Annotated in this window: 56 protein-coding genes and 2 pseudogenes (1 of these 58 cut by a window edge); 34 read left to right on the top strand and 24 right to left on the bottom strand. The window is 65.2% G+C overall.

What is annotated here, in order from left to right; all coding sequences use genetic code 11:
• Positions 1-924, bottom strand: partial view of a TIGR00730 family Rossman fold protein gene (locus FPP74_RS10905; RefSeq protein ID WP_095537426.1) — the 5' portion only. Its footprint begins 72 nt before the window's first position; the window shows 924 of its 996 coding nt (coding positions 1-924); its start codon is at positions 922-924; its stop codon lies off the left edge, out of view.
• Positions 921-1,511, bottom strand: coding sequence for a DUF2020 domain-containing protein (locus FPP74_RS10900; protein WP_144718471.1), 591 nt, complete (start codon positions 1,509-1,511; stop codon positions 921-923). Before FPP74_RS10900 ends, FPP74_RS10905 begins: the two co-directional genes overlap by 4 nt.
• Here FPP74_RS10900 and FPP74_RS10895 point away from each other — a divergent pair.
• Together FPP74_RS10895 and FPP74_RS10890 are read left to right on the top strand one after the other, a co-directional pair.
• Entirely contained in the window at positions 1,510-2,805 is a 1,296-nt protein-coding gene (locus tag FPP74_RS10895; RefSeq protein ID WP_095546271.1) for a sensor histidine kinase, read from the top strand. The two genes, FPP74_RS10900 and FPP74_RS10895, sit on opposite strands and share 2 nt — an antisense overlap.
• On the top strand, positions 2,780-3,418 hold the full coding sequence (locus FPP74_RS10890; RefSeq protein WP_095278870.1) for a response regulator transcription factor: 639 nt from the start codon (positions 2,780-2,782) through the stop codon (positions 3,416-3,418). The genes FPP74_RS10895 and FPP74_RS10890 overlap by 26 nt, the downstream gene beginning before the upstream one ends.
• Positions 3,419-3,446: 28 nt before the next feature.
• Here FPP74_RS10890 and FPP74_RS10885 read toward each other — a convergent pair whose 3' ends face one another.
• Positions 3,447-4,079, bottom strand: a complete 633-nt coding sequence (locus FPP74_RS10885; protein ID WP_095537430.1) for a DUF6474 family protein — start codon at positions 4,077-4,079, stop codon at positions 3,447-3,449.
• Between the two features lie 76 nt (positions 4,080-4,155).
• Here FPP74_RS10885 and FPP74_RS10880 point away from each other — a divergent pair, with 76 nt between their 5' ends.
• Positions 4,156-5,652 carry a TM0106 family RecB-like putative nuclease gene (locus FPP74_RS10880; RefSeq protein ID WP_255456137.1) on the top strand — a complete coding sequence of 499 codons (1,497 nt, stop codon included), beginning with the start codon at positions 4,156-4,158 and terminating at the stop codon, positions 5,650-5,652.
• On the opposite strand, the gene FPP74_RS10875 is transcribed toward FPP74_RS10880, so the two are convergent.
• Both FPP74_RS10875 and FPP74_RS10870 read right to left on the bottom strand, forming a co-directional pair.
• Positions 5,644-6,825 (bottom strand): MFS transporter, encoded by a 1,182-nt coding sequence (locus FPP74_RS10875; RefSeq protein WP_255456136.1) that lies wholly within the window; start codon positions 6,823-6,825, stop codon positions 5,644-5,646. The two genes, FPP74_RS10880 and FPP74_RS10875, sit on opposite strands and share 9 nt — an antisense overlap.
• Before the next feature lie 142 nt (positions 6,826-6,967).
• The gene (locus FPP74_RS10870; RefSeq protein WP_144718467.1) at positions 6,968-7,570 is read right to left on the bottom strand and encodes a superoxide dismutase; all 603 of its coding nucleotides are present in this window, start codon (positions 7,568-7,570) and stop codon (positions 6,968-6,970) included.
• Between the two features lie 116 nt (positions 7,571-7,686).
• Between FPP74_RS10870 and msrA the strand changes: the two genes are divergently transcribed.
• Positions 7,687-8,328, top strand: a complete 642-nt coding sequence (gene msrA / locus FPP74_RS10865; RefSeq protein ID WP_144718465.1) for a peptide-methionine (S)-S-oxide reductase MsrA — start codon at positions 7,687-7,689, stop codon at positions 8,326-8,328.
• Here msrA and FPP74_RS10860 read toward each other — a convergent pair.
• Positions 8,325-10,211 carry an alpha/beta-hydrolase family protein gene (locus FPP74_RS10860; protein ID WP_095547948.1) on the bottom strand — a complete coding sequence of 629 codons (1,887 nt, stop codon included), beginning with the start codon at positions 10,209-10,211 and terminating at the stop codon, positions 8,325-8,327. The two genes, msrA and FPP74_RS10860, sit on opposite strands and share 4 nt — an antisense overlap.
• A gap of 65 nt (positions 10,212-10,276) precedes the next feature.
• On the opposite strand from FPP74_RS10860, the gene FPP74_RS10855 reads away from it, so the two are divergent.
• From FPP74_RS10855 to FPP74_RS10825, 7 genes are all read left to right on the top strand, one after another.
• Entirely contained in the window at positions 10,277-11,041 is a 765-nt protein-coding gene (locus FPP74_RS10855; RefSeq protein WP_233127012.1) for a glycerophosphodiester phosphodiesterase family protein, read from the top strand.
• A 9-nt stretch (positions 11,042-11,050) separates the two neighbouring features.
• The gene (locus FPP74_RS10850; RefSeq protein WP_095535976.1) at positions 11,051-11,791 is read left to right on the top strand and encodes a glycerophosphodiester phosphodiesterase family protein; all 741 of its coding nucleotides are present in this window, start codon (positions 11,051-11,053) and stop codon (positions 11,789-11,791) included.
• 24 nt (positions 11,792-11,815) lie between these two features.
• Positions 11,816-12,721 carry a DUF5926 family protein gene (locus tag FPP74_RS10845; protein ID WP_122086251.1) on the top strand — a complete coding sequence of 302 codons (906 nt, stop codon included), beginning with the start codon at positions 11,816-11,818 and terminating at the stop codon, positions 12,719-12,721.
• Positions 12,722-12,854: 133 nt separating this feature from the next.
• Complete coding sequence (locus FPP74_RS10840; protein WP_144718463.1) at positions 12,855-13,820, top strand: carbohydrate ABC transporter permease; 966 nt, start codon at positions 12,855-12,857, stop codon at positions 13,818-13,820.
• A 144-nt stretch (positions 13,821-13,964) separates the two neighbouring features.
• Complete coding sequence (locus tag FPP74_RS10835; protein ID WP_233127024.1) at positions 13,965-14,795, top strand: carbohydrate ABC transporter permease; 831 nt, start codon at positions 13,965-13,967, stop codon at positions 14,793-14,795.
• A 69-nt stretch (positions 14,796-14,864) separates the two neighbouring features.
• Positions 14,865-16,169, top strand: coding sequence for an ABC transporter substrate-binding protein (locus FPP74_RS10830; RefSeq protein ID WP_144718459.1), 1,305 nt, complete (start codon positions 14,865-14,867; stop codon positions 16,167-16,169).
• 40 nt (positions 16,170-16,209) lie between these two features.
• Positions 16,210-17,340 carry an ABC transporter ATP-binding protein gene (locus FPP74_RS10825; RefSeq protein ID WP_095535980.1) on the top strand — a complete coding sequence of 377 codons (1,131 nt, stop codon included), beginning with the start codon at positions 16,210-16,212 and terminating at the stop codon, positions 17,338-17,340.
• Positions 17,341-17,403: 63 nt separating this feature from the next.
• Here the strand turns inward: FPP74_RS10825 and FPP74_RS10820 are convergent, their stop codons facing one another.
• The gene (locus FPP74_RS10820; protein ID WP_095547911.1) at positions 17,404-18,633 is read right to left on the bottom strand and encodes an LCP family protein; all 1,230 of its coding nucleotides are present in this window, start codon (positions 18,631-18,633) and stop codon (positions 17,404-17,406) included.
• A 185-nt stretch (positions 18,634-18,818) separates the two neighbouring features.
• On the opposite strand from FPP74_RS10820, the gene FPP74_RS10815 reads away from it, so the two are divergent.
• Both FPP74_RS10815 and FPP74_RS10810 read left to right on the top strand, forming a co-directional pair.
• Complete coding sequence (locus tag FPP74_RS10815; protein WP_095278884.1) at positions 18,819-19,145, top strand: helix-turn-helix transcriptional regulator; 327 nt, start codon at positions 18,819-18,821, stop codon at positions 19,143-19,145.
• Positions 19,145-20,278 carry an MFS transporter gene (locus FPP74_RS10810; RefSeq protein WP_244213400.1) on the top strand — a complete coding sequence of 378 codons (1,134 nt, stop codon included), beginning with the start codon at positions 19,145-19,147 and terminating at the stop codon, positions 20,276-20,278. Before FPP74_RS10815 ends, FPP74_RS10810 begins: the two co-directional genes overlap by 1 nt.
• A gap of 98 nt (positions 20,279-20,376) precedes the next feature.
• On the opposite strand, the gene FPP74_RS10805 is transcribed toward FPP74_RS10810, so the two are convergent.
• Complete coding sequence (locus FPP74_RS10805; RefSeq protein ID WP_144718457.1) at positions 20,377-21,123, bottom strand: CPBP family intramembrane glutamic endopeptidase; 747 nt, start codon at positions 21,121-21,123, stop codon at positions 20,377-20,379.
• A 17-nt stretch (positions 21,124-21,140) separates the two neighbouring features.
• Between FPP74_RS10805 and pheA the strand changes: the two genes are divergently transcribed.
• Positions 21,141-22,064 carry a prephenate dehydratase gene (gene pheA / locus FPP74_RS10800; RefSeq protein WP_144718455.1) on the top strand — a complete coding sequence of 308 codons (924 nt, stop codon included), beginning with the start codon at positions 21,141-21,143 and terminating at the stop codon, positions 22,062-22,064.
• Here pheA and FPP74_RS10795 read toward each other — a convergent pair.
• Genes FPP74_RS10795 through FPP74_RS10785 form a run of 3 tightly spaced genes read right to left on the bottom strand, consistent with a single transcriptional unit; the run spans position 22,061 to position 24,234 of the window.
• On the bottom strand, positions 22,061-22,408 hold the full coding sequence (locus tag FPP74_RS10795) for a metallopeptidase family protein (RefSeq protein ID WP_144718453.1): 348 nt from the start codon (positions 22,406-22,408) through the stop codon (positions 22,061-22,063). The genes pheA and FPP74_RS10795 overlap by 4 nt on opposite strands.
• Positions 22,408-23,487, bottom strand: a complete 1,080-nt coding sequence (locus FPP74_RS10790; protein ID WP_144718450.1) for a septum formation family protein — start codon at positions 23,485-23,487, stop codon at positions 22,408-22,410. Before FPP74_RS10790 ends, FPP74_RS10795 begins: the two co-directional genes overlap by 1 nt.
• A gap of 3 nt (positions 23,488-23,490) precedes the next feature.
• On the bottom strand, positions 23,491-24,234 hold the full coding sequence (locus FPP74_RS10785) for a GntR family transcriptional regulator (RefSeq protein WP_095535985.1): 744 nt from the start codon (positions 24,232-24,234) through the stop codon (positions 23,491-23,493).
• 133 nt (positions 24,235-24,367) lie between these two features.
• On the opposite strand from FPP74_RS10785, the gene serS reads away from it, so the two are divergent.
• Genes serS through glpK form a run of 4 tightly spaced genes read left to right on the top strand, consistent with a single transcriptional unit; the run spans position 24,368 to position 28,802 of the window.
• A complete protein-coding gene (serS, locus tag FPP74_RS10780; RefSeq protein WP_095536086.1) occupies positions 24,368-25,621 on the top strand; it encodes a serine--tRNA ligase in 1,254 nt (417 codons plus the stop codon).
• On the top strand, positions 25,621-26,481 hold the full coding sequence (locus FPP74_RS10775) for a 1-acyl-sn-glycerol-3-phosphate acyltransferase (RefSeq protein ID WP_144718448.1): 861 nt from the start codon (positions 25,621-25,623) through the stop codon (positions 26,479-26,481). The genes serS and FPP74_RS10775 overlap by 1 nt, the downstream gene beginning before the upstream one ends.
• Before the next feature lie 4 nt (positions 26,482-26,485).
• Positions 26,486-27,313 (top strand): HAD family hydrolase, encoded by an 828-nt coding sequence (locus FPP74_RS10770; protein ID WP_095546256.1) that lies wholly within the window; start codon positions 26,486-26,488, stop codon positions 27,311-27,313.
• A gap of 22 nt (positions 27,314-27,335) precedes the next feature.
• Entirely contained in the window at positions 27,336-28,802 is a 1,467-nt protein-coding gene (gene glpK, locus FPP74_RS10765; protein WP_144718446.1) for a glycerol kinase GlpK, read from the top strand.
• A 16-nt stretch (positions 28,803-28,818) separates the two neighbouring features.
• Here glpK and FPP74_RS10760 read toward each other — a convergent pair whose 3' ends face one another.
• On the bottom strand, positions 28,819-30,789 hold the full coding sequence (locus tag FPP74_RS10760; RefSeq protein ID WP_144718444.1) for an N-acetylmuramoyl-L-alanine amidase: 1,971 nt from the start codon (positions 30,787-30,789) through the stop codon (positions 28,819-28,821).
• A gap of 156 nt (positions 30,790-30,945) precedes the next feature.
• Here FPP74_RS10760 and glf point away from each other — a divergent pair, with 156 nt between their 5' ends.
• A complete protein-coding gene (gene glf, locus FPP74_RS10755; protein WP_144718442.1) occupies positions 30,946-32,139 on the top strand; it encodes a UDP-galactopyranose mutase in 1,194 nt (397 codons plus the stop codon).
• 186 nt (positions 32,140-32,325) lie between these two features.
• Positions 32,326-32,841, top strand: coding sequence for a DMT family transporter (locus tag FPP74_RS10750; RefSeq protein ID WP_233127014.1), 516 nt, complete (start codon positions 32,326-32,328; stop codon positions 32,839-32,841).
• 110 nt (positions 32,842-32,951) lie between these two features.
• Here the strand turns inward: FPP74_RS10750 and FPP74_RS10745 are convergent, their stop codons facing one another.
• Positions 32,952-33,944 carry a hypothetical protein gene (locus tag FPP74_RS10745; RefSeq protein ID WP_144718441.1) on the bottom strand — a complete coding sequence of 331 codons (993 nt, stop codon included), beginning with the start codon at positions 33,942-33,944 and terminating at the stop codon, positions 32,952-32,954.
• Positions 33,945-34,015: 71 nt separating this feature from the next.
• Between FPP74_RS10745 and FPP74_RS10740 the strand changes: the two genes are divergently transcribed.
• Positions 34,016-34,912: a LysR family transcriptional regulator gene (locus FPP74_RS10740; RefSeq protein ID WP_095535996.1), complete on the top strand. Its 897-nt coding sequence runs from the start codon at positions 34,016-34,018 to the stop codon at positions 34,910-34,912.
• Here FPP74_RS10740 and FPP74_RS12555 read toward each other — a convergent pair.
• A pseudogene (locus tag FPP74_RS12555) lies at positions 34,909-35,127 on the bottom strand (NAD(P)H-binding protein); the annotation flags it as partial. The gene FPP74_RS10740 and the pseudogene FPP74_RS12555 overlap by 4 nt on opposite strands.
• Positions 35,128-35,199: 72 nt before the next feature.
• Complete coding sequence (locus FPP74_RS12550) at positions 35,200-35,325, bottom strand: PLDc N-terminal domain-containing protein (RefSeq protein WP_109561206.1); 126 nt, start codon at positions 35,323-35,325, stop codon at positions 35,200-35,202.
• 14 nt (positions 35,326-35,339) lie between these two features.
• On the opposite strand from FPP74_RS12550, the gene FPP74_RS10725 reads away from it, so the two are divergent.
• Positions 35,340-35,552, top strand: a complete 213-nt coding sequence (locus tag FPP74_RS10725; RefSeq protein WP_233127016.1) for an EamA family transporter — start codon at positions 35,340-35,342, stop codon at positions 35,550-35,552.
• Between the two features lie 180 nt (positions 35,553-35,732).
• On the opposite strand, the gene FPP74_RS10720 is transcribed toward FPP74_RS10725, so the two are convergent.
• On the bottom strand, positions 35,733-36,185 hold the full coding sequence (locus tag FPP74_RS10720; RefSeq protein ID WP_095535998.1) for a CBS domain-containing protein: 453 nt from the start codon (positions 36,183-36,185) through the stop codon (positions 35,733-35,735).
• Positions 36,186-36,285: 100 nt separating this feature from the next.
• Between FPP74_RS10720 and FPP74_RS10715 the strand changes: the two genes are divergently transcribed.
• From FPP74_RS10715 to FPP74_RS10700, 4 genes are read left to right on the top strand one after another with little or no spacing between them, the layout of a single operon-like run.
• Entirely contained in the window at positions 36,286-37,188 is a 903-nt protein-coding gene (locus FPP74_RS10715; protein WP_095278983.1) for a siderophore-interacting protein, read from the top strand.
• Between the two features lie 12 nt (positions 37,189-37,200).
• Positions 37,201-38,223 (top strand): iron ABC transporter permease, encoded by a 1,023-nt coding sequence (locus FPP74_RS10710; protein WP_338126941.1) that lies wholly within the window; start codon positions 37,201-37,203, stop codon positions 38,221-38,223.
• Positions 38,223-39,218 (top strand): iron chelate uptake ABC transporter family permease subunit, encoded by a 996-nt coding sequence (locus tag FPP74_RS10705; protein ID WP_095537451.1) that lies wholly within the window; start codon positions 38,223-38,225, stop codon positions 39,216-39,218. The genes FPP74_RS10710 and FPP74_RS10705 overlap by 1 nt, the downstream gene beginning before the upstream one ends.
• Positions 39,215-39,985: an ABC transporter ATP-binding protein gene (locus FPP74_RS10700; protein WP_095537452.1), complete on the top strand. Its 771-nt coding sequence runs from the start codon at positions 39,215-39,217 to the stop codon at positions 39,983-39,985. The genes FPP74_RS10705 and FPP74_RS10700 overlap by 4 nt, the downstream gene beginning before the upstream one ends.
• Positions 39,986-40,005: 20 nt before the next feature.
• On the opposite strand, the gene FPP74_RS10695 is transcribed toward FPP74_RS10700, so the two are convergent.
• Positions 40,006-40,959, bottom strand: a complete 954-nt coding sequence (locus FPP74_RS10695) for an ABC transporter substrate-binding protein (protein ID WP_240510708.1) — start codon at positions 40,957-40,959, stop codon at positions 40,006-40,008.
• 99 nt (positions 40,960-41,058) lie between these two features.
• Positions 41,059-41,385 (bottom strand): hypothetical protein, encoded by a 327-nt coding sequence (locus FPP74_RS10690; RefSeq protein WP_239216391.1) that lies wholly within the window; start codon positions 41,383-41,385, stop codon positions 41,059-41,061.
• A 152-nt stretch (positions 41,386-41,537) separates the two neighbouring features.
• Here FPP74_RS10690 and FPP74_RS10685 point away from each other — a divergent pair, with 152 nt between their 5' ends.
• A complete protein-coding gene (locus tag FPP74_RS10685; protein ID WP_144718437.1) occupies positions 41,538-43,142 on the top strand; it encodes a sodium:proton antiporter in 1,605 nt (534 codons plus the stop codon).
• Between the two features lie 3 nt (positions 43,143-43,145).
• Here FPP74_RS10685 and FPP74_RS10680 read toward each other — a convergent pair whose 3' ends face one another.
• Genes FPP74_RS10680 through FPP74_RS10670 form a run of 3 tightly spaced genes read right to left on the bottom strand, consistent with a single transcriptional unit; the run spans position 43,146 to position 45,553 of the window.
• The gene (locus FPP74_RS10680) at positions 43,146-43,538 is read right to left on the bottom strand and encodes a hypothetical protein (RefSeq protein ID WP_144718435.1); all 393 of its coding nucleotides are present in this window, start codon (positions 43,536-43,538) and stop codon (positions 43,146-43,148) included.
• A 13-nt stretch (positions 43,539-43,551) separates the two neighbouring features.
• A complete protein-coding gene (locus tag FPP74_RS10675; protein WP_144718433.1) occupies positions 43,552-44,769 on the bottom strand; it encodes an acetyl-CoA C-acetyltransferase in 1,218 nt (405 codons plus the stop codon).
• Positions 44,770-44,785: 16 nt separating this feature from the next.
• Complete coding sequence (locus tag FPP74_RS10670; protein WP_095536002.1) at positions 44,786-45,553, bottom strand: IclR family transcriptional regulator C-terminal domain-containing protein; 768 nt, start codon at positions 45,551-45,553, stop codon at positions 44,786-44,788.
• Positions 45,554-45,704: 151 nt separating this feature from the next.
• Between FPP74_RS10670 and FPP74_RS10665 the strand changes: the two genes are divergently transcribed.
• On the top strand, positions 45,705-46,448 hold the full coding sequence (locus tag FPP74_RS10665) for a CoA transferase subunit A (protein ID WP_095278995.1): 744 nt from the start codon (positions 45,705-45,707) through the stop codon (positions 46,446-46,448).
• Positions 46,449-47,087 carry a 3-oxoacid CoA-transferase subunit B gene (locus tag FPP74_RS10660; RefSeq protein WP_095278996.1) on the top strand — a complete coding sequence of 213 codons (639 nt, stop codon included), beginning with the start codon at positions 46,449-46,451 and terminating at the stop codon, positions 47,085-47,087.
• A gap of 286 nt (positions 47,088-47,373) precedes the next feature.
• Here the strand turns inward: FPP74_RS10660 and FPP74_RS10655 are convergent, their stop codons facing one another.
• Together FPP74_RS10655 and FPP74_RS12455 are read right to left on the bottom strand one after the other, a co-directional pair.
• Positions 47,374-48,144 carry an alpha/beta fold hydrolase gene (locus FPP74_RS10655; protein WP_095278997.1) on the bottom strand — a complete coding sequence of 257 codons (771 nt, stop codon included), beginning with the start codon at positions 48,142-48,144 and terminating at the stop codon, positions 47,374-47,376.
• A 22-nt stretch (positions 48,145-48,166) separates the two neighbouring features.
• Positions 48,167-48,691, bottom strand: a complete 525-nt coding sequence (locus FPP74_RS12455) for a hypothetical protein (protein WP_254048818.1) — start codon at positions 48,689-48,691, stop codon at positions 48,167-48,169.
• A 28-nt stretch (positions 48,692-48,719) separates the two neighbouring features.
• Between FPP74_RS12455 and FPP74_RS12450 the strand changes: the two genes are divergently transcribed.
• A complete protein-coding gene (locus FPP74_RS12450) occupies positions 48,720-48,908 on the top strand; it encodes a hypothetical protein (protein WP_254048819.1) in 189 nt (62 codons plus the stop codon).
• On the opposite strand, the pseudogene FPP74_RS12445 reads toward FPP74_RS12450, so the two are convergent.
• A pseudogene (locus tag FPP74_RS12445) lies at positions 48,888-49,205 on the bottom strand (AAA family ATPase); the annotation flags it as partial. The gene FPP74_RS12450 and the pseudogene FPP74_RS12445 overlap by 21 nt on opposite strands.
• Here FPP74_RS12445 and FPP74_RS10645 point away from each other — a divergent pair.
• The 4 genes from FPP74_RS10645 to FPP74_RS10630 all read left to right on the top strand — a co-directional run.
• Positions 49,204-51,801 (top strand): type I restriction-modification system subunit M, encoded by a 2,598-nt coding sequence (locus FPP74_RS10645; protein ID WP_144718431.1) that lies wholly within the window; start codon positions 49,204-49,206, stop codon positions 51,799-51,801. The pseudogene FPP74_RS12445 and the gene FPP74_RS10645 overlap by 2 nt on opposite strands.
• A gap of 369 nt (positions 51,802-52,170) precedes the next feature.
• Positions 52,171-53,013: a restriction endonuclease subunit S gene (locus FPP74_RS10640; RefSeq protein WP_254048817.1), complete on the top strand. Its 843-nt coding sequence runs from the start codon at positions 52,171-52,173 to the stop codon at positions 53,011-53,013.
• Positions 53,014-53,025: 12 nt separating this feature from the next.
• Entirely contained in the window at positions 53,026-53,991 is a 966-nt protein-coding gene (locus tag FPP74_RS10635; protein WP_144718428.1) for a type I restriction endonuclease, read from the top strand.
• A 47-nt stretch (positions 53,992-54,038) separates the two neighbouring features.
• Positions 54,039-54,205 (top strand): transposase (locus FPP74_RS10630; RefSeq protein ID WP_144717136.1); only part of this gene is annotated, 167 nt, incomplete at its 3' end.

Genomic DNA, 54,205 nt, shown 5'->3' with positions numbered 1-54,205 from the left:
GACGACGAGGTGGTCGCGGTCCGTCTGCCGCACGAACCCGTTGCGCACCATGTGGTCCACCATGTCCAGCAGCGGCTGCCAGAACTCGCTGTCAAGCAGCCCGATTGGCTTGGAGTGCAGCCCGAGCTGCTGGCTCGTCCATTCCTGGAACAGCTCGTCCAGCGTGCCCGTCCCGCCGGGCAGCGCCACGATCGCGTCGCCCTGCTGGCTCATCATTGCCTTGCGCTCCGCCATCGAGCCGACCAGCTCGAGCCGGTCCAGCCCGTCGAATTTGAGCTCGTAGTTGGCCAGCTGCGTGGTGAGCACGCCGAGCGAGGAGCCGCCGCTTGCCGACGCCCCCGCGGCCACCGCTCCCATCACGCCCACCTTGCTCCCACCGTAGACCAGGGTAGCGCCGCGCCGGGCGAGTGCCTCGCCGAGCAGGCGGCCCTGCTCGAGGTATTCCGGGCGCTTGCCGGGGTTGGCCCCGGCGAAGACGGTGACGGCGCGCAGCCGGCGCGGGCGCAGCGCCGGGAAGATCCGCGAGGCGAGCAGGGGCGCGATCTGCCGGTCGCCGGGCGCCTCCGGGTCGATCCAGGCGGCCTCGGCGATCTCCGCCGCGGGCGCCGGCGCGGCGGGCGGAGTGGGGTGCACGTACACGGTCGAGGTGACGGTGTGCCCCGGTTCGTTCGACGCCTCCGCGCTGAAGCGGCCCAGGTAGCTCAGGCGGGAGCGGTCGACCTCCACGCCGATCTCCTCGCGCGTCTCGCGCAGCGCGGCGTCCAGGGTGCTTTCGCCGGGCTCGAGTTTGCCGCCCGGCAGCTGGTAGCGAGGGCTGGAGTGCTTGCGCACGCACAGCACCCGCCCTTCCGCGTCGCGGAAGACGATTGCGGCGACGATGATCTCTGCGAGTGGCTGGTCTGGGGGCGTTACGTGTTCGGTCACAGGCCCAGGGTAGCGATGACTTGCTCCGCCACGTGTTGTGCCTTCACCGACTCGTCCTGGTTGGTAAACACGGTGACGGCGTGAGAGCCCTTGGCCACCGAGTATGCGGCACCGATCCGGTCGGGGACCTCGCCGCCGCCGTGTCGCCCGCCGTTCCACCCGACCGGCTGGTCCGCGGGCGAGGTGTACGCGATCGGCGTGGCCCAGTCCACCACCTGCATCGCCGCCTCCGGGCTGTCCATGTGGCGCACCACCACCGTCAGCTGCGGCTCCTCCGGGTAGGACCAGAACTGGCAGGCGGGCGTGTCGAAGCGTTCGTCGATGCCCACGCCCGTGACGCGCTGCCCGTTGGTCTGCGCCACCCACTCCGTATCCAGGTAGGGGCAGTCGACCCACCCGTTGCGGTCCGTCGCCGGCAGCGCCTCGACGGGCAGCCCGGAGTCTGGCGCGGCCGCTTCCGTTGGCTCCCCACCCGCGCTGTCTGCGCTGTCCGGGCTGTCCTCGCTACCGCTGCCGCACGCGGCGAGCGCGAGACCGGTTGCCACGAGCACGGGGGCCATCCACACAGTGGGTAGTGTCAAACGCATGAGCTCTAGACTAGCCAGCGCGGCGCAGCCGACCGCAGACGTGCCGGACAACAAGGCGCTCGACACCGGCATCACGGTGCTCGCCGTGTGCCTCGTGCTCGTCTCCCTCGGCGCGCTGGCCCGGATGCCGCTGAACCTGGCGCTGCTGCAGATCCTCCTGGTCTCCTCTTTCTCCTTCGTCCTGTTCTACGGCATGGTGGAGATGCACCGATGGGGCCGCTGGATGCGCGGCCTGTGGTGCCTCGCGCTCACCGCGGTCTGGGTCGCGGATATGACCATCTCGCCGGTCGCGGTCTACTGGGTCTTCATCCTCTTCTTCGTCTTCCTCCGCGTCTTCAACAACTGGCGCGGCCTCCTCCTCGTCGCCGCCGGTCTCATCATCTCCGTCCTCATCCAGATCCCGGGCGGGCTCACCCTCGGCGGCGTCCTCGGCCCGGTCCTTTCCGCCGCGGTCGTGGTGGCCATCAACTACGCGTTCACCACCATCGGACGGGTGAGCAAGGAGCGGGAGGCGCTTATCGACGAGCTGCTTTCCACCCGCGACAAACTGGTCGCCACCGAGCGCGCCGCCGGCGTGGCACAGGAGCGCGAGCGCCTCGCGCACGAGATCCACGACACGGTGGCGCAGAACCTGTCCTCGATCCAGATGCTGCTCCACGCCGCCGAGCGGGACCTCGCGGGCCTGGACGTCCCGGCCGAACAGCTGGAGGCGCCGCTGAAGCGGATGGAGACGGCGCGCCGGGCGGCGTCCAACAACTTGGCGGAGACGCGGGCGATGATCGCGGCGTTGGCGCCGGCCCCGTTGAGTGAGACGTCGTTAAGCGATGCCCTCACCCGCATCGCGGGCGACCTGGAGACGGCGAGCGACATGCGCATTGAGATCGACACGGACGGGGAGGCGCAGCAGCTGCCGATGCGCACCGAGGCCGGGCTGCTGCGGATCGCGCAGGGGGCGATGGCGAACGCGGTGAAGCATTCGGGCGGGACGCGGATGCGGGTGACGCTGACGTACGGAGCGGGGGAGGTGCGCCTGGACGTGGTGGATAACGGTCACGGGTTCGACACGGAAGCGCAGGCGGAGCAGCCCGCGGGGCTGGGGCACCTGGGGCTGGACGCGATGCGCTCGCGCGCCGCGGAGCTGGGCGGGGAGCTGGTGGTGGAGTCCGCGCCGGGTGGACCTACGGCGCTTTCGGTCGCGGTACCGAGTAATGTCAATCAAAAGAATGATGCGGCCAACCGCATCGACGAAGATAAGGACGAGGTGAACGATGATCCGGGTGCTGCTGGCCGATGACCACGAAATTGTGCGGCTCGGGCTGCGCTCCGTGCTCGAGGCGGCGGAGGACATCCGCGTCGTGGGTGAGGTGGCGACCGCCGAGGCCGCAATCGCGACCGCGCAGGCGGGCGGCATCGACGTGATCCTGATGGACCTGCGCTTCGGCGCCGGGTCCGAGGGCGCGCGGGTGACCACGGGCGCGCAGGCGACGGCAGAGATCCGCTCCAGCATGGCGACGCCGCCGAAGGTGCTGGTGGTGACCAACTACGACACGGACGCGGACATCCTGGGCGCGATCGAGGCCGGCGCGGTGGGATACTTGCTCAAGGACGCGCCGCCGGAGGAGCTGCTCGCCGCGGTGCGCTCCACCGCGCGCGGCGACGCCTCACTGTCGCCGGTCGTGCGCGACAAGCTGGAGACGCGCGACAGGGCGCCGCGTTCCTCGCTTACGCCGCGCGAGCTGGAGGTGCTGCAGCTGGTGGCCGAAGGCTCCTCGAACCGGGAGATCGGCCAGCAGCTCATGCTGTCGGAGGCAACGGTGAAGTCGCACCTGGTGCACATCTACGACAAGCTGGGGGTGCGCTCGCGGACGTCGGCGGTGGCGTCGGCACGCGAGCAGGGGGTGCTGTAACCCCCAAGAGCTCCGAGAGCCCCGAGGCTTAGCGGGACTTCTTGGCGATCTCCGCGCCGAGTGTGTCCAGCTCCTCCTCCACGGTGCCGTACGCCAGGCGGCGCTGCTCCGGGTTGAGGTGCTCCGCGTCGCGCACGTTGCGCGCCAGCTCATTGAGGCGCACCTTCGCGTCGCCGGAGAAGCCAGACGGCAGGTTGTCGGCGGACTCGACGGAGGTACGCAGGGCGTCAATACGCGCCTTGAGCTCGGCGCCGCGGCCGGAGTGGCGCGCGAGGTCCTGCGGGTTGACGCCCAGATCGGCGGCGCGGGAGTTCATGCGGTTCTGCTGGTAGGAGGTGTACGCCTTGTACGCCAGCGGCAGCAGGATGGGCACGAGGATGCGCGACGCGCCGACCCACTGCTTCGCCTTCTTCTGCGTAAAGCCGGTCTGCTCGATGCGCTTCAGGTGCGCCTCGGCCAGCTGCTTCTCGTGCTTGCGCTTGCGCTTCAGGCCCTTCTTCTCCTCCTTGATCAGGCGCTTTTCTGCCTTGTCCAGCAGCTTCGCCGTCTTCTGATCGGCCTTCGCCTGCTCCTTGGCCATCTTGCGGGCGCGCGCCTCGGCGGCCTTGATCTCCGCCTTCGTCCTCGCGCGGGCCTTGCGGATCGCTTCAAAAACTCCCATTGGGGTGGTGCTCCTTGGTCGTGTCGTTTTTCGCTGTCCCGATCTTACCCGCCGTCCAGGTAATGTGGTCCATATTGTGAATGAGCCGTTTCAGGTCCGTCCCGCGGACCTCGTGGGATGCAGGTTCCGGTTGCGCCAGCGTTGGGCGCACCCGGAGATCGGTCCAACCCCGAGCGGCGAGTCCCGCCAGGCGCAGCTCGAGGCCGCCCGCGAACTCGTCTTCGCCGCGCTGCCCACGAAGCGGGCGGTTGGCGACGGCCGCCGGAAAGCCTTCGTCCGCGTCGACCTCCCGCCGGCCACGACCCCTACCGAGCTGCTCAGCCGCGACGCGGAGACGCGGGCGGCGATGCGCCGCGGCGCCAACCTGATCACGCGCGCGGTCCTCTGCGGCACACTCGAGGGGATCCGCGTGGTGGACGAGATCGACGTGCTCGTGCGCACCGACGACGGCTACCTCCCCGTCATCGTGTCCAACCACCGCGTCGCGCGCAAGGACCCGGAGTCCAGCACGCGGATGGTGCCCACCGGCCGGCTCGGGCTGGGCAAACCGCTCGCGGTGCGCGCCAAGCCGCGCCACCACACCATCGACGGCTACCGCCTCGCCATGGCGGAACTCCTGCTCGGCGACTCCGCCACCGGCCTCGGCGCGAGCATCGGCCAGGACCGCGAGCGCGCCTACCTCGGCGAGGTCACCCGGTTCGTGCCGCCGATGCTGCGCGCGCTCGGCGCACCGATCCCGGACGAGCCGCTGCGCCTCAAACAGTGCGCGGGCTGCCGGTTCTGGCAGCTCTGCGAGCCGCGCCTGCGCGAGCTCGATGACATCTCGCTCGTCTTCTCCGGCGGCCGGGGCGACGCGTGGCGCGACAAGGGGATCGTCACGGTGCAGGGGCTTATCGACGCCTCCTGCGGCGAGGCGTCGGTAATCGCCCGCTCCTGGCGCGAGGGTATCCCGGTGCTGCGACGCCAGGGGCCGATCCGCGTGCCGCGCGCCGACGTGGAGATCGACGTGGACATGGAGGCGTACCTGGACCAAGGCGCCTACCTGTGGGGCGCGTACGACGGCGCGGTGTACCGCGCGTTTGTCACTTGGGACGACGTGGGCGGCGAGGCCGAGGAACGCAACTTCACGCAGTTCTGGCGCTGGCTGATGGGCGTGCGCGACGCGGCGCACGCGGCGGGCAAGACGTTTGCGGCCTACTGCTACGCGGCGGGCGGCGAGAACCACTGGATGAAGTCATCCGCCAAGCGCTTCGACTCAGTGGAGCTGGCCGAGGTGCAGGCCTTCATCGCTTCCGACGAGTGGGTGGACGTGTTCGCGCACGTGCGCACGCACCTGGTGGGCACCGACGGGCTGGGCCTCAAAGTCCTCGGGCCGGTGGTGGGATTTACCTGGGAGGACGACGACGTGGACGGCGAGGTCTCCGTGGCGCTGCGCCGCGCAGCGCGGGAGGGCGGCGTCGACGGCGCGGCGGCGCGGGAGACGCTGCTGCGCTACAACGAGGACGACTGCCGGGCCACGCGCGCCGTGCGCGAGTTCCTCGACGCGGGCGCGCCGGGCCTGCCGCTACTCTGAGCGCTTCTCCGCCACGGCGAGCGCGACCGCGATGGCGATGAGCGCGCCCAGCATCGCCGCGAGCACGGCCACGAACCCCGCCCACGGCAGCGCCTCAAACGCCTGGCCCGTCGCCGCCCCCAGCAGCGACGAGCCCATGTAGTAGCAGAACACGTAGAGGCTCGACGCCTCCGCGCGGTCCTTCTCCGCAATCAGCCCTACCCAGCCCGACGCCGTGGAGTGCAGGGCGAAGAAGCTGGCGGTGAAGATAAGCAGCCCCACCAGCGTGACGATGAGGTTGCTACTGGAACCGATGAGCGCGCCGGTGAGCATGAGCACTGCGGCGGCGAGCACGACCCGGCCGCGACCGAAGCGGGAGACGAAGCTGCCCGCCCGCGCGCTCGACCACGTGCCGGACAGGTACATCACGTAGGTCAGGCCTGCCAGCGACGGCGCGAGCCCGAAATCATTGATGGCGCGGAACCCGAAAAAGTTGTACATGGACACGAACACGCCCATGGCGATGAACGCGGTGGCGACCAGCCCGACCAGGCGCGGGTTGCGCAGGTGGCCGGCCACGGCGCGGACCTCGGCGCCCGGGCGGATCGATGCCTTCGGGCGGAAGTTGCGCTGTTCCGGCAGCAGAATGGCGGTGGCGACGGCCAGGGCGAGGCTCACCGCGGCGCTCGTGGCCAGCGCCCAGCGCCAGCCGGTGACCTCGAGCATGAACGCCGGGATGAGGCGGCCGGTCAGCCCGCCGACCGAGGTGCCCGCGATGTAGAGCCCCATCGCGCCGGCGAGGTCGCGCTCGTCCAGCTCCTCCGACAGCCACGCCATCGCCACCGCGGGCGTGCCCGCGAGCAGCGCGCCCTGGAGCGAGCGCAGCACCACGAGCTGCTCGATGCTCTGCGCTAGCGGCAGCGTCAGCCCGAGCGCGGTGGCGGCGAGCGCGGAGATGACCAGCACGCGGCCGCGCCCGAACTTTTCCGACAGGATCGACGCCGGCACCACGCACACCGCGAGCGCACCCGTCGCGGCGGACACGGTGAGCGCGGCGGTGGACGGGTCGATCCCCATCTCGTGCGTGAGCGTGGGCAGCAGCGCCTGCGTGGCGTAGAGCGAGGAGAAGATCGCCAGGCCGACGAGGAGCATGCCTATCGACGCCCTGCGATACTCAATCGTGCCCTTCCTCATAAGGACTTATGGTCCACCTTTTTGCGCGCTCCCGCAACGGTTTCGCCGGATTTCCTGTGGCGTGCCCATAAAAAACCGCGCCGGCCACGCGGGTGCGTGGTCGGCGCGGGGTGCGGCGTCTTACTCGGGCCTTACTAGGACCTTACTTGGACGCAGCTGTGAGGCGCTCGTTGACGTCGTCCCAGTTGACGACGTTCCACCAAGCCTTGACGTAATCAGCCTTGACGTTCTTGTACTGCAGGTAGAACGCGTGCTCCCACATGTCCAGCATGAGGACCGGGGTGAAGTCAACGGAGATGTTGCCCTGCTGGTCGGTCAGCTGCTGGATGATCAGGCGGCCAGCGATGTGGTCGTAGCCCAGGACGGCCCAGCCGGAGCCCTGCAGGCCGGTGGCGACGCCAGCGAACTGCTTCTGGAATGCCTCGAAAGAACCGAAGTCGCGGTCGATGGCCTCGGCGATTGCGCCGGTCGGGTTGCCGCCAGCGTTCGATGCCATGTTCTTCCAGAAGATGGAGTGGTTGGTGTGGCCACCCAGGTTGAACGCGAGGTTCTTGGACAGCGCGCGCAGCTTGTCCGGGTTTGCCTCGCCGTTGCGCTCAGCCTCGAGGGCCTCGAGCGCAGCGTTCGCGCCAGCGACGTAAGTTGCGTGGTGCTTGTCGTGGTGCAGCTCCATAATCTCCTTGGAGATGTGGGGCTCCAGCGCGTCGTATGCGTACGGGAGTTCCGGAAGCTCGTAAACAGCCATTGTGCTAAATCCTTTCGTCAGCTTGTGATGACGTGCCCCATAGTAGACAAAAACTCATTTCGTGCAATGAAAATATCCGTGGAATTTCCGGGGCCCAATTGTTAGTTATTAGACACATGGGATTCCTTTTTACACTGACACCTGAGCTCGTTCCGGCCGACCAGACGCTGCCCGGCCGCGCGGAGCCGCTGCTGCCAAACCCCCAGCCGCACGCCGTGCTGGGCACCCCGATTACCGGGCCGTGGAAGCCGGAGCAGCGCCGCTTGCGCATCGCCATTGGCTGCTTCTGGGGCGTGGAGAAGATGTTCTGGGAGCTCGACGGGGTGGAGTCCACCTCCGCGGGCTACGCCGGCGGGCAGACCCCCAACCCAACCTACGCCGAGGTGTGCGGCGGCAGGACCAACCACGCGGAGACCGTCGAGGTGGTCTACGACCCGGAAACGATCAGCCTGAAGGACCTGGTGCGCACCGCGCTCGAGGCGCACGACCCCACGCAGGGCTACCGCCAGGGCAACGACCACGGCACCCAGTACCGCTCCGCCTTCTACCCGGACACGGAGGAGGAAGCGGAGCAGATCCGGCAGTGGTGCGACGAGTACGGCCGCCAGCTCAAGGAGGCCGGCTACGGGGACATGACCACCGAGGTCCGCGCGGACGTGGACTACTACCTGGCGGAGGAACAGCACCAGCAGTACCTGCACAAGGTGCCCAACGGCTACTGCCCGCACCACTCCACCGGCGTCGCCTGCGGGATCTAAGCGCGCAGCTTCGTCGCGTCTGCCGCAATCCACCGGTTGATGCGCTCCAGCTCGGCGTTGGTGAGCCCGCCGTCGAGCACCTTGTTCCACGCCGCGACGGTCTCGGCGTGGTAGTTGTGCCCGTGCGGGGCGGCGAAGTCCTTGGAGTTGATCTGGTCGATACCCACCTGCCAGAAGGTGACAAACGGCCACCAGCGCAGCGTGTCCAGCACGTCTAAGTGCTGGGCGGCGGGGGCGGGGACCCCGCGCGATCCGGGCTCCTTGAGCCAGTCGGGGGCCCGCCACAGCAGGCTCCAGTCCCACCACACGATGGGGTCCGAGGCGTGTTGGGCGAAGACGGCGCGGGGGAACTCCCACGGGGCGTCGTACTCGTTGCCCGCATAGTCGTGGTCCAGGTGGTCGGGGTGGGAGATGAAGCGGAAGTGGCGGCCGCCGTCCACGACGGGGAGGCGCTGCGGGCTGCCCTCTTCGCGCCGTCGCGTCAGTGCCGCGTGAGCGGCGCAGAACGCCGGCGCCCCCGTGAACACGCCGCCGGAGGTGCGGGCGAGCAGCTCCTCGGGTGCGTGGAAGGCGTCGGCGACGCCGTAAGCGCCGAGGGACTCTCCGCCGACGTAGAGCTTGGGCTGGCGGTGGGCGTCGAGAAGCGAAATGCGCTCGGAGATCGCATTGATGAGGATGCGGGAGGACTGGACGGCGGATTCGCGGTCCGCCATGTAGGAGTAGAGCGACGGGACGTAGGAGTACTGCATGGCCACGATGGCGCAGTCGCCGCGCGCGACGAACTCGAAGCCGGAGGTGTGGAAGTCATTGATCCAGCCGGTGCCGGCGGCGGAGAGGACCGCGATGTGGCGGCGCGACCAGGCGTCGGTGCGGTCCATCTCGCGCAGGGCGGCGGCGGCCATCTCTTCGTAGGAGCGGCTGCGGTTGCCGTCGCGAAGCGCGATGAAGATGCGGATCGGCTCCTTGACCTTGTCGGGGGATTCGCCCAGGACCAGACCGATGTCGCGCTTGCGCGGCCCGCCCGCGACCACCGCGCGGCCCTGGCGGCCCATCCTGCGCCACGCCTCGCCGGACGCGGGCGAGCCCGTGCGCTCCGGCTCGCGCGGCTGCGCGGCGCCCGGGAGGAACTGCCGGTTAAGCTCTTCCGCCTCCTTGTACACGTTGGAGAGGAAGTTGCGCACCACCAGGCGATCCGTGAACAGGTAGGCGCCCGCGCCCACCGCGAGAATTGCCAGCGGCCACGAGGTCACGGGCGGGAGGCGGCGGCCGAAGACGGCGTTGATGCGGTCGACGGAGGTCTGCAGGGCCTCGCCAAGCAGCAGTGTCGCGCCGTACCCCAGCGTGCCCACCGCCAGGCCGGCCACCGTGTCGGCCGCCCGCACCGGGCGCGGGTTCTCCACCAGGCGCTCCTGCCGGGCATGCACGCTTAACGACGCCCCGTAGGCCGCCATCGTCATCGAGCTCATCACAATGCGCGCCGGGTTGGCGTGACGCCCCCGCGGCCCGCTCGTCCCGCAGGCGCGCGCGACGCTGCCCACACCCGAGCCGATCATGTGCCCGACGGCCTGGCAGATCGCCACGTTCGCGGCGGTGGTCCACCAGCGGCGGGGCAGCAGCGAGGGCGCGACCGCGCCCCACGAGGCGATCTCCGCGCCGATCACCCCGGAGCGGAAGTTGTTGGGCAGGCGGCGCAGGCCCTGCAGGCGGACGATGGGGGAGAGGTCCGCGAGGATTTCCACGGCGGCGAGCGGGGCGGCCAGCACGCCGTGGCGGTCGAAGCTGTACCGGCCGCGGGCGCGCCGCACGGCCCGACGCGCCGAGTCGATACCGGCGGTGAGGCGGGAAAGGGGCGCGGTGGCGTCGATAAGCTTGGGTGTGCCCATGCCCAGCATTATGACAAAGTTTCTCCGGTCGCGCGGGGGCGCAACCCGTTGTAGGTTTGGGCACTGTGAGGCAGACGAACATTGTTGCGCACCGCGGATTTTCCGGCATGTACCCCGAGCTGACCAGGCGAGCGTTTGAGGAAGCGCTGAAGCTCCCCATCCACGGCATCGAGTGCGACGTGCGCCTCTCGCGCGACGGCAAGCTCGTCGTCTTCCACGACGCGAACGTTTCGCGCACCACGAACGGGCGCGGGCGCGTCGACTGCATGGACTACGCGCAGCTGCGCGAGCTGAACTGCGGCACCGACGAGGACCCGCAGCAGATCATGCTGCTGGAGGAGCTGCTGGAGCTCATGCAGGACTACCCGGACAAGCACCTCTACATCGAGACGAAGCACCCCACCCTCTACGGGCCCGAGGTGGACGAGCAGACGCTGCGCGTGCTCACCTACGCGGGGCTGCTGCACAGCGAGCGCATCCACATCATCTCCTTCTCCCACAAGGCGGTGCGCTACTTCACGCACATGGCGCCGCAGCTGGAGACCTACTACCTGTTCCGCGTGCGCGAGAAGCGGTGGAACCCGCGCGGCACCATGCTGTCGCGCCCGTACGGCGTCGGCCCGTCCATCCAGCACCTGCAGGCGCGGCAGCAGCTGGTCGGGCTGCGCGGGCTGAAGACGTACACGTGGACCGTGAACACGCCGCGGCAGATGATGTGGTGCCGCGACCACAACGTGGACGTCCTGGCCACCGACCTGCCCAACCTGGCGCTGGAGACGTTCGCGCGCGCGGACGCCACGAGCGTGCCCGCTCCGGCACCTGCGAGTTAAGGAGACTCCATGGATTCCAACATTCCCGGCATCGTCGCGCACCGCGGATTCAACGGCTGCTACCCGGAGAACACGCGCCGCGCCTTCGAGGAGGCGCTCAAGCTGGACATCTACGGCATCGAGTGCGACGTGAACATGACGAAGGACGGCCAGGCCGTGGTGATCCACGACCTCTCCGTGGACCGCACCGCCATGACCGTCGACGGCGAGCGCGCCACCGGCGAGGTCGCGGAGCTGACGCTGGAGGAGATCCGCCAGCTCAACTTCGGCACTCCGGAGGACCCGCAGCAGATCATGCTGCTCAGCGAGCTGCTCGACCTCCTCGCCCAGTACCCGGGCAAGCACCTGCTCATTGAGACGAAGCACCCGTCCCCGTTCGGCGCCGAGCTGGACGAGGGGGTCGCGCGGGTCGTGCGCGCGCACGGCATGGACACCGGCGAGCAGGTGCACCTCATCTCCTTCAACCCGGAGGCGATCGAGCGCTTCCGCGAGCTGCTCCCCGAGCTGCGCTCCTTTGCCCTGATGGACCCGACCGAGCCGCTGCCGGTCGACTTCGGCCAGGCCACGGGCCCAGGTCCGTCCGTGCGCCAGGCGCAGGCTGAGCCGGAGGCGCTCGGCGCGGCCGACCAGCCGTCCTACGTGTGGACCGTCAACCTGCCGCGCGAGATGCAGTGGTGCCGCGCCCGCGGGGTGGACCTCATGGCCACGGACCTGCCGCAGCTCGCGCTGGAAACGTTCGCGGGCGAGTAGCGCGCGTCCGGTAGATTTGACCGCATGGCTAAGAAGAAGCGTAAGAAGCAAGAGGACCTGCCCGAGGGCATGAGCCGCCGCCAGGCCAAGATGGCCGCGCGCGCGAAGGAGCGCGAGGCGCTGCAGAAGGATCCCCGCCCGTTCGGCGGGCTCGCCGCTGAGGCCGAGTTGATCGCGCTGCAGGAGTTCGTGCCGTCGGCAAGCGCGAAGTTCCAGGTCAAGGGCGAGGACGTCACCGTGGCCACCGTGCTGCCGGGCGCGGCCGCGGCGATGGTGCGCGAGAGCGGCGAGCGCCTCGTGGCCCTGCAGGTCGGCGCGCACTCGCAGAACCCCGGCCGCGACCTCGCGTACGCGCTGAGCTGGGTGCTCGAGGCGAAGCCGGGCGAGACGCTCCAGTCCACCGCCGCCGATGGGAGCCAGCCGGAGCTCAAGGCGCTTATCGACGCTACCTTCACCCCCGAGATCACCGTCTACAACGACTTCAACTGGTGGTTCGCCGAGGGCGAGGACGTCCCCGCGCAGCTGCGGCAGGCGATGAACCAGGCGAACGGCGCTGTGTGGCCGTCCGCCGAGGTCAGCGCGGGCGTGCCGGGCGCCGTGTGGTGGGTCAACCCGGGTGGCGGGAAGGCGCACATCCGCTGGATCCGCACGGAGGACAACGAGTCGCAGGTGCTCAACGCGCTCGCGCGCATCGCCGCGACGGGTGAGCTGGTGCTGGGCGAGGGCACGAAGTTCGCCGGCGCGTTCCGCACCCACGGCGTGGTCGTGCCGGTGTGGGACCTGGACCCGGAGGTCGCTCCGGAGTCCTACGCGGAGGCGCTGAAGGCGCTGGACGCGAAGCTGGAGGCGGAGCTGGGCAACGACGCGCAGCTCACCGCCGCCGAGCGCAAGCAGCTGGACAACATCAAGTCGCGCCAGGTGACCATCTAAACCCAGCTGAAAGACAGTTGTCGCGCAGAGCTTTTGTACATCTCTTGCAGATCTCTTGAAGTTTGCAAGTAGTTTTCTCAGGGAGAACTTTCTGTCAACCGGATGTTCACCTGGGGTCTCTAAGTTCTTGCGCATGCAACCCACATCGCAGACGCGCGCGCGGATTCCTGCGGTCTCCGAAGTCCCGGAGGTCTCCGAGGAGTACGCGCGCAACCCGCGCAAACGGAAGATTGATTGGCGGCAGATCGGCCTGGCCGCGCTGCTCATCGGCCCGAACCTGCTGCTCCTCATTCTGTTTACCTACCGGCCGCTGGTAGATAACATCCGCATCTCCTTCTACGACTGGAACATCTCCTCGCCGACGATGCACTTTGTCGGCCTGCAGAACTATATTGACTGGTTCCAGGCCCCGGACACCGGGCGCGTGGTGTTTAACACCGTCGTGTTCACCTTCTTCGCCGTCGCCGGCTCCATGGTGATCGGGCTGGCGCTGGCGCTGCTGCTGGACCAGAAGCTGTTCGGCCGCGCCGCGGTGCGCTCCATGGTTTTCGCTCCCTACGTCATCGCCGGCGCGGCGATCGGCGTGGCCTTCCAGTTCGTCTTCGACCCCTCCTACGGCCTCATCCAGTTCTTCCTGGGCAAGATCGGGGTGGACGTGCCCAACTTCTACCAACAGCAGAACTGGGCGCTGTTCATGGTCACCGTCACCTACGTGTGGAAGAACGTGGGCTACGTCTTTGTCATCTATCTCGCCGCGCTGCAGGGGTGCCGCCGCGACCTGGACGAGGCCTCGGAGATCGACGGCACCTCGCCGGCGCGCCACTTCTTCCGCGTGGTCCTGCCGCAGCTGCGCGGCACGACCTTCTTCCTGCTCATCACGGTGCTGCTGAACTCCTTCCAGGTCTTCGACATCATCAACGCCATGACCGGCGGCGGTCCGTTCGGCTACGGCACCTCCACGATGGTGTTCCAGGTCTACCAGGAGACGTTTGTGAACAACCGCGCCGGCTACGGCGCCGCGGTGGCCACGATCATGTTCCTCGTGGTCCTCATCATCACGGTCATCCAGGTGAAGATGCAGGAAAGGATGGAGAAGTAGATGTCTACGAAGCAGACCATCCCGGCGGTCACGCACACCGCTGCCCACAGCGCACCGCAGGGCGACCTGCCCCCGGTGCCGGGCTCCCAGTCCGACGCGGAGCCGGTGATCACGGAAACGCAGCGCAAGCGCAAGGGCGCGCCGATGGACCATTCGCACCCGGCGGTGAAGGTGCTGGGCTACATCGCGCTCGTGCTGACGGTGCTGGTGATCATGGTGCCGCTGTACTTCATCTTCATCACCAGCTTTAAGTCGTTCCAGGATGTCTACTCGGATCCGATCTCGTTTTGGCCCAACCCGTTCAAGGCGGAAAACTACTCGTACGTGTGGCAGACCTCCGGCTTTGCCAGCTACCTGAAGAACTCCGTCATCATCACGCTCGTGCTCACCATCATTGAGGTGGTCCTCGGCGTTTTGTCGGCCTACGCCTTCGCGTTCTTGCGCTTCCCGGGCCGCAACCTGCTGTTCCTGCTCATCATCGCGTCGCTGATGGTGCCCAACCAGATCACCATCATCTCTAACTACTCGCTGGTGGCGTCGTTGGGCTGGCGCGATACCTACGCCGGCGTGATCATCCCGCTGGCCGGCGTCGCCTTCGGCGCGTTCCTCATGCGCAACCACTTCCAGTCGCTGCCGCCTGAGATCCTGGAGGCCGCCCGCATGGACGGCGCCGGCTTCTTTACCACCCTCTTCCGTGTGGTGCTGCCCATGTCGTGGCCGACGCTTTCCGCGTTCGTCCTGATCACCGTGGTCAACGAGTGGAACCAGTACCTGTGGCCGTTCCTGATCACGGACACCCCGGCGGCGGCCACGTTGCCCGTCGGCCTGACTCGCCTGCAGGACGCTGAGGGCGTGACCAACTGGGCCCCGGTGATGGCCGGCACCGTGCTGACCACCCTGCCCATGATCATCATCTTCCTCATCCTGCAGAAGCCGATGATCAAGGGCCTCACCGCTGGTGCGGTGAAGGGCTAGGCGCTTCTCGACGCCACCGTCACCCCCACCAACCGCAACACTTCCAACAACACATCAAGGAGAAACACCATGTCCCGTCACACCAAGCGCATCGCCGCCCTGGGCGCAGCACTGCTCACCACCGTCTCGCTGACCGCCTGCGCGGGCGGCTCCACCACCGCCTCCAACGGCTCCAAGGACTCCGGCGACGCCAACACCATCACCTTCTGGTCCAACCACCCGGGTTCCTCCCGCGACCTGGAAGAGGAAATGATCAAGGAGTTTGAGCAGGAGAACCCGGACCTGCACGTCGAGCTGGTGACCGCGGGCTCCAACTACGAGGAGGTGGCGCAGCGCTTCAACGCGTCGCTGGCCGGCGGCGACCAGCCGGACGTCCTCGTGGCCTCCGACGTCACCTGGTTCAACTTCGCGCTCAACGAGGCAACCACCCCGCTGGATGAGCTGTGGGAGATGAACGACATCGACGCCGACAGCTACGTCGACACCCTGCGCGAGGACTACAAGTACAACGACAAGCACTACGGCGTCCCGTACTCCCGCTCCACCAACCTGATGTACTGGAACACCGACGACCTCAAGGCTGCGGGCCTGCCGACCGATCGCGGCCCGGAGTCCTGGCAGGAGTTCGACGAGTGGGCCGCCGCCATCAAGGAGAAGCTGAACAAGCCGACCGTGACCGTGCCGGACGGCTCCAACTACCTGGACTGGTACTTCCAGGGCATGATCTGGGCATTCGGCGGGTCCTACTCCAACGAGTGGGAGCCGAACTTCACCTCCCCTGAGTCCATCGAGGCGGGCAAGTTCCTGCAGGATCAGGTGAAGGAGGGCCACATCGAGATCGCGACCGACCCGACCGTCGCGTTCGGCTCGGGCAAGGCGTCCGGCCTGCTGGAGTCCACCGGCTCCCTCGGCGGCCTGAAGGAGACCGCGACCGTCCCGTTCATCACTACCTACCTGCCCGGCCCTGGCCCGTCCGCCGCAACCGGCGGTGCCGGCCTGGCCGTGCCTAACGGCATCTCCGATGAGCGCAAGGCCAACGCGGTGAAGTTCATCGACTTCATGACTAACACCAAGAACACCATCAAGTTCTCTCAGAAGACTGGCTACATGCCGGTGCGTAAGGATGCCCTGGAGGATCCGGAGGAGAAGAAGTTCCTGGAGGAGAACCCGAACGCGGAGACCGCGATCAAGCAGCTGAACGAGAACACCAAGCCGCAGGACTACGCCCGCGTGTTCGTCTCGGGCGGCGGCCAGCGCATCGGCGGCGCGCTCGACCGCATCACCGTCGGCGGCCAGGACGTGGAGCAGACCTTCGCCGACCTGCAGAAGGAGACCCAGGGCGTCATCGACCGCGACATCAAGCCGAAGCTCTAAGCCCGCACCCTGCACATTTCGCACCACCTGAAAGGACATCATGGCCACTGTTGAATTCCGCCAGGCCTCCAGGATCTACGATCCGCAGAAGCCGCCGGCGGTCAGCCGCCTCAACCTGGAGATCGCCGACGGCGAGTTCCTGGTGCTTGTAGGCCCGTCGGGCTGCGGCAAGTCCACCACGCTGCGCATGCTCGCCGGGTTGGAGCCGGTTGACGAGGGGCAGATTCTTATCGACGGCACCGACGTCACCGAGACCCGCTCCCGCGACCGAGACGTGGCCATGGTCTTCCAGTCCTACGCGCTGTACCCCAACATGACTGCGCGCCAAAACATGGCGTTCGCCCTGCAGAACGCCAAGGTGGACAAGGCGACCATTGAGGAGCGCGTGAACTTCGCGGCGAAGATGCTCGAGCTCGAGGACCTCATCGACCGCAAGCCTTCCGCCATGTCCGGCGGCCAGCGCCAGCGCGTGGCCATGGGCCGCGCGATCGTGCGCCAGCCGAAGGTCTTCCTCATGGACGAGCCCCTGTCCAACCTGGACGCGAAGCTGCGCGTGTCTACCCGCGCCCAGATCCTGCAGCTGCAGCGGGAGCTGAACACCACCACGGTCTACGTCACCCACGACCAGACCGAGGCGATGACTATGGGCGACCGCGTCTGCGTGCTGAAGAAGGGCATCATCCAGCAGGTCGACGCCCCGAACACGCTGTACGAGAACCCGGGCAACACCTTCGTCGCCACCTTCATCGGCTCCCCGGCGATGACGCTGATTGAGAACGTGCCGGTGGTTGGCAACCGCGTCGCGGGCGGCAAGGACCACGCGCTGGACTACCACATGCCGGCGGAGCAGATGGCCAAGGTGCAGTCCGACCGCGTGATCGTGGGCATCCGCCCCGAGAACTGGGAGATCCTCGGCGTGAACCAGCCGGGCGAGCAGTACGGCCTGCCGGTGCGCGTGGACATCGTGGAGCACCTCGGCTCCGAGCTGTACGTCTACGGCAGCCGCGAGGAGAAAGCCGACGACGTGATCGCCGTGCGGGGCGACCGCATCACGGTGAAGGTGCCGCGCGGCATCAACGTGGATCAGGGCGACACGATCTACCTGCGCCCGATGGAGGGCGGATGCGTCTTCTTCGCCCCGGACACCGAGATCAACTACGACTACCTGTAGAGCCGGTAGAAGTTTGCGGCGTCGCCCCAAAACACGTCCTCGGCGTGGTCGGGGCTGATGTGATTACCGCAGGGACGCGAAGAGCTCCTCCGCCGCGGCCTCGTCCCAGAGCAACACGTTGCCCACGTCGGTGTCCTGGAAACCACCGAGCGGGATCGTCTCTGCGTTGATGCCGCCGCGCATCGCCAGCGGGATGCGGGCCAGGTTCCAGATGTGGTCGCCCTCGCCGACCGAGAACATCGTCGGCACCGTCCACAGCAGCGGGACCAGGCGGAAGGGGTTGAGGAACACGGCGGGCGAGGTCACCTTGTCCAGCATCGCGCCGAGGAAGTCGCGCTGCCGCATGACGCGGTCCAGGTCGCCCTGTGCGGTGGCGCGGGTGCGCACGTAGCCCAGGCTGGTCGCGCCGTCCATCTTCTGGCAACCGGGCTGGACGGAGATGTTGGCCAGGGGGTCGTCGATCGGCTCCTGCACGCAGATCTCCACGCCGCCGACCGCGTCGACCACGTTGGCCAGCCCGCCCATGCCGATCTCGGCGTAGCGGTCGATGTGCAGGCCTGTGCTCTCCTCAACGGTCTGCGCCAGCAGCGGGGCGCCGCCGTACGCGAACGCGGCGTTGATCTTGTCGTAGCCGTAGCCCGGCACGGCCACGTAGGAATCGCGCGGGATGGACACCAGCGTCGGCTTCCCGTGCAGCGGGAGGTGTAGCAGCATGATCGTGTCGGTGCGGGTTGTGCCCAGGTCGCCGCCCGTGCCGAGGCGCTCCACGTCCTTCTCGCTCAGTCCCTGGCGGGAGTCGGAGCCGACGAGCAGCCAGTTCGTGCCCGAAGTGTTCGCAATCTGCTCGGGCGGGAGCGCCTGGATGCGGGTGAGGCGGGCGTCGGTAAACAGCGTGCCAACCACCACGAGCACGATCAGCGCGAGGAAGAGGACGCCGCAGCCTGGGGCCTTCGCTTTTCGACGCCGCTTCGTTCCCCTTCGACGCCCCCGCGACACCTGCGACGGCACCGGATCGCGGGCGGGCTCGGGCGCCGGGCGCGAGTACTGCGGGGTGCGACGAGGCTGGTATTCCTGGCGCGGCGCTTGCTGTCGGGGGCGCTCCACGCGGGTGAATTCGGGGACGCGTCGTGGCTCGTATTCCTGGCGCGGCGCCGGCTGCCGGGGAGGCTCCTGGCGCGCGCCGCGCTTGCGGATTGGCCGACCGTACCGGTCTACCAGGGGCTTTCCATCCTTGCCCAGCACGAACTCCCCCAGGTGATCGCGTGGGTCGTTGGAGTGGGGCGTCGAAGACATGCACTTAGTGTAACGGTTGTGGCGCGTGGGACCTACTGCTTCGTAGCGCCGCGCGCTGGGAGTTCGCCGGGAAATCCGCCACTAGATGCCCTGGACGGGGCGGTCGGAAGCTACCGAAGAAGAGTTGTGCAACAATTGCTGCACGATTATCATGCAGGTATCACTGCACGAAAGAAGGAGGTTTCATGTCCCCTCGCACATACCACCATCCAGAAACCGATGAGATCACACTGGCTAGAGTGTTGGCAGCCCTGAGCGATCCCACGCGTCTGGAGATGATTCGTCGCCTAGCGGACGGGGGTGAGCACGATAGTCTCGAGCTCGCAGACGATCTTCCTCGGTCGACCCTGACTTATCACACCCGCATGCTGCGCGATGCGGGTGTGACATGGACGCGGAGTGAAGGTCGTGCGTGTCTCATTCGGCTGAGAAGTGAGGATCTAGATCAGTTGTTCCCGGGCGTGCTTGCGGCTGTGATCGCCAACGCCGGCACGAAGGCGGGACGAGCTTGATGGGGCGGCTTTGGCCCTTCGTGGTGGGCAGTGTTGCTCTCGGGCTAGACGCCTACGTTGTTGCCGGTCTTCTTCCTGCTATTGCCTCGTCCATGAATGCACGCGAATCCACCGTGGGCCTGGGGGTGGCGGCCTTCACCGGCGCATATGCAGTAGCAGGACCCCTGCTGGCTGGGCGTGCGGGTCGGAGATCACGACGGAGCCTGATCCTTTCCCTTCTGGTTTTTACAGTGGCGAACTTAGCCACAGCGCTCTCGTCGACCGTCGTGGTGTTCTTGGTTACCCGAATAGTGGCTGGCGCGGCAGCGGGGGTGTACTCGCCCTTATCGTCCGCGGTTGCCGCCGAACTCGTGGGAGAAGAACGCCGGGGACGCGCGTTAGCCCTGGTCCTTGCGGGTTTGGCAGTTGGTACCGTGTTCGGTGTCCCGATAGGCTTGGAGCTGGCACATCGCTGGGGGTGGCGAGCTGCCATTTTGTTGATCGTGGCTATCGGCGGCGCATCCCTAGTGGGAGTCGCTGTGCGCGGAGGAGAACTGCCAGCAATACCTGCGTCGGGTGCGGGCGACCGGCTGCGATCGATCGCGCGCCCCAAGAACTTGCTCACGGTGACAGTGACATTGCTGACTGGCGTAGCTTCTCTGGGGCTCTATACATATATGACCGTGATTCTGTCCGTGGGAAGTCTCGCCACACACCAGACTCTTGCGATTTGGGTTTGGGGCGTTGGAGGCGCGGTGGGTGCGCTAGGTATAGGCAGACTCATGGATCGGCGCAACCCGCTGCGTCTCAGTGTGGCCATTCTCGTGGGGCTCATCTGCGCGTTGCTCGGTATGACGCAGGGGCAGACCGTCTGGCTTCTGGTTGCGAGCCTATTTGTTTGGGGAATGTGTGGGTGGGCCTCACTTGCGCCCCAGCAGCACATCCTTCTCCAGGCAAACCCGGCTGACGGCGCCACTGCCGTGGCCGCGAATGCCTCTGCTAACTACTTGGGATCGGCACTGGGCGCGACTGCTGGCTCACTGCTCGTAGCGGCACAGGCGGCGCCTACCGTTCTCTGTAGCTCTGCAGCTGCCGTGGCCGGGATGGCACTGCTTTGCCAGCTTTTTAGGCAGCGCATGAATTCCAAGGAGTAGACACGTGCTCGCCAGCGCCCAGGCCGTGCATCCTGACGGATTGCGAGGACGTGTGACTGTTGCAAAAACCAGCGGAGCCGACTAGCACGGAAGTATATCTAGATGCCCAGCCAGGAGAGGTCTAGAAGCGGGTACGCCACGAACGCGACGGAGTCAATGAGGAAGTGCGCGAGCACCAGCGGCCACACGGCGCCGATCTCGGGTGTGCGCCACTCTGCGGCCGCAGAGTGCGTCCGCTCGGTCCGCCACAGGAAGTAGCACGCGAAGACCACGCCCATCACAATATTGCCCGCGCCCGCCGAAACACCCTGGTAGAGGTGGTAGGAGCCGCGCAGCACCGCCGACGCCGCGACCGCCTGCCAGGGTGCCCACCCCAGGGCCCGCAGCCGGGGCACCAGGTAGGCCACCACCACGACCTCCTCGCCGAAGCCATTGGCCAGCGCCCACAGCAGCGAGGTGGGGATTTGCACCGCCTCCGTGGCGGGCACCACCACCTTGGACAGGCCGAGGTGCACCGCGCCAACGTAGAACGCCAGGCCCGGCAGCCCGATGAGCGCGGACAACCCGGCCGCGTGCGCCCAGTCGCGCCATTTCGGCCAGCGCCACTGGGCGCCAAGGAGGTACCAGGCCAGCCCGCCCCACGCGAACAGCGTGCCCGCGGAGGCGACCTGCATGGCCAGGTCCAACCAGCCGATGGCCGAGGCCTGCTGCACCAGGGTGGTGGACTGCTCGTTTAAGGGGGCGGTGAGGAGGGCGTCGATAAGCTTGAGCCCGGAGCGAAGCCCGCTCATGCCGAAGGTGACTGCGAGCACGAGAATAATTTCGGTGATGAGGCGGCGGCGCATGCGATAACTTTAAGCCCATGACCCGTATCGCGTACCTGGGACCTGCCGGCACGTTTACTGAGCAGGCTGTGCACGCCTTCGCGCTGCCCGCACCGGAGCTCGTGGCCGTGGACTCGCCGGCGGAGGCGCTCGCCGCGGTGGCCGAGGGGCGGGCCGACCGCGCGGTGGTGGCCATCGAGAACTCGGTCGACGGAGCCGTGACCACCACCTCGGACGCGCTCCTGGCCACCCCGGGCGTGCAGATCTTCGCCGAAACCGAGCTGGAGATCGCGTTTGCCATCATGACTCGCAAGGGGCAATCGCTTGCGAGCGCCACCCGCTTCGCCACCCACCCCGTCGCCTACCAGCAGGTGAAACGGTGGATGGGCGAGCACGCGCCGGGCGCCACCTTCCAGGCTGCGACCTCGAACGCGGCCGCCGCGCAGCAGGTCGCCGAGGGAGCGGCCGACGTCGCCGCCGCCCCGGAGCGCGCCGCCGAGCTCTTCGGGCTTGAGGTTCACGCCCGCAACGTGGCGGACCTGGAGGCGGCGCGCACCCGCTTCGTCCTCGCGGGCCCGGTGGCGGCCCCGCCCGCGCGCACGGGCAACGACCGCACCTCCATCGTCTTCCAAACGCCCAACGTACCCGGCAGCCTTGTGGGCATCCTGCAGGAGTTTGCCTACCGCGGCGTGGACCTCTCGCGCATCGAGTCCCGCCCGACCCGCGAGGAACCGAACACGTACAACTTCTTCGCCGACCTCGTCGGCCACATCGATGACGCGCCGGTGGCGGAGGCGCTGCGCGGGGTGTACCTGCGCTCCTCGCGGATCCGGTTCCTCGGGTCGTGGCCGCGCTGCGCCGGCGGGCCGCACCCGGTGCGCGACGCGCGCATCGCGGCGGCTGCGGAGTGGGTCGACGCGGCCCGCGCTGGGACACTCGGGCAGCAGGAGCGCGCCCGCTAGCCCCAGCCGAGGGCGTGGAGCTCGTGCTCCTCCATGCCGAAGTAGTGGCCCACCTCGTGCTTGACGGTCACGTCCACCTCGTGGCGCAGCTCCTCCACGGAGTGGCACATCGCCTGGAGCGGCTGCTTGTAAATGAACACCGCGTCGGGCAGGTAGCCGGTGTGGTTGGCGTGCTGCTCCGGCAGCGGCACGCCCTCGAACAGGCCCAGGATCTCGGGCTGGTCCTCGTTGAACTCGCGCGCAAGGATGACCACGTTGGTCATCCGGCGGGCAAACTCATCGAGGATGGTGTCCAGGGCGTCGTCGATCATCGCCTCGAACTCCTCGTCGCTGACCTCGACCATTACTGCACAGTCTCCGGGGCGGCTTCTGGGGCGGCTTCTGGGGCAGGCGAGTCCGGGGCGGAGGAGGCCGCCGGCGTCTGGTTCTCGCGCAGCGGGCGGCGCTGGGGTCGCTCCGGCGGCGGGGTGCCGTCGATAAGCAATGCCTCCCGGCCTCCGGTTGCCGAGCCCGTGAGCTCGGAGAACCCGCCGTTGGGCGAGGAGAAGACGAGCGCGCAGTTTACGCTGTGCGAGCCGCCCTCCCACGAGGCGGGCTGCTGCGTGGTCCAAAACGGCTGCAGCGAGATCTGGTACAGGTTCTCCTCGCTGCCCAGGTAGGTGTGGGCGGCCTCGGTGCAGGCGTCGCCGAGGTACTTGTCCTGGTCCTCCACGGACGGCGTGCCGTCGGGGAAGACCGGTGCGAGGTCGACTTTGCTGGTGATCTCCATCTGGTGCGGCTGGCCGCAGTCGACCACGGTGGCGTTGTTCGCGCCGTCGATGGCCACGCACTCGCCGGGCGCGAAGGTGCGCGCCTGGTCCTCCTCGGCGACGCGGCCCGTGGTGAGCAGCTGCTCGCCGGCGCGGTTGGTCTCCTGCAGGCCGCACAGCATGGTGCGGTCGCCAGCCTCCCAGGCGGTGGCCGGCGGGAGGATCGGCGCGATGGAGTAGCGGCCGTTCGGGTCGTATTTGCCCTCCAGGTAGCGCAGGGTGGACGCGCCGCACAGCTCCTCGCGCAGCTGCGCCTGGCGCGTCGGGTTGGGCATGGGTGCGTCCTGCCCAAACTCGGAGGTGGGGTAGATGGCCAGGTCTTGGCGCGAGGCCACCTCGAAGCGGTGCTCGACGGCGCAGTCGGTCTGTTCAAAGCCGGTGACGCTGCCGTCCTCGGCCACGTTCCAAGTCAGGCAAGCGCCCTGGTCAGCGGTGGTAAACGGCGTTGGCGGCGCGCCGTGCTCGCTGGTCTGCGCCTGGGGTTGTCCCTGCTCGCCGTTCGCGCCCCCGCCTGGGGCGTTCGCGTCGGTGGTCATGGCGTAGGAACCCATGCCCACCGAGCCGGCGAGCGCGGCGATGAGGAACGCGCGGGTGGCGTTGGAAGTCGAAACCATGCCTTACATACTAGGCAACTGCTCGCCGCAGTCGGCGTCCTGGCCGACGCGGGTGGTCAGCCAGTAGCGGTCCGAGCGGTAGCACGAGGTGCAGTATTCCACCGGTCGCGCGCCGCTTCCGGCCCGCCGCACGATGCGCAGCAGTGCGGTCCCGGTTTGCACCTCCAGCGCCTTCGCGTTGGCGGCCGTGGCGCTCGCTGCGGTGACGGTCTGCTCCGCCTCGGTGATGGGCAGCCCGTAGCGGGTACGGAGTAGCGAGTAGACGGATTGCTCCACGTCGTGCTCGAGTAGATCCGGGACGAGCGCCGCGTTGTACCAGGCGTCGTCCACGGCGTAGGGCTGGCCGTCGCCAAGCCGCAGCCGGCGCAGCTGGATGTGCGGGGTCTCCGGCGCGGTGCCAAAGAACTCGGCCGCGTCGAGCGGGGGAGTGGCGAGGCCAGAGTGCAAGATTATCGACGCCGCGTCCACCCGCTGCTCACGCATCTCCTCCGAAAAGCTCGCCAGGTGCATGCGGCTTACCAGCGGCGACGGCGCCACGAACGTGCCCTTGCCGCGCACCCGCCGCAGCTTCCCGTCCGCGACGAGGTCCCCGATCGCGCGCCGTACCGTGATGCGCGAAACGCCGTACTCCTCCTCCAGCGCCCGCTCGCCGGGCAGCAGGTCCCCGGGAGCGAGTTCCTCGGCGCAGCGCCGCTCCAACAGCGCCCGCAGCTGGGCGTGTTTGGGGACCGGGCCGTTGGTGATCATACCTCCACCATACCGCGCTGGTTATGACCAGCTGGGGTGAAATGGGATGTGGTGTGCGTCGCTAAGCTCGGTGCGCAACGCCACGCCCCATTCCCGGCTGCGGTGGGGCGGCGACAAGGTAGAGTGAGTGCTTGTGATTGATCTGAAATTCCTGCGCGAAAATCCGGACGTTGTACGCCAATCCCAGACCGCCCGCGGTGAGGACCCGGCGCTGGTTGACCAGCTGATTGCCGCCGACGAGCAGCGCCGCGCCGCGATCCAGGCGGCGGACGAGCTGCGCGGTGAGCAGAAGGCGTTTGGCAAGAAGATTGGGCAGGCGGCGCCGGAGGACCGCCCCGCACTGCTGGAGGGTTCGAACGAGCTCAAGGCGCGCGTGAAGGCCGCCGAGGCCGAGCAGGAGGAGGCAGAGGCCAAGGTCAAGGCGCTGCAGTTCAAGATCCCGAACCCCATCCAGGGCGCGCCCGCCGGCGGTGAGGAAGACTTCGTCGTGCTCGAGCACGTTGGTGAGGTCCCGGAGTTCGACTTTGAGGTCAAGGACCACCTGGACCTGGGCGAGGCACTCGGCGCGATTGATATGAAGCGCGGCACCAAGATCGGCGGCGCCCGCTTCTACTACCTGGTCGGCGACGGCGCCTGGATGCAGCTGGGCATGCTCATGCACGCCGCGAAGAAGGCGCGCGAGGCCGGCTTCAAAGTCGTCGTCCCGCCGGTGCTGGTGCGCCCCGAGATCATGGCGGGTACCGGTTTCCTGGACGAGCACGACGAGGAGATCTACTACCTCGAGCGCGACGACCTCTACCTGGTGGGCACCTCCGAGGTGGCGCTGGCCGGCCTGCACCAGGACGAGATCATCGATCTCTCCGACGGACCGCTGCTCTACGCCGGCTGGTCCTCCTGCTTCCGCCGCGAGGCCGGCTCCTACGGCAAGGACACGAAGGGCATCCTGCGCGTCCACCAGTTCGACAAACTCGAAATGTTTGTCTACTGCAAGCCGGAAGAGGCAGAGGACATGCACCAGAAGCTGCTCGGGCTGGAGCGCGAGATGCTCGCCGACGTGGAGGTGCCTTACCGCGTCATCGACGTCGCCGCGGGCGACCTCGGTTCCTCCGCGGCCCGCAAGTTTGACACCGAGGCGTGGGTGCCGTCGCAGCACACCTACCGTGAGCTGACTTCCACCTCCAACTGCACAACCTTCCAGGCCCGCCGCTTGAACATCCGCTACCGCGACGAGAACGGCAAGACCCAGATCGCCGCGACGCTGAATGGCACCCTGGCCACGACCCGCTGGCTGGTGGCTATCTTGGAGAACAACCAGCAGGCCGACGGCTCCGTCCGCGTGCCCGCCGCGCTGCAGCCGTGGGTGGGCAAGGAAGTGCTCGAGGCCTAATGGGCACCGCACCGCAGTGGAGGACGCTGCGCGGGTTCACCGTCCCGGCGGACTACCGGGCCCCGGCGAAGCACCCGGTGGAGTCGAAGGAGCGGCTCTACCCGTTCACCGTGCGCATGTTCAATCGCCTGATGCGCCTGCAGCGCATGCGCGTGCGCGTGGTGGGGGCGGAGCACGTCCCGGAGCGCGGTGGCGCGATCATCGCTGCCAACCACACCGGCTACTACGACTTCATGCTCACCGGCACCGGCCCGCTCCTGCAGGGCGGGCGCCTGCTGCGATACATGGCGAAGCAGGGCGTGTTTGACATCCCCGTGCTGGGGACGCTGCTGCGCACCATGAAGCACGTGCCGGTGGACCGGGACAACGGGGGCTCGGCTGTCGACGCCGCCGTGCGCGGCCTCCGCGACGGCGACCTGGTCGGCATCTTCCCGGAGGGCACGATCTCGCGCTCCTTCGAGCTCGCGGACTTCAAGACGGGTGCGGCACGCATCGCCGCGCAGGCGGGCGCGCCGCTGATCCCGTGCGTGATCTGGGGCTCGCACCGCATCTGGACCAAAGATTTGCCCAAAAAGTTCCGCGGCGTCGGCGTGATCGTGCGTTATGGCGCACCGGTCGAGGTCACCGGCGACGCCGAGGCCGACACGGCGCGGCTCAAGCAGGCGATGCAGCGCATGCTCGAGCAGTCCCGCGCGGAGTACGACGCGGAGTTCGGACCGTTTGCGCCCGGCGACAAGTGGGTGCCCGCCTCCCTCGGCGGCGGCGCGCCCACGCTGGAGCAGGCGGCCGAGATGTACGAGCGCGAACGCGCGGAACGCAAGGCGAAGAAGGCCGCGAAGCAAGCCAAGAAAGGCACCTAAACTCATGCACGCCCCCAAGCTCATCATCAGCGACATCGACGGCACCTTCATCACCCCCACCGGCCGGGTGACCCCGAGGCTGCGCGACACGGTGGTCCGCGCGGTGCGCTCGGGGGCCAAGTTCGCCCTGGCCACGGGGCGCCCTCACCGCTGGCTCATGCCGGTGCTGGATCAGCTGCCCATCGCGCCGACCTGCGTGTGCGCGAACGGTGCCGTGGTCTACGACCCGGTGAAAGACACCGTGGTGCGCTCCTTCGAGCTCGCGCCGGAGACGATGCAGCGCGTCGTCGACGCCGTCGGCAAGGCGCTCGCCCCGCACGGCCTGCAGCACGGCTTTGGGGTGGAGCGCGTCGGCCAAAGCGCGCTCGACCCGGAGGAGGACTGCTTCCTCATCACCCCCGAGTACAACCGGGACGCCTGGGACAGCAGCTTCGGCATCGGCACCGCCGCGGAAATCGTGGCCGAGCCCGCCGCCAAGCTGCTCGTGCGCTGCCCGCAGCTGCGCTCCGCGGAACTGTTCGACCTGGTCGCGCCCACCATCGAGCCGGAGGACGCGCACCTGACCTATTCCATGGACGAGGGCCTCATCGAGCTGTCCCACCCGGGCGTGAACAAGGCGACCGGCGCGTCCGTGCTCGCCGCCAGCTACGGCATCGACGCCTCCCAGGTCATCGCGTTCGGCGACATGCCCAACGACCTCGAGCTGCTCGCCTGGGCCGGGATGGGCGTGGCGATGGGCAACGCCGCGCCCGCGCTTCTCGACGCCGCCGACTACACCACCGCCACCAACTCCGAAGATGGGGTGGCGCAGGTGCTGGAACACTGGTTCTAGCCCACACCATACAATTGTCGGCATGCCTCTCATCGCCGCCATTGACCAGGGCACGACCTCGACCCGCGCGGTCATCACCGATACCGAAGGACGCGTCGTCGCCCAGGCGCAGTTCGAGCACACCCAGCACATGCCATGCGAAGGCTGGGTCGAGCACGACCCCATGGAGATCTGGCGCAACACCCGCCGCGCGCTGAGCGAGGCGATGGCGGAGGCCGACATCGCCGAGGACGACATCGGCGCGCTCGGCCTGACCAACCAGCGCGAAACCGCCGTCATCTGGGACAAGGCGACGGGCGCGCCGATCTACAACGCGATCGTGTGGCAGGACACCCGCACCAACCCGGAAAACGACGCCGACCCGGGCCGCTACCTCGAGCGGACCGGCCTGCTGCACAACTCCTACCCGGCCGGACCGAAGTGGGCCTGGATCCTGGACAACGTCGATGGCGCGCGCGAGCGCGCCGAGCGCGGCGAGCTGCTCGCCGGAACCATTGACACCTGGCTGATCTGGAACCTCACCGGCGGCGCGCGGGAACCGGAGCGCGCGCTGCACGTCACCGACGTCACGAACGCCTCGCGCACCCTGCTCATGGACCTGCGCACGCTTGCGTGGGACGAGGACCTGTGCGCGGAGATCGGGGTTCCGCGGCGGTTGCTGCCGGAGATACGGGCGTCGATAGGCACTTTCGGCACCGTGCGCCGCCGCGGCCCGCTCGCAGGGGTGCCCATCGCGGGCGTGCTGGGCGACCAGCAGGCCGCGCTGTTCGGGCAGCACTGCCTGCGCGAGAACGAGGCGAAGATGACCTACGGGACTGGGCTGTTCATGCTGCTCAACACGGGTGCGCAGCCGCGCATGAGCAGCGACGGCCTGCTTACCACCGTGGCGTACCAGATCGACGGCGAGCCGCCGGTGTACGCGCAGGAGGGGTCCGTGGCCGTCGGTGGCTCCCTGATCCAGTGGCTGCGCGACCAGCTGGGCATCCTGCGTACCGCGGAGGAGTCGGAGCGGCTCGCGGCGCAGGTGGACAACAGCGGCGGGGTGGTGATCGTACCGGCGTTCTCCGGGCTGTTCGCGCCGCGGTGGCGCCCCGACGCGCGCGGCGTGATCACGGGCCTGACCAGGTTTGTGGATCGCCGCCACATCGCCCGCGCCGCGCTCGAGGCCACCTGTCTGCAGGCGCTCGAGGTGGTGCGCGCGATGGGTGGCGAGCCAACGGAGCTGCGCGTCGACGGTGGCATGACCACCAATGACCTGCTCATGCAGATGCAGGCCGACATCCTGGGCCTTCGCGTCGAGCGTCCCGCGAACACGGAAACCACGGTGATGGGCGCGGCGTCGGCTGCGGGCATTGGGGCCAAACTTATTTGCGCCCCCTTGTCCCTCGGTCCCACCACCGCCTGGGAAAACACGTGGGCCGGCCCCGAACGGGACCGGCTGGTGGCGCGGTGGGAGGACGCGGTGCGCCGCTCCTACGACCAGGCCTAGCTGCGGGCCTGACGGCCTAGTTGGTCGTGATGTTTACCGCGTTGGTGGCGGGGTTGTAGCTGATGGCGCCGCCTTGGAAGGTGACCTGGACGGTGCCGTCGCCAAGCGTGCGCTCCTGCGAGAGCGGCATGCCGAGCGGGCCGGCGTCCATGCCCTGCTGGAGCCAGGCGTCCGCCACCTTGCCGGCCAGCGTGTAGATCTGGCCCTGGCGGTCCTTGACACCGATGCCCTTCTGGAAGAAGGCGTACTCGCGGCCGCCCACCTGCGGGCCGCCCACGCCGGCGGTGATCGCGCCGAGGGTCGGCTCGAACTGGTACCACACGTCAGCGAGGTCCTGCTTGCCCACCGCCTGCAGCGCGGGGCCGATGTACGGGGTGAGCTGCTGCACGGTCAGGCCGGGGATGATCTCCATCCCGGCGACGGACTTGGTGGCGCCGGGCAACAGGCCGCGGGAGTTGGCGTACAGGATGACCAGGCCGGCGAGCGTGCCGGCAGCGGCGGCGATGGCGACGGCGTCGCCGGCGGCCAGGCCCTCGAGGGAGACGTTGCTCTTCGCCTTCTGTGCGTTGCCGTTCGGGCGGACCACGGTCGTGGTGGTGCCGTCAGGGTTGGTCACGGTCTCCGTGTCGGCGTCGCTGGAGCCGAGGGCGGAGGAGAGGTCGCCGACGGTGGTGTCGGTGGCCTCGACGTCGGGGTTGGCGTTGTCGGGCAGGCCGTTATCAATCCCGCCGTTGTTGCCCGGCTTGGACGGGTTGAGGATGGAGTCGAGGCCCGTGGAGCCCTTGAGGCTGTCGTACTTGCGGTTGGCAATCCGGCGGATGTCGCCCATCCGGTTGTACAGGTTCTGGCCCGGGCAGGCGTTGTAGTGGAAGTCGCGGTGGGCGTTGATGTTGGGGAACATCGCGCCCTGGCCCGCGGGGTAGCGGGATCCCGGGAAGGAAAAGTCGGCGTAGTGGTAGTCGGAGCCCATCGGGTCGAAGCCGGCGACGGCGGCCTTCCAGCCGATGATCTCGCCCATCGCGTTGATGGCGGCCTCGGTGGGGGAGGCGGTCTCGTAGTCGCCCAGCATGGACACGCCCCAGGTGTTCTGGTTGAAGCCACCCACGTGCGCGCCCTCGACGGCGCGGTCCAGGCCGCCGGCGCGGCCCTCGTAGATGTTGCCGTACTTATCCACCAGCGCGTTGTAGCCGATGTCGCCCCAGCCCAGGTTGCGGGCGTGGTACTGCCAGATGCCGCGGACAATGCCCGGTGCCTCGGCCTCGGAGTAGCTGTTGGAGCCCGCGGTGTGGTGCACCGTCGCCGCCGTCACAGGCTCGGTGTAGGTGGGGTTGGAGGAGGCACCCGCGCCCCACTGGGAGCGGGTGATCACCTTGGGCATGCCGCGGGTGTAGGAGTCGGCCGCCGGGGCGATGGGGTTCGCGTTGCCGCTGCCGCCGTCCAGGAACACGGCTTGCAGGTCCTTCGCGGTGGTGGGGGCGGCGGAGTCCGTGCGGCCCTCATCCAGCAGGTCGACGTTGCCGGTGGAGACCTGGATGCGCTTGGTGGATTCGACGAAGATCGGTTCGGTGCCGTTGGTCTCGCCCTGCGCGTTGTCGGCGTGGTCCATCTCGAACCATTCGGTCCAGGAGCCGTCGGCCTTTTGTGAGCGTACGTAGGCGACGATGTCGCGGTCGCCCTTCCAGGTCAGGCCGAAGAGGTTGAACTCGCGGTCGCGGCTGAACTCCTTGACCACGCGGCGTGCCTGCGAGTCGCCGCCCTGGGTCTTCACGGCGGCGTCGTCCACCGTGGTGTTGTTGCCCGTGTCAAAGGAGGCGGTGTCGGAGTAGATTTCGGCGTCCGCGCCGCCGACCGACTGGACGTTGAGGATGTGGTTGCCGCCGAAGGCGCCCGCGGCGACGACGGCCACGGTGAGGATTGCGGCCACGGTGGTGGTCAGCAGCGGCGAGGTCCGGGTGGGCACCGGATTAAGGCGTTTGCGTTGTTGCACGGTAGGACTCCTGGAAACTCCTGTGGCGGATGTGAAAACAGTTATCTGTTGAGCAGTGTAGAGGAATCTAAAGTTTAAAGTAAGTCTTGAGACTTCCGGCGTGTCGTCGTGTCGGGCGGGGCTACGTCGATAAGCAAATATGCAAAGATTGAGACCATGACTTATGACCTCATCGTTGTTGGATCCGGATTCTTTGGGCTGACCGTGGCGGAGCAGGCCGCGAGCGAGCTGGGCAAGCGCGTGCTGATCGTGGAAAAGCGCGACCACCTCGGCGGCAACGCCTACTCCGAAAAGGACCCGGACACCGGCATTGAGGTGCACAAATACGGCGCGCACCTCTTCCACACCTCCAACAAGCGCGTGTGGGAGTACGTGAACTGCTTTACGGATTTCACCGACTACCAGCACCGCGTGTTTGCCATGCACGACGGCACCGCGTATCAGTTCCCCATGGGCCTGGGCCTGATCAACCAGTTCTTTGGCAAGTACTACTCGCCGGATGAGGCACGCAAGCTCATCGAGGAGCAGCGCGAGGGCCTCGACCCGGCCGCCGCGACCAACCTGGAAGAGCGCGGCATCGCGCTGATTGGCAAGCCGCTCTACGAGGCCTTTGTCAAGCACTACACCGCCAAGCAGTGGCAGACCGACCCCACCGACCTGCCGCCGGAGATCATCTCCCGCCTCCCGGTCCGCTACACCTTTAACAACCGCTACTTCAACGACACCTACGAGGGCCTGCCGGTCGACGGCTACGCCGCCTGGTTGGAGAAGATGGCGGAGCATGAGCTTATCGACGTCCACCTGTCCACCGACTACTTCGACGTCCGCGAAAAGCTTCGCGCCGAATCCCCCGACGCCCCCGTGGTCTACACCGGGCCCGTGGACCAGTACTTCGACTACGCCGAGGGCCACCTGGGCTGGCGCACCCTGGACTTCGAGCGCGAGGTGCTGGAGACCGGTGACTTCCAGGGCACACCGGTGATGAACTACAACGACGCGGACGTGCCGTACACCCGCATCCACGAGTTCCGCCACTTCCACCCGGAGCGGCAGGAGGCTTACCCCGACGACAAGACGGTGATTGTGAAGGAGTTCTCCCGCTTCGCCGAGGACGGCGACGAGGTGTACTACCCGATCAACACGCCCGAGGACCGCGACAAGCTGAAGAAGTACCGCGAGCTCGCCGCGGCAGAATCCCGCGAGAACAAGGTGCTCTTCGGCGGGCGCCTGGGCACCTACCAGTACTTGGACATGCACATGGCCATCGGCGCGGCGCTGTCCCTGTTTGATAACCACCTGCGCCCGCACTTCGAGGACGGCGAGGCGTTGAACCAGGCGCGCGGGCACTAATCCTGCATGGGTGTCCTGTGAGCAGAGACAGCGAGTGGCTCCCCGGCGGGGCCTAGAGGCCTTCCTCGGCCTTCCGGTAGCACCAGTTGTGCTGGTGCTCATCGGCTCGATCGGCATCCAGGCTGCGGCGGTGCTGGTGACAGACATGCTGTCGACGGTTGGCGCGCCGGGGTCTCGGGCCTGCGCATGACCGCAGCTGCCGTGATCATGGTGGCACTGTTTAGACCCCGCTTGACCGGCATGACCCGCGTTCGGGCGATCAACATCGTGGTCTACGGCGTAGCCATGGGCATGATGAGCATGATGATCTACCAAGCCATCGCGAGGCTTCCGCAGGGCGTGGCCGTGACCATCGACTTCCTCGGCCCCTGCGTCGTGTCCTTTCTTGGCCTGAAGATGTGGCGCTCCCGACTGTGGGCCATCGCTGCGTTCGTGGGTGTTGCCCTCATCGCGCAGCCCTCCAACGACCTCGACGTTATTGGTATTGGTTACGCCGCAGTCGGTGCGGTGTTCATTGGTGCCTACACCCTCTTCGCTGCCCGTATGGGCAGTACTGAGGGTGGCGGAATGCCGGACCTCGCGCTGTCGGTGGTCGTCGCGGCGCTCGTGCTCGCGCCCTTCTCCGTATCCGCAGCGCCACACGTGCATGGCTCGATGTGGGGCACGATTGTGATCTCCGGGTGTGCGGTTGTAGTGGTATGAGCTGGGGTTAATGCGTACGCGCATAGCCTTTTACTACGACTACGGCTATTTCCCGCTCGAGGAGTACGCCCGCATCGTGGCGGATTTACCCAATCATGATGTGGCTTACGCTAATGGCCTGGTGCGGGCGTTTGTTGCGTACTGCGCTCGTGAATCAGCCAAACAATGAAGCGAACCGCGCACACCATCCAGTGCAGTGCCAAAACAACAAGCAGCATCTGACTGACGCCGTTTAGCCAGACAGCACCAGTAGTTTGGGACAAGAAGTGCGTTCCGAGGCTCAGCGTGCCAACGGGAAATGTTGACCCCCACCAACCTGGCGTGTAGGCCGCCCACCGGCTCACGGTGCGTGAGAAGTGCCGGGCCGCATACATCATCGGGCCGATTCCAAGAATGAACATCGTAGCCCCATATGCGGCACCGACTTGTTCGCTGAACAGCAGCTGTGCTGCTGCCGTTGATTGCCCGACAATACCCAGCGGAATCCATGCCGTTCCACCCATCGCCGGCGGGATGGAGAGATGTCTTCGCGCAGCGGCTACATAACACCGCGCAAAGATGGGCAGAGCGGTGACAAGCGCGAGAATGAACGAGGCAGTTCCAGCTGCGTGGAACAGACCCGCGGCGAACGTGCTGTGAGCCTCAACGTAGCTGGCGAGCTGAGCTGCGCTTGTGGCCGCCACCATAGGCGACACAAGGGCCAGGCCCCACTGGAAGGTGGGGGCGCCTGAAAACTTCTGTAGTTGTTTTATGCACACCACCCAGCTAAGCGGCGCCCCGATCCACCACGAAGCGAGTTGCCAATGCACTGCTCCGCTGATCCCGGTTGCGGCAGAACCCAGCGCCAGAATTCCCATGGACGTCATTCCCCACTGCGACATCGACTGCGAGCTAAACCCAGGTTCACGATAGTGCCACCACCCCGCCACCAGAGTGCACAGTATCCCGACACCGAGTACCAAGAGCAGCGGCGAAACGATCGGCACTCCATGCATATTGCTTAACGTGGCAAGAATTGAGGTGCCCATCAGTGACCCAGCCCACGCAGGACCCGGTGAAGGCAGATTCGAACTTGGCTGTGTCTGGGGACGCGTACTTGTCATGCACCTCACGCTAACGCTGCAGGATGTGAAACCAAGATGCCGAGAGTGCATGTGCGGGTTACCATGCTCACATGTACCCAAAACTACCTGCGATAACAGATCTTGAGGCGCTCCTCGCTGTATCGCGCGCGGGATCCATCTCCCGCGCCGCTAGGGACATGGGAATGAACCAGCAGACACTGTCAACTAGGGTCTCTCGCGCTGAGCAGGTGCTTGGAGTCACCGTTTTCGAGCGCTCCCCATATGGGATCAAGGCCACCGAGAGTGGCGAGGTGGTACTCGAGGCGGTACCTGCACTGCTGACAGCGTGCGCTGATTTTGCTCACAATGTTGAGCAGGCACGCGCTGACAACCTCGCACGACACCTGACTGTGGCCGTGTCCAACACAGTGGCGGAGATCCACTACCCGGTATGGGCAGCCGCGTTTCGTGATGCGCATCCCAAGGTCAAACTCACTATGGCCCATGGGAATTCCCAAGACGTTCGCGAACTCGTTGCTACCGGTATCGCTGGGCTTGGGATCGTAGAGGGTGGTACGCCCCGACATGATCTCATCGAGACGGTGCTGTGCTCAGACGAGCTAGTGCTTGCGGTCCCCGCGCATCACCTGTGGGCCAACAGAGAGTCGGTGAGCAGAGAAGAATTGCGCGCAACCCCACTCATAGTTCGAGAACCGGGGTCAGGAACGCGCCGGGTGATCGAAGAGGAGTTGGGAGAACTCGCCGACCCAGCCGGCGAGTTCGGCTCTTTGTCTGCGCAACGCGCGGGGATGATCGCCCTCGGAGCACCCGCGATCATTCCCCGGAGCGCCGTGCTGGATCAGGTTGCTTTGGGGGCGGCGGCGATCGTAGCCACAGAAGTCGCGTTCGAGCGCAGCATCTCCGCAGTCGTCCGCCGCGGTGCGACGGTGCCCAAAGACGCGACAGCGTTTACCCGGCTTGCCAAATCTTTCGGAGCGTTCAGTTAAATCTTGGGGACGTCGTCGCCGTCATCGAACTCAAATCGGTTTGGCTGGAGCAGGTCCTCGCGGTTCACGACCTCCACGATCACCTCGGCAACAAGCTCGCGGGAGGTGGTGGATTCGGGGTTGCGGGGGGCGTCGAGAAGTGAAATGCCCTTGGAAGGCTCATCGGTGAGGCGGGTGAGACCGAGAATGGTGACCGGCAGCTCGGAGGCGTAAAGGCGCTGGTCAACCGCCTACTTGGACTCGACGTAGGCGTGCCACGAGCCCGCCCCGGTGCACAGGTTCAGCAACTAACGATTTTTCCCGATGAGGAAGTAGCCGACCCAACCCAGCGTGTTCACCGCGCCGATGATCGGGGTCCAAAGCCACTTTGGACCCCGAATCTGCTTCGAGTTGGTGCGGGCTAGGTCCCGCAGGCTTTATCGGCGCGGTGGTTCCCTACGTGCTGGACACGGTCGCCGCCGGCATTGTTTCGGCGGCGGTTGTCGGCACGCTTTTCGCGCTGGATCCAGTCATCGGGGCGATCCTGGGCTGGGCCTTCTCCGGTGACCAGATCACGTGGTCCATGGCGGTGGGCATCGCGTTGATTGCTGCGGCCGGCGCGATCACGTGGCGCGGGGCCCAGGAGTCTCGCGCGGCGTGAGTTGTCAGGGTAATGCGGTGAGTAATGCACAACTCTGAACAACTCAGAACAACTCAGAACAATTCTTGATAGCTGTTTTGAACTGGGGAGATGGCGTAATTTTGGGGATATTGTGAGGCGAAGTTGTTTCAGAGTTGTTTGGAGTTGTTTTAAACAACTCTCCGACTCCGGCCCGTTGCGCTACCCAGCGACCGGCACAAACGTCGAGACGAGGTACCGATTGATGTCGGAGCGGCTGATGATGCCGACGACGGCGCCATCGTCGCTAACGATGGGTGCCTTCTTCAGGTGCTTGTCTGTCATTGACCGGGACGTAGAATCCCCGGTAGTAGCGCCCTTGGCTAAAGATTCACGTTCATTGCGGGGTTTAAACCGCATTGCCTCCTGGCGGATCTTTTCGTACCGGTGCCCTTTGCGGATGCTCGTGAGTTCTTCGAGGAATCGTTTTCTCGGCACGTCCAAGGAGACTGTTCTAGACGTTGAATCGAGCGCCTCCTTGGCAGTAGCTTCTAACTGCCTGTCGAATAATCGTAACGCCACGCGGATAGCTTCGATCTGTCGGACGACAACGAGATTCTTACGGGTGGTATTCGGGCCGGGCGCAGCATTAATGACTCTGTCGTTCATTGACATATCGCGTGATCTTTCCTGCAACTCGAACTGTTTTTGCGGGTACCAGACCTACCGCCCCGCAGTCTTCCTTTAGGTAAGGCAATCCTATATAGTCTGCAGGGTGAGTTTTAGGCCTTTCCTTGCAACCGTCCTCCGTAGTGAACGTGTCGCGCCGAATTTCCAACGAGTGACGTTCACCGGGGTCGATGCAATGGGGCCTGCCGTACCCATCAGGGATTTGCGCATCAAGCTGCTGATCCCGTCTGCCAGCGGAATGCTCAGCCTCCCAGAGGAAGGATGGTGGGACGCGTGGCGTGCGATGCCGGAGCGCACGCGCGGGCACCTCCGTACCTACTCGATTCGAGAGCTCCGACGATGCGCCGACGGCCCTGATGAAATAGATGTGGATTTTGTTCTGCACAGTGACAACCCCGGCCCCGCCTCGGCATGGGCGGAGGACGCGCAACCTGGCCAGCAGCTCCTGATAATTGGGCCGACCCGCGACGATGATTCCGGTGTTGGCATCGAATTCAATCCGGGGTCTGCAGCAATGGCATGCCTCTATGGTGACGAAACCGCGCTTCCAGCAATAGCCCGCATCTTGGAGGATTGGCCCGGGGGTCTCGCCGGGTCTGCTGACATTGAGGTACCGGCCGGCAACCACTTGCCCATCGATGCCCCTGCGCAGGTCGACGTCCGCTGGCACTGCCGCGAACACCACGACGTCGACCACGGGGATTTACTTCGTGCACAACTGCAAGACGATGTCGCATCCCGCTGTGCCTCAGTATCTTCGGGAGCTGGAAAACTAGAGCCAGTTGATGAGGCCCTCCTCGACATGGTCTGGGAGACACCCACGTACTCCAGCGGCGGTGAATCTATCGCCCCCGCTTCGGGTACTGCAGGGCATACCTACTACTGGATCGCAGGGAAGAACACGGCTGTGACGGCGATGCGGCGGCTCCTGGTGAAAGAGGCAGGTGTGCCTCGCCACCACGTGTCGTTTATGGGGTACTGGCGATAACGGGGTTACAACGTGGATAAACGTGTAGGGCTTGTCGCTTTCCTTGCGGCTTTCACCGTGTGCGCAGCATTAGTGTCGCTTCTGTTCGGGGCGCGCGAAATGGGGTTCGCGGCAACGGTGAGCGCGGTTCGCGACGGAATCACGCTGGCGTTCTCGGGAGGCGCCGAACAACTCGAGGCGGCCAGCGACGAGGCGAAGATCATCGCACAACTTCGAGTTCCGCGCACCCTGCTCGGCCTGTTGGTAGGGGCAGCGCTAGGTACAGCGGGGGCGCTGCTGCAGGGCCACACCCGAAACCCTCTCGCAGACACAAACCTGCTGGGCGTAGGGCCAGGTGCGGCGCTCGCAGTGGCGGCAGTTATTTCCTTTCACGGCTCCATGACGGTGTTGGGCACTGTTGGGGTGGGCTTCCTCGGCGCAATACTCGCGGTGGCGCTCGTGTTCGCGCTTAGTATGAGGAGCCTGGGATCTACCCCAATCATGGTCGTGCTCGGTGGTTCTGCGCTGGGCGCGGTCTGTAGTGCGCTTACCAGTGGCATCGTGCTGACGAATACGCAAAGCCTCAACGAGATGCGGTTTTGGACAGCGGGTGCTATCGCTGGGCGCGACATGCAGGTGGTTGCGGTGCTCGCCCCGGTGATTCTCCTCGGGCTTGTGGGGGCCTTTGCCACGGCCAATCGGGTGAACCTCTTGAACTTGGGAGACGACGTGGCAAGTGGACTTGGGGTGAGCGTCCCCATCGCGCGTGCCGTGGGCATCGTCCTGGTTGCATTGCTTACTGGCGCCGCGGTGGCTGGGGCGGGCCCAATCGGGTTCGTTGGCCTGGTTGTTCCGCACCTTGTGCGCGCCTTCACCGGGCCCGATTACCGCTGGGTGCTGCCCTGCTCCGCGCTGGCTGGGGCCTCGCTACTCTTGCTTGCCGACGTCATTGGCCGCGTCATCGCACGGCCCGGCGAATTGCAGGTGGGTATCACGCTCGCCTTTGTTGGCGCCCCGTTCGCCCTGTACCTCTTGCGTAAAGGGGCGAAACTGTGATGCGGGTTTTCGTGACGAATGGTGTCCTTACGGTGTTGGCTCTCGCCGCGGCCCTTGGGGGTGTCATGGTCGGAGACTTCGAGCTTACGGTCCGGGATATTGTTTCTGCGCTCATGGGCCAAACCACGGAATTGGCTCGTACGGTGATTATTGAGTGGCGTCTGCCGCGGGTAGTGACAGCTTTGGGAGTAGGAGCTGCGCTGGGTTTTGCGGGGGCGATCTTCCAGACCATCACGAGGAATCCATTGGCGAGCCCAGACATTCTGGGCGTCACCTCGGGTGCCTCCGCTTTCGCGTTGACTGCGTTACTTGCTGGTGGAAGCTCCGGAATGCTGCTGCATCTTCTGGGGGTCCCGCTCAGTGCATTCCTCGGTGGATTGGCAGTGTCTGCGGCAATCTGGTGGCTGAGCCGTGGCGCGGGTCTCGGGTCTTTCCAGCTTGTCTTCGCCGGGATCATCATCAATGCGCTGGTGATGGCATATACCTCGTTCCTGCTCGTTCGCGCCGACTATCGCGATGTGGGCAAAGCGCAGGCGTGGATCACCGGTTCGGTGGGGTCTTCGAACTGGCGCGATGCACTCGCCGTACTTATTGCGCTGGCAGTCGTCGTTCCGTTCTTGCGGTGGGCAGCCTTCAATCTTCAGGCGCTCTCGCTCGGGGAGGATACGGCTGCTGGCCTCGGGGTGGAGCTCCGGAAAATGCAACTCATCCTCATGCTCATGGCTGTCGTGCTGGCATCGACGGCCGTCGCGGCGTCCGGGCCGATAGCCTTCGTGGCGTTTGTCGCGCCACAGATCGGACGCAAGATCACACACGCAGCAACGCCAACTTTAGGCACCGCGATGCTCGCCGGTGCGGCGATCGTGTCCGGCGCTGACTTAGCAGTGCGCACCCTGGTGCCCGGGAACCTGCCGGTAGGTATAGCTACAACTGCGATTGGTGGCATAGCGCTGCTCTACACGCTGCTACGTGCAACACGAAAGGTGTCCGTATGATGCTTCAAGTTCGAAATCTCAAGGTGAGTTATGGCGCTACCGTCATCGTTGATGGCATTGATCTCGACGTGCCTCAAGGCGGCGTCACCACGATCATCGGCCCGAACGGTTGCGGCAAGTCAACGCTGTTGCGAGCTACCGCTGGGCTTATTGCGCGCGATGGTGGCACGGTAACGATCAACGGCGTGGACACGGCGAAACTGAAGCGCCGCGAGATTGCGCGACAGCTTGCAGTATTGCCGCAGGCACCTGTCGCACCCGAGGGACTCACGGTCCGTGACTTAGTCAGTCGCGGGCGTCACCCGCATCAGTCGTGGCTACGGCAGGCCTCTGCGGAGGATGCGCGTGCGGTCGATGCAGTGATGGAGCTGACCAATATTGCGGAGTTTGCAGAACGTCCACTCGAACGGCTTTCTGGCGGACAGCGCCAGCGCGCCTGGATCGCGATGGTCTTAGCGCAGGACACTCCGCTTGTATTTTTGGACGAGCCGACGACGTACCTCGATTTGTCTCACTCCGTCGAGGTCTTGTCGCTTGTACGTCGCCTCGCTGATCAGGAGGGGCGAACTGTGCTCATGGTGTTGCATGATTTGAACCTCGCCGCACGCTACTCAGATCAGCTGATCGTGATGCAGCGCGGCGAGGTTCGTGCGGTCGGTGCGCCTGCCGAGGTGGTCACGGAGTCTTTGTTGAGCCGCGTTTTTGATCTCCCCGCGGTCGTGGCGTCAGACCCAGTGAGCGGTGGCCCACTGGTCGTTCCCCGGTAGACGCTGCGTCCCCGCGAGGCTTAGAGTTGCTCGTCGATTTGCTCGATTGCGTACGGGATAGTGAGGGGGTTGGGCATGCTCATTGCGTTGGCCGTGTCGGTGTCGAGCCAGTAGAGCCCGCCACGCTTGTTGACGTCAAGGTCTATGAAGTTCTCGTCGTTCTTCAGCGCATCGATCGCGCCGTAGTGGTCCAACACGAAGAGGTAGTCCACGTCGTTGAAATCTGCGTAGTTCTCGGGCGACCAGTCGAGGAAGAAGCTGGAGCCATCACCGTTGAACTTCTCCGGGATCTTGAAGCCCAGTTTTTCGATGAAGGAGCCGCGGCCGTCGCCAGCGGTGTACACGCCGAACTTCCCGTCGTAAGGCATGCCGATGACCGCTGTCTTCCCCTGCAGCTCTGGGTGTGCTTCGCGGAAGTCTTCGAATGCCTGCTCGGCGTCGTCGATAAGCTTTTGGCCTTCGTCTTCCTTGTCTACGGCCTTGGAGATCTCCTTGACCTGTGCATCCCAAGGGACCTGCCAATCCTGGTACTCGTCCGAGTGGAAGGTGGTTGGCGCGATCTGCTCGAGCAGTGCCTTCTTGTCGTCCTCGAGACCGCTGTTTACTGCAATGATTTGTGTCGGGTTGAGCGACGCCACCTTTTCCGCAGTGTCGGTGCTGAATTCGGTGGTGGTATCACGGATTGGGTTCGGGTTGACCGTGAGCTTGTCCTTGGCCCACGGTCCAAGTCCGGAGGGATCGCCCGAGCCCTCTTGCTCCCAGGTGGCGTAACCGACTGGTTGCTCGCCCAGGGCAAGGAGCGTATCGACGTCGCCAAGACCCAGTGCCACGATGCGCTCGTCTGACCCGTTGGCATCGGAAGCTTCGGGAGCGGCTGTTGGGCTGCTTGCTTCGCTCGAGCAGCTGGCAAGCATGAATGCCGCGGTGACAGTGGCGGCGATTGCCTTGAAGGGGCGAGAGGTAAAGAGTGCCAAGGTTGCACCTTCCGTAGGTAAATGAAGAATGTCCAGTTAGGCCTGCCTAACCTAAAGGATGAATTTTAAGGCATGCCTTACCTCACGGGCAATCCCTGTCTATGCACTCGGGACGGGAGCGACAAACGTCGAGACGAGGTAGCGGTTGATGTCGGAGCGATTGATGATGCCAACGACGGGGGCCTTTTTCAGGTGCTTGTCTGCAAGAACAGCCGAGATGCGGCCGAGGTCGTCGTTGACGCTCACCGTGATGACGGACTTCGTCGCAATTGACGAGACCGGTCGGTCGAGGGCAGCAGCCACGTCAGTACCGAACTCCGTCGAGCTGTTGTGCGCGAGCAGCGCGTACGGGCGTGCCGGCTGTGGGTTTTGGTACCGGTGTTCCGAAGACTCGGTACTGCCCCGTTCCGAGTTTGGTACCGTCACCGGTGCCGACTCGACTGTAGCAGCCCGGCTGTATGAATTATTGCTGTTCGGGTCTACTTCGAGGACGGCGAGGCGCTGAACCAGGCGCGCGGGCACTAGAGCCCATCTAGTTCCGCGAACACCTCCGGCGAGCGCCCACTACTATCAGGACTGTGGAAGTCCTGATTGCCGTCATCGCCCTGCTGTTCGCAACCGTGCTCGTCGCCGCCGTTGGCGAGCGCACCGGCCTGCCCTGGCCGGCGCTGCTCACCATCGTTGTGGCGCTTGCCATCTTCCTCCCCGGCGTGCCGGTGGTGACTATTCCGGCGGAGATCATCCTGCCGATCTTCTTGCCGCCGTTGCTTTGGTCGCTGGCTCGCCACACCAGTTGGGGCATGATCCGCTCGCAGCTCAACGTGGTGTTCATGATGTCGGTGATCCTGGTGTTTCTAACTACTGCGGCGCTGTCCGCGACCGCGATGTGGCTCATGCCGGGTATCAGTCTTGCGGCCGCGGTGGTGTTGGCCGCTGCGATCGCGCCGCCGGACCCGGTGGCAGTGGAGGCGGTGGCCGGGCCCGCCGGCATCCCGAAACGCATCACCGGCACGTTGCAAACGGAGGGGCTGTTTAACGACGCCGCGTCGATCGTCACCTTCAACCTCGCCGTCGCAGCACTCGTGGCGGATAACCAGATCGACTTCGGCCACGGCCTGCTGAAGTTCCTCTACGCGGCGGCGGTCGCGGTCGTCATCGGGCTGATCGTCGGTAGGCTCGCGGCCCTGTTTGTGAACTCCGTGCCGGACTCCGTGATCCGCACCGCGTTCACCTGGGTGCTCCCGTTCTTCATCTACATCATCGCCGAGGAGGTCGAGGCCTCCGGTGTGATCGCCATCGTCATCGCGGCGGTGGAGATGTCCTCGCGCGCGCCCCTGACCGCGGAGGACCGCCTGTCCGGCTCCTCGTTCTGGTCCACTGTGGAGATGCTGTTCACCGGCGTCGCCTTCGGCCTGATCGGCATGAGCGTGCGCGATGCTATCGACGCCGCCGGCACCGTCCTCTGGCACGCCGTGGGCATCGGCGTGGCGCTCTCCGTCGTCGCGTTCCTGGTCCGCCTGATGTGGATGTGGGTGCTGTGCGGGATCAACCAGAAACAGAAGCGCACCAATGTCGCGCCGCTGCGTATGCAGGAGGTCCTGCTCATGGCGTGGTCCGGCATGCGCGGCCTGGTCACGCTGGCCCTGGTGCTGTCAGTGCCGCTGGGGGTCACGCAGTACCACCACGAGTTCGACGTCATCGCCCTGACGGTCCTGATGTGCACGATGGTGCTGCCCGGCCTGTCGCTGCCGTGGCTGGTGAGCAAGCTGGACATGGAGTCCGGCCCGGACCCGGCCGGCGACCGCGCGAAGGCGGAGCTGAACAAGCGCGCCTACGCGGCGGCGCGACGGTCGGTGCAGAAGCACGGCCCGGAGCTCGCCCCGGAGTCCTTCGAGATCGTGCAGCAGTGGCTGGACAAACTCTCGCAGAGCCACGAGGAGGAGGACCCGGAGACGGCGGAGGACCGCAAGCAGAAGTTCCAGCAGGTCCGCCTGGCTGCTGCGGACATGCAGCAGATCGCGCTCGCCGCAGCGAGCCAGGAGCTGCAGCGCGCTCGCCGCGAGCGCAAGTACAACCCGGCGGACGTGGACGCGGTGCGCGCGGACCTGGACCGGCTCATCGTGGCGGGGCGTCGCAACGCGCTGATGAGCCCGCGCGACGTCTACCGCGAGGCGAAGAAGTAGCGCCTAGCGGTACTGGCTGCTGCCGCCCTGTGTATCGTCCGGCTTGCCGTCCTGCTGGCCGAATTCGCGCTGGTAGTGCGCGTCCCAGTCGTACTCCCCGGCCAGACCCGCGCCGAGTCCCGAGCCGCTGGTCTCTTGCGCCGGGCTGGAGTTGTTCAGCTCGAGCGGGTCGGGCTGTCCGGCGGGTGGGTGCGGTGCGTCGTCGTTAGCCTGCATGGCCTTGATAATGAAGACGGCGCCGGCGACAGCGCCGATGATCGCGATGAAAGCGCCGGTCGATCCGGACAGGAACGCGACCGCGAGGCCGGCGACGACGATGAGCGCGATGCCGATCAGGAGATCCATGTGGGACTTCTTCATGCCACCGAGTATCCCGGGGGATCCCCGGCGTGGCAACTGGCGTCGGGCCCTACACCTTCTCAATCACCGCGGCGAGGCCCTGGCCGCCGCCGATGCACATAGTCACCAGGGCACGTGAGGCGTCGGTGCGCTGCAGCTCGTGCGCGGCGGTGACTAGCATGCGGGCGCCGGTGGCACCCACCGGGTGGCCGAGTGAGATGCCGGAGCCGACCGGGTTGACGCGCGGGTCATCCTCAGAAATGCCCCAGGCATCCAGGACGGCGAGGGCCTGCGCAGCGAAGGCCTCGTTGAGCTCGATGAGGTCGATGTCGTCGAAGGACAACTCGAGGCGGTCGAAGAGCTTCTTCGTGGCGTCGACGGGGCCGATGCACATGGTCTCCGGCGGCACGCCGGCGACGGCCCAGCCGCGCAGGACGACGGACGGGGTGAGCCCCAGCTCCTCGGCCTTTTCGCGGGTGGTCACGATCATGGCAGCCGCGCCGTCGTTTTGGCCGGAGGCGTTGCCGGCGGTGACGGTGGCGCGCTCAAGCGTCTTGCCCATGACGGGGCGCAGCTTGGCCAGGGACTCCATGGAGGCGTTCGGGCGGATGTGCTCGTCCTTGTCCACGATGATCGGGTCGCCCTTGCGCTGCGGCACGGAGACGGGGACGATTTCCTCGTCGAAGTGGCCAGCCTCCTGCGCGGCGGCGGCGCGCTGGTGCGAGTTGACGGCCAGCTGGTCCTGGCGCTGGCGGGCGATGGAGTACTCCTCGCGGACGTTCTCGGCGGTCTCGATCATGCCGCCCGGGATCGGGTGGTGCTTGCCGCCGGCCTTCTCGCGGCCCTCCTGCAGGCGGTCGGTGAGCTCCATGGTGCCGCCCTTGGCGCCCCAGCGGATCTTGCCGTCCACCGTGTACTCGGTGTTGGACATGGATTCGGCGCCGCCGGCGATAATCAGGTCGGCCGCGCCGGAGGCGATGTGCGCTGCGGCGGTAGCCACGGCCTGCAGACCGGAGCCGCAACGGCGGTCCAGCTGCATGCCGGGCACGTTCACGCCCAGCTCGGCGTCGAGCGCGACAACGCGGCCCAGGGCGGGCGCTGCGCCGTTGGGGGAGGCCTGGCCGAGAATGATGTCGTCAATGAGCGAGCCGTCGATGCCGGACTCCTTGATCACGGCGGTGACCACGGCGGTGGCGAGGTCCTGGACGGGCACGCCGACGAAGGCGCCGCCGTAGCGGCCCACGGCGGTGCGCTTGGGGTGGCAGATGACAATTTCGGGCTGGTTCATGAGGGGTCCTTTCGGGTTAAGCGTTGGCGTGCGTGGCCACGAGGTCGCGGGTGATGGCGTCCGCGGTGTCCACAAGCTTGGGCAGGAGGGAGTCCACGAGCTCCTCGTATGGGTGGGCGGCCACGTGGGTGGAGACGTTCACGGCGGCGACGGTGGCGCCGGTGGCGTCGCGCACCGGGGCGGCGATGGAGCGCAGCCCCGCCTCGAGCTCCTGGTCAACGACGCACCACCCGGCGTCGCGGATGTTGCGCAGGGCGGCGCGCAGCGTGTCCGGGTCCGTGATGGTGGATGGCGTGATGGCTTCGAGCGGGCCGGCGAGGAAGTGGTCCACGGTGGCGTCGTCAAGCCCGGCCATCATGACGCGGCCCATCGAGGTGGCGTGCGCCGGGAAGCGGGTGCCGATGGTGATGTTCACACTCATGATGCGGTGGGCCGCGGAGCGCGCGACGTAGACCACGTCGGTGCCGTCGAGCACGGAGAGCGAGCAGGACTCGTTGAGCGTGCGCGACAGCGCCTCGAGGTGTGGCTGCGCGATGGTGGGCAGCCCCAGGCTGGACAGGTACGCGTAGCCCAGCTCGAGCATCTTCGGTGTGAGCCAGAACTCGGCGCCGTCGGTGGCGGCGTAGCCCTCGGCGATAAGCGTGTGCAGGAACCGGCGCGTGGTTGCGCGCGCCAGCCCCGTCGCATCGGCCACCTGTGCGAGGCTGCGGCGGGGGTGCTCGGCGTCGAAGGCGCGGATGACCGCAAGGCCGCGGATCAGCGACTGTACGGTTTGGACTTGCATCGTATCTCCTTTGCACAGGTCAAGGGCGCTTTTCGACGCCATGTTGCCGGCCACATTACGTACTCTAATGTGCGCCACGCCCCACGATAGCGCAAAACCGTTCGCTTTGTGAACCCTTGTGCAGGAGTCGAACGCCCGCTAGGGTGGAGCCATGCTGAACAAAGTTGTGACAAACATCGACGAGGCGGTCGCCGACATCGGTGACGGCGCCTCGATCGCCGTTGGCGGTTTTGGCCTCGTCGGCATCCCTGCCCGGCTCATTGACGCGCTGCGCAAGCAGGGTGCGAGCGAATTGACCATCATCTCGAACAACCTGGGTACCGACGGCTTCGGTCTGGGCCTCCTCCTGCAGGACGGCAAGATCGCCCGCTCCATCGGCTCCTACCTGGGCACCAATAAGGAGTACGCGCGCCAGTACCTCGAGGGCGAGCTCACCGTCGAGTTCACCCCGCAGGGCACGCTCGCTGAGCGCATGCGCGCCGGCGGTGCGGGCGTGCCTGCGTTTTACACCAAGGCCGGGGTGGGTACCCCGCTGGCCAACGGCGAGATCCCGGTGCGCTACAACCCGGACGGCACCATCGCCGAGTACTCCACGCCGAAGGAGATCCGCGAGTTCGGCGGCGAGCAGTACGTGCTGGAGGAGGCGCTGACCCCTGACTTCGCCTTCGTTCATGCGCACACCGCGGACCGCTACGGCAACCTCGTCTTCAATAAGACGGCCCGCAACTTTAACCCCGACGTTGCCGCCTGCGGCAAGGTCACCATCGTCCAGGCGGAGCACGTTGTGGACACGATTGAGCCGGCGGATGTGGACCTGCCCGGCATCTACGTCGACCGCGTGGTGGAGGTCGGCCCGCAGGAAACAGGTATCGAGTTTAGGACGGTGAGCAAGTAAATGAGCTGGAACCGCGAAGAAATGGCGGCGCGCGCGGCGAAGGAGCTGCGCGACGGCCAGTACGTCAACCTTGGGATCGGCATGCCCACGCTGATCCCGGGCTACCTGCCCGAGGGGCTCGAGGTGGTCCTGCACTCCGAGAACGGCATCCTGGGCGTGGGCGCGTACCCGCAGGACGGCGAGGTGGACCCGGAGCTGATCAACGCCGGTAAGGAGACCATTACGGTCGCGCCGGGCGGCTCCTTCTTCTCCTCCTCAGACTCCTTCGGCATGATCCGCTCCCGCGCGATTGATGTGGCGGTCCTTGGCGCGATGGAGGTCTCCCAGTATGGCGACCTGGCCAACTGGATGATCCCGGGCAAGATGGTCAAGGGGATGGGCGGCGCGATGGACCTGGTGCACGGCGCGAAGGAGATCATCCTGCTCATGGAACACACCACCAAGAAGGGTGCGTCCAAGGTGCTCGAGGAGTGCCGCCTCCCGCTCACCGGCGCGAAGTGCGTCGACCTCATCATTACCAACCTCGCCGTGTTCAAGGTTGACCCGAAGAACGGCCTGACCCTCGTCGAGGTCGCCCCGGGCGAGACAGTTGATTCCGTCCGCGAGGCCACTGAGGCGCCGTTCGAGGTTGCCGTGTAGCCGCGCCCCTCGCTTCTTGGCGCCCCGCTGCCCACATTGTCCGTGGACAGCGGGGCGTTTCTTGCATTCTTAGATAGTTGATCCATGTCAATACTTGACGCGAACCAACTAAACTGCCTAAAGTTAACGCGAAGTTAACCACAGGCAAACAGAAAGGAGAATTGCAATGAAGTTCTGGAAGCGTTTCCTGACCTACGAGACGAATACTGTTCTCCAGGCCATCGCGGCCGCCAGCCGCCACACCAACTAGTGGCAGCTGTGTTTCGGGGGATTGACCTACATTGGTCTACTCAGTAATAAAGGTGCGGATCGCGCGGGTGACCTCGTCGGGCACCTCGACGGTGGGTACGTGCCCACCGCCGCTGAGCGTGACGGACTGCGACTCGCCGCCGACCATTTTCCCGATCGCGTGGACGACCTCGGGAGGGGTGGAGGGGTCCACGGCCCCGGAGATGGTGAGGACCGGCACCGTAATGTTTCGCAGTTCTTCTGTGTAGTCCCAGCCTGCGAGCGCATCGGCGCCGACGGCGTATCCCTCACCGCGGGTGGAGTCGATCATGCGGGTGAGAGCGTAAGTAAGCGCCGGGCGTTCCTGGCGAAACTCGGGCGTGACCCACAGTTCGATGGCACTCTGCACCCGGGGCGCGATGCCCTCCGCGCGTGTTTCCTCGGCGCGCGGGGCCCACGTGTCGGGGCCACCGAAATTGGCGGCGGTGCACATGAAGACTGCCTTGGTCACGCGGCCGCTGGTGGCGGCGAGGTACTGCGCGATCGCGCCGCCGAGCGAAAGGCCGACCACGTCGAACTCGTCCACGCCGAGAGCGTCGAGGGTGTCGAGGACGTTGTTGGCCAGATCATTGATCGTGGTCTCGCCGGGCATGGCCTGCGGGTCGGGGGAGAGCCCGTGGCCGGGGTGGTCGAGGGCGATGACGCGGAAGTCTTTGGCCAGTGAGTCAAGCTGCGGCAGCCACATGTCGGTGGTGGAGGCGATGGAGCCGAGAAACACCACCGGGTGCGCGTCGCGGGGGCCAAAATCAACGGAGTGCAGAATCGTCATGCGGACAGTCTAATGGTCTGTATCACGCGTCGTAGTTTTCTGATGGAAAGGATAGCTGCTCCATTGCGTCGGACGCTGGATGCGCGCGGAGGTACTCCCGGATGTAGGGCAGCTCGTAATCCACGAAACCGCGGCCGGCTGGGCGGATCATCTCGGCGTCAATGAGGCGCCTCCTATACGTGCCCGCGTATTGCGTATCAACGCCCATCCGCTCGGCGATGTCGGCCATCCGCGACGGCCCATCGTCTTTCGACATGGCGGTGAGGAATGTGCGGTCCACATCTGAAAGATCAGCAAGCGACGGTTCATGAACCAGCTCGCCGAGTTTGCGTCGCGCTGTCTCAATACCAGCACGTACCGCGGATTCGTCGATAATTCCGCCACTTGTGTTGCGGAACGCGTGCTGCCCGACGAGTTGGATCATAAACGGATAACCCCCGGTCGCCTCGGTGCCGAGTTCGAGTGCCTCCGGGGTCCATTCGATTCCCACCTCGAGGGCGGGGGCCTTGAGCGCATTGGCGACGCTGTCCAGCGGCACGAGCCCCATCTCGATACGATTCGCGCGTCGGAGAAAAGTGACAGGGTTTCACCGCGCCGGGGATGCCCGCCATCGCGACGGCAATTTCGCGGTCTTCGCGGATCATGTGATGCATGGTCGTGCCGAACTCGATGATGTCGCGCACGTGCGCATAGTGCAGCTCATCCAGAGTAATGAGGATGCCAGTTGGTGGTTTACCCATTTTCTGGTCAATCGTCTCAAGTAGGGAGAAGCACTCCTCTAACACTGAGCGAAGTGACTGAGGCGGAGCTTGGTCGGAAATTGAGTCGAAGCTCAGGCGTGTGCTGTCAGGGGTTACCTCTCGAATTTTCCGGATAAGAGTATCGCGGATGCGTTCATTGAAATGTTCGGTCGTGGTTTCTGAAATGACGAGCCGAGATTGTTGTCGTGCTGCTTCTTCGAACTCGTTGAGCAGGACGGTTCTTCCGATGCCACGCGGGCCGGTGACGATGGAAATCCGCTCGTGAGTACCGGGGGTCGGGCCCAATAGGTAATTCACCATGGATAAACGACAACTCGCATCGCGCATTTGGGAATCCGCGAACACCATGCGCTCCAAGATTGAGGCGCAGGAATACAAGGACTACATTCTCGGCTTCATCTTCTATAAGTTCCTCTCCGATCAGGTTGAGCAGCTCATGTACGCCAACGATGTGGAACCCGATGAGCTTGCCGAGGTGCTCGTCGAAGATGACCCCGAGACAGTCGAGTTCGTACAGAACCGTCTGGGCTATTTCATCTCTTACAGTAACCTCCACTCGACGTGGCGCGCTGCTGGCAGTGACTTCAACGTCGCTGATGTCCGTGATGCGCTTGCGGCTTTTGACCGCCTTCTCCTGCCGAGCCGTGCCCACGTGTTCAAAGACATCTTCCGCACACTGGAAACAGGCCTGTCGAAGCTGGGTAGCAACGCCACATCGCAGACTAAGGCGATTAAGGACCTACTGGACCTTATTGACGACATCCCGACTGGCGGTGCTCAGGGCTATGACGTGCTTGGGTTTATCTACGAGTACTTGATCTCGAAGTTTGCGGCTAACTCGGGCAAAAAGGCCGGTGAGTTCTACACCCCGCACGAGGTCTCTGAGGTGATGAGTCGCATCGTTGCAGCACACACCCAGGGCCGTGACACGATCACCATCTACGACCCGACCTCTGGTTCTGGCTCACTGCTGCTGAATATCGGCCAGGCTGTCGCACGTCATATGGGCGATCCAGATGCAATCAAGTATTACGCTCAAGAACTCAAGGACAACACCTTTAACCTCACGCGTATGAACTTGGTCATGCGGGGTGTCAAGGCAGACAACATCGTCGCGCGCAACGGAGACAGCTTGGAACACGACTGGCCAATGTTCGACGAGGCTGACCCGGAAAACACCTACGATCCGCTGTTTGTCGATGCTGTTGTGTCGAACCCTCCGTATTCGCAGAGTTGGAAGCCTGAGGGCATGGGCGCAGATCCACGCTTTACGCAGTATGGTCTGGCACCGCAGAACAAGGCTGATTACGCATTCTTGCTCCATGAGCTGTTCCACATCAAGCCTGACGGCATTATGACCATTGTTCTGCCGCACGGTGTGCTCTTCCGTGGCGGCGCGGAAGAAACCATTCGCGCCCGCCTTATCGAGGCCAATAACATTGACACCATCATTGGCCTGCCGAGTTCGATTTTCTACGGCACCAGCATTCCGACCATCATCATGGTGCTCAAGAAACAGCGCAGTCATGATGACGTGCTGTTTATCGACGCATCTCAGGGCTTTATTAAGGATGGCAAGAACAACCTGCTACGCGCCCGTGACATAGAGCGCATCGTCGATACTGTCCATGTACGCCGCGACGTAGAGCACTTCGCACGTGTCGTGTCTCGTGATGAGATCCGGGACAACGACTACAACCTCAATATCCCGCGCTACGTCTCTGCAACGCTGCCCCCGGAGTCTGTGGACTTCTTCGCCACTGTCAACGGCGGTATCCCCATCAGCGAGATCGACGGTCTCGCTGAGTACTGGGGTGTGCTGCCGGGCCTGCGTGAGAAGCTGTTTGAGGAAGGTGTCAACGGTTATGCGACCATCCGCACCACCGATATTCGCGAGGCTATCCTTGAACACGACTCTGCCGGAGCACTGGCAGACACGATGAACGCGGCTCTAGATGGGTTCTCGGAGTCTCTGGAAACAGACCTTATCGACAACGCGATGGCTGTCCCAGTCAACACCGCCGAAGATGCGATCAAGGCTGATCTGTTCGCGCGTCTGGCCCCGGTGCCGCTGGTCAATGAATACCAAGGCTACCAGCTGCTGCATGAGCGGTGGCTCACCATTGCCAATGACCTGACGATCCTGCAGACCGAGGGCTGGGAGGCAATGCGTGTCTTTGACCCTGTCATGGAGTGGAAGACCAAGGACAAGAAGAAGGTCTATGTCCAGACCGGTTGGGAAGGCCGTGTTGCGACCTTTGAAGTCATCCGCGACCTGTACCTGCCTGAGCTACGCGACCAGGTAGGTGACCTCACCGATAAGCGCGACAGCGTTGACGCTGAGCTGACAGCCCTTGTCGAGGGCTTAAGTGAAGAAGACAAGACTGATCTGGCGGATGTGCTTAACGCCAACGAAACTGGCTTCCGCAAGGCTGATCTCAATAAGGCGGTCAAGGCTCTTCCAGCCCTTCCGAAGGGCGAGCAGTGGTCCGAGGGAAGTATCGAGGCTATCCAGATCGAAGCAAAGCAGCTGCTTGACCACCTGACTAAGGTGAAGTCGCAGCTCAAGAAGGCCAACGAAGAGCTTGAGACCAAGACTCACGAGACTGTTGAGAACCTCACTGACAATCAGATCGTCGAAGTGCTCTCGGCCAAGTGGGGCGCAGCGCTCATGGTGCAGCTTGGACTACTACCGACGTTGGCGCTGCGTGGACTCACTGACCAGGTGCAGCACTTACAGGATAAGTACGCCACGCCGCTAACTGAGTTGGATACGCAGATTGCTACTACCGAGCGCAGCCTGCTAACGTCCCTGGACCGGCTCACCGGCTCGGATACAGACATGCAGGCTGTGGAGGCGTTGAAGCAGATGCTGGGCGGTGGTCTGCGTGGCTAAGAACAACACGCCAACACTGCGGTTCGCTGGGTTCGATGACGAGTGGGGAGCGACCCAGGTTGGGTGCATCGCTGCTAGAGCAATAGGTGGTGGCACGCCTTCCCGCGCCGTACCTGGTTACTGGGACGGGGGTACCCCCTGGATTCAAAGCTCGGACGTTAAAGAGCACAGTGTGTTCGGCTGTACGCCGAAACATTTTGTATCGAGCCGTGGCCTTGCTTCTTCCGCGACTTCTTTGGTGAAGGGGGAAGCTCTTGCCGTCGTCACCCGAGTAGCCGTAGGAAAAGTTGCCATTATGACCGAGGACTACTGCTCAAGCCAGGATTTCTTGAACCTCAGTGATGTGCAAGGCGACCTGACCTTTTGGGAGTGCTCCTTAAACGTGAACTTGAGAGTATTTCATCGCAAACTCAAGGAACGTCTATTAAGGGGGTGACGAAGGAAGACGTTGTGTCTCTTAACATCCACGTGCCCTCCCTCGAAGAACAGCAAGCCATTGGTGGACTCTTCACTGACCTCGACGCGCTTATCGAGCAGCACCGCGCCAAGCGCGCGAACCTGCAGCAGACCAAGACAGCACTGCTGCAGCGTATGTTCCCGCAAGACGGTGCCAATGAACCGGAGCTGCGACTCGGCGGGTTCAGCGGGGCGTGGGAAACGACCGAGGTCAAACACATCGCCACTAGAGCAATCGGTGGTGGAACACCATCGCGCACCGTAGATGAACACTGGAATGGATCTATACCTTGGATTCAAAGCTCAGATGTTAAAGAGCACACCGTTTTTGGCTGTACTCCGAAACATTTCATTTCCAGCCGTGGTCTTGCTTCTTCCGCGACTTCTCTGGTGAAGGGTGGGTCTATCGCCATTGTGACCCGAGTAGGGGTAGGAAAAGTCGCCATTATGAACGAGGACTACTGCGCAAGCCAAGATTTTTTGAATCTAAGCGGTTTGCAGGGGGACCTGACTTTCTTGGGTGTGCTTCTCCAATCCGAGCTTGAGGAAATGTCATCGCAAACGCAAGGAACGTCTATTAAGGGACTGACGAAGGAGAATGTCTTGTCCCTTAGCATCCAAGTGCCAACCCTCGAAGAACAGCGTGCTATCGGCGAGGTGTTTACCAACCTCGATGCGCTTATTGCAGCTGAGCACCGCTACATCACACAACTCACCCAAGCGAAGACTGCGCTGCTGCAGCGCATGTTCGTATAAGGAGCGCTCACCATGACTACTCCACTGACGTACACAGACGAAGCCCTCTTCGAGGACGACGTTGTCGCCATGCTGCGCCGTCACGGCTGGGATGAGGTGCTTGACCGTCCCACTGAGCGCCAGCTCATCGACAACTGGGCGCAGATCCTTTACAACAACAACCGCGACCAGGACCGGATCGGTGATGTGCCCCTGACATCCTCAGAGATGGATCAGATCATCGAGCAGATCACGGAGCTGCGCACGCCGCTGCAACTCAACGAGTTCATCAACGGGCGCAGCGTGGCTATTACCCGCGATGCTCCTGAGGCGCACAACCTCGGCAAAGAGGTAAGTCTGAAAATCTACGACCGCCGCGAGATCGCCGGTGGCCAGTCCTATTATCAGATCGCACGACAGCCGAAGTTCTCCACTGCAGCGCACAAGCTCATGCCTGAGCGCAGGGGTGATCTCATGCTGCTCATCAACGGCATGCCTGTGATCCACCTCGAACTCAAGCGCTCTGGTGTTCCTGTTTCGCAGGCCACGAACCAGATCATTAAATACGCGCATGAGGGCGTCTTTACTGGTTTGTTCTCGCTGGTGCAGATCTTTGTCGGCATGACGCCGAGTGAGACGCTGTACTTCGCTAATCCTGGTCCTGGGGGCAAGTTCAACCCCGATTTTTTCTTCAACTGGGCTGATTTCAATAACGAGCCGATCAACGATTGGCCAACGGTTGTGACCTCGCTGCTGTCTATCCCGATGGCGCACCGGCTTATCGGCTTCTACACGGTGACAGACCGCGCAGCCGGCGTGCTTATGGTCATGCGCTCCTACCAGTACTTTGCAGCACACCGGATCGCTGACCGCGTGGAAAGCCACGAGTGGGGCAGTGGTAACAGGGGCGGCTACATTTGGCACACCACCGGCTCTGGCAAGACCATCACCAGCTTCAAAACAGCGCAGCTGATCGCTGACTCCAAAAACGCCGACTGAAGCGTCCTGGGTTTAGTTCCTACCTCTGCTAAGGAAGGATTGGCACTATGCCCAGAAAGTATTCCGCCGAATTCAAGGAGAAGGCGATCCATCAAGTCCTAGAGATGGTCCGTCTGGAGTCCTGCTCACGGCAACGCGCGTACGAGGAAGTCGGAGAGCTCCTTGGCGTGTCCCACCACACGTTACGCGCCTGGTACCGTGACAGCGTCGCCCA

Source organism: Corynebacterium sp. NML180780 (assembly GCF_007786415.1).
GTDB lineage: Bacteria > Actinomycetota > Actinomycetes > Mycobacteriales > Mycobacteriaceae > Corynebacterium > Corynebacterium gottingense.
The sequence above is the reverse complement of the archived record's forward strand: the minus strand, read 5'-3'. Positions and strand labels throughout refer to the sequence as shown.

What these genes read in the sequence shown, in the direction of transcription:
- FPP74_RS10895 (WP_095546271.1), top strand. Translation starts at nt 1,510, where the DNA reads ATGAGCTCTAGACTAGCCAGCGCGGCGCAGCCGACCGCAGACGTGCCG.
- FPP74_RS10900 (WP_144718471.1), bottom strand. Translation starts at nt 1,511, where the DNA reads ATGCGTTTGACACTACCCACTGTGTGGATGGCCCCCGTGCTCGTGGCA.
- FPP74_RS10890 (WP_095278870.1), top strand. Translation starts at nt 2,780, where the DNA reads ATGATCCGGGTGCTGCTGGCCGATGACCACGAAATTGTGCGGCTCGGG.
- FPP74_RS10885 (WP_095537430.1), bottom strand. Translation starts at nt 4,079, where the DNA reads ATGGGAGTTTTTGAAGCGATCCGCAAGGCCCGCGCGAGGACGAAGGCG.
- FPP74_RS10875 (WP_255456136.1), bottom strand. Translation starts at nt 6,825, where the DNA reads ATGAGGAAGGGCACGATTGAGTATCGCAGGGCGTCGATAGGCATGCTC.
- FPP74_RS10870 (WP_144718467.1), bottom strand. Translation starts at nt 7,570, where the DNA reads ATGGCTGTTTACGAGCTTCCGGAACTCCCGTACGCATACGACGCGCTG.
- msrA (WP_144718465.1), top strand. Translation starts at nt 7,687, where the DNA reads ATGGGATTCCTTTTTACACTGACACCTGAGCTCGTTCCGGCCGACCAG.
- FPP74_RS10860 (WP_095547948.1), bottom strand. Translation starts at nt 10,211, where the DNA reads ATGGGCACACCCAAGCTTATCGACGCCACCGCGCCCCTTTCCCGCCTC.
- FPP74_RS10850 (WP_095535976.1), top strand. Translation starts at nt 11,051, where the DNA reads ATGGATTCCAACATTCCCGGCATCGTCGCGCACCGCGGATTCAACGGC.
- FPP74_RS10845 (WP_122086251.1), top strand. Translation starts at nt 11,816, where the DNA reads ATGGCTAAGAAGAAGCGTAAGAAGCAAGAGGACCTGCCCGAGGGCATG.
- FPP74_RS10840 (WP_144718463.1), top strand. Translation starts at nt 12,855, where the DNA reads ATGCAACCCACATCGCAGACGCGCGCGCGGATTCCTGCGGTCTCCGAA.
- FPP74_RS10835 (WP_233127024.1), top strand. Translation starts at nt 13,965, where the DNA reads ATGGACCATTCGCACCCGGCGGTGAAGGTGCTGGGCTACATCGCGCTC.
- FPP74_RS10830 (WP_144718459.1), top strand. Translation starts at nt 14,865, where the DNA reads ATGTCCCGTCACACCAAGCGCATCGCCGCCCTGGGCGCAGCACTGCTC.
- FPP74_RS10825 (WP_095535980.1), top strand. Translation starts at nt 16,210, where the DNA reads ATGGCCACTGTTGAATTCCGCCAGGCCTCCAGGATCTACGATCCGCAG.
- FPP74_RS10820 (WP_095547911.1), bottom strand. Translation starts at nt 18,633, where the DNA reads ATGTCTTCGACGCCCCACTCCAACGACCCACGCGATCACCTGGGGGAG.
- FPP74_RS10815 (WP_095278884.1), top strand. Translation starts at nt 18,819, where the DNA reads ATGTCCCCTCGCACATACCACCATCCAGAAACCGATGAGATCACACTG.
- FPP74_RS10810 (WP_244213400.1), top strand. Translation starts at nt 19,145, where the DNA reads ATGGGGCGGCTTTGGCCCTTCGTGGTGGGCAGTGTTGCTCTCGGGCTA.
- FPP74_RS10805 (WP_144718457.1), bottom strand. Translation starts at nt 21,123, where the DNA reads ATGCGCCGCCGCCTCATCACCGAAATTATTCTCGTGCTCGCAGTCACC.
- pheA (WP_144718455.1), top strand. Translation starts at nt 21,141, where the DNA reads ATGACCCGTATCGCGTACCTGGGACCTGCCGGCACGTTTACTGAGCAG.
- FPP74_RS10795 (WP_144718453.1), bottom strand. Translation starts at nt 22,408, where the DNA reads ATGGTCGAGGTCAGCGACGAGGAGTTCGAGGCGATGATCGACGACGCC.
- FPP74_RS10790 (WP_144718450.1), bottom strand. Translation starts at nt 23,487, where the DNA reads ATGGTTTCGACTTCCAACGCCACCCGCGCGTTCCTCATCGCCGCGCTC.
- FPP74_RS10785 (WP_095535985.1), bottom strand. Translation starts at nt 24,234, where the DNA reads ATGATCACCAACGGCCCGGTCCCCAAACACGCCCAGCTGCGGGCGCTG.
- FPP74_RS10775 (WP_144718448.1), top strand. Translation starts at nt 25,621, where the DNA reads ATGGGCACCGCACCGCAGTGGAGGACGCTGCGCGGGTTCACCGTCCCG.
- FPP74_RS10770 (WP_095546256.1), top strand. Translation starts at nt 26,486, where the DNA reads ATGCACGCCCCCAAGCTCATCATCAGCGACATCGACGGCACCTTCATC.
- glpK (WP_144718446.1), top strand. Translation starts at nt 27,336, where the DNA reads ATGCCTCTCATCGCCGCCATTGACCAGGGCACGACCTCGACCCGCGCG.
- glf (WP_144718442.1), top strand. Translation starts at nt 30,946, where the DNA reads ATGACTTATGACCTCATCGTTGTTGGATCCGGATTCTTTGGGCTGACC.
- FPP74_RS10750 (WP_233127014.1), top strand. Translation starts at nt 32,326, where the DNA reads ATGACCGCAGCTGCCGTGATCATGGTGGCACTGTTTAGACCCCGCTTG.
- FPP74_RS10745 (WP_144718441.1), bottom strand. Translation starts at nt 33,944, where the DNA reads ATGACAAGTACGCGTCCCCAGACACAGCCAAGTTCGAATCTGCCTTCA.
- FPP74_RS10740 (WP_095535996.1), top strand. Translation starts at nt 34,016, where the DNA reads ATGTACCCAAAACTACCTGCGATAACAGATCTTGAGGCGCTCCTCGCT.
- FPP74_RS10720 (WP_095535998.1), bottom strand. Translation starts at nt 36,185, where the DNA reads ATGTCAATGAACGACAGAGTCATTAATGCTGCGCCCGGCCCGAATACC.
- FPP74_RS10705 (WP_095537451.1), top strand. Translation starts at nt 38,223, where the DNA reads ATGCGGGTTTTCGTGACGAATGGTGTCCTTACGGTGTTGGCTCTCGCC.
- FPP74_RS10700 (WP_095537452.1), top strand. Translation starts at nt 39,215, where the DNA reads ATGATGCTTCAAGTTCGAAATCTCAAGGTGAGTTATGGCGCTACCGTC.
- FPP74_RS10675 (WP_144718433.1), bottom strand. Translation starts at nt 44,769, where the DNA reads ATGAACCAGCCCGAAATTGTCATCTGCCACCCCAAGCGCACCGCCGTG.
- FPP74_RS10670 (WP_095536002.1), bottom strand. Translation starts at nt 45,553, where the DNA reads ATGCAAGTCCAAACCGTACAGTCGCTGATCCGCGGCCTTGCGGTCATC.
- FPP74_RS10665 (WP_095278995.1), top strand. Translation starts at nt 45,705, where the DNA reads ATGCTGAACAAAGTTGTGACAAACATCGACGAGGCGGTCGCCGACATC.
- FPP74_RS10660 (WP_095278996.1), top strand. Translation starts at nt 46,449, where the DNA reads ATGAGCTGGAACCGCGAAGAAATGGCGGCGCGCGCGGCGAAGGAGCTG.
- FPP74_RS10655 (WP_095278997.1), bottom strand. Translation starts at nt 48,144, where the DNA reads ATGACGATTCTGCACTCCGTTGATTTTGGCCCCCGCGACGCGCACCCG.
- FPP74_RS12455 (WP_254048818.1), bottom strand. Translation starts at nt 48,691, where the DNA reads ATGGGGCTCGTGCCGCTGGACAGCGTCGCCAATGCGCTCAAGGCCCCC.
- FPP74_RS10645 (WP_144718431.1), top strand. Translation starts at nt 49,204, where the DNA reads ATGGATAAACGACAACTCGCATCGCGCATTTGGGAATCCGCGAACACC.
- FPP74_RS10635 (WP_144718428.1), top strand. Translation starts at nt 53,026, where the DNA reads ATGACTACTCCACTGACGTACACAGACGAAGCCCTCTTCGAGGACGAC.